We start from the raw sequence: 55,876 nt of genomic DNA, 5'->3' as shown, positions 1-55,876 counted from the left end.
ACAGCGGCTCATGGATAGTCATGATGAAATTTGAAAGGCTTAAGAGTTCGATGAAGGCGGCACTGGCGGTCTAGTGCCGAGGAAAGTGCCGGCCATGACTGCGAAAAAGCCCACGAGGTGCCACGTAGTCAAACGCTCGTCCAGCAACATCGCAGCAAAGAGCACGCCGAAAACAGGAACCCAGTAGAGGAAGACCGCTGTGCGTGCTACACCAATAGAGGCAATGGCGCGGTTCCAAAGCAGATTGCTCAAGGCCGTGGCCATCACCCCGGAGAACAAGATCAGCGCCCATTGCCACCATCCAGGGAAAATCGCTTCAGGGGCCAAGGAAGGACTTCTGATTGCCGCCTGCAGCACTAGCATCAAAGTACCAACGAGGTAAATGGACCAGCTGATGGTCAAGGGATGTAAAGAGCGAGCAAGGCGCTGCACCAGCGCCCCCCCGGCCGCAAAGCTCACCACCCCCGCCACCAGCATCAGATCGCCAATGCTCGCACTAGACAGTCCGGCGCCGGGGTGACTAAGCACTACAGCAGAAACACCGCCAAAGCCCAAAGCAACACCGAGCAGACGTTGCGGGGTCAGGCGCTCACGGAACATGATCGCGGCAAGCACTGCAGACACCAAGGGGCTGAGAGCCATGATGAGAGCGCCGTTCGTCGCAGTAGACCGCTGCAACCCCTCTGCGAAGAGCAGTTGATTCAGGTAGACCATCAGTACGCCGCACCCAACCAGTGTACGAACTTGCTTCCAATCCAGGCCGGTAACTATCTGGCGTTTCCAGACCAGAATTCCTGACAAGACAGCTAGCGCGACAACCATCCGCAAGGCTGCGAGCATGGAAGTTTCGAAGCTGAGGGTCAGCTGCTTCACCACGGTGACATTGAGCCCCCAGATCGCCATCGCGGCGATGAGGGTCACCTGCACCCCAAGTGCCCGGCGACTCACAGTGCGCGGACTTTCAGGATGCATGGGTTCCGCGCTTCTTCATGACGCCGCGACCGTGCCAGCGCAATCCCCAAACCCAATGCGCACCGCACCTTCGGCTTCGCACCACCCGCGCAGGATCAGCGTATCTCCATCTTCAAGGAAGCTGCGGACCTCTCCGCTGGGTAGTTTGACCGGGTGCTTTCCACTTGTCGTCAGCTCCATCAACGAGCCCGCCTCGCTCGGATCTGGGCCAGACAGGGTCCCAGAACCCAACAAGTCGCCAGCCTGCAAGTTGCACCCATTCACAGTGTGGTGCGCTACCAATTGCGCGGGGGTCCAGTACGCCGCTCGACTGGAATTGGTTCTTGAAAGGGGCACAGGGCCCTCGCCCGCGTCGCGCATCGTTTGGGTCTGCAGAAGAACCTCAAGAGATATTGAGAATGCTCCCCTTTTGCGATTGCCGTCACCGTCAAGGTACGGGAGGGGTTGCGGGTCTTCGGGGGGCCGCTCGAACGCTACGCGAAAGGGAGCCAATGCCTCCATGGTCACCATCCAAGGGGACAAGGTACTTGCAAAATTCTTGGAGAGGAAGGGGCCCAGAGGCTGATATTCCCAGCCTTGGATATCACGCGCGGACCAATCGTTGAACAGGGCCACTCCAAAGAGATGAGACTCAGCATCTCCAATCTCGATGGACTCTCCCTGCTGATTGCCTGCCCCTACGAGCCAACCCAGCTCCAGCTCATAGTCCAGGCGCCTGGACGGCCCCAAACCAGGTACAGACATGTCGGGAGCCTTGATCTGGCCACGGGGCCGCTTGAAGGTGACGCCGCTCACACCGATCGAAGATGCGCGGCCGTGATACCCAATGGGTACCCATTTGTAGTTGGGCAGCAATGGGTTGTCTGGACGGAACTGCTTGCCCACCGTGGTCGCGTGGTGAACACTCGTGTAGAAGTCGGTGTAGTCGCCCACACGGCAAGGCACTGTGTACTCGCATTCAACCTGCGGCACCAGGGCGCCCAACCAGGTCGCACGTTGAGGACTTCCGTCACGCAAGCCTTCAGAAATCTTGTGACGCAGGGCCCGCCGATCGCTCATCGAAGCGCCCATGACGAGGTTCATGTCGTCGGTGTCAATCAAACCAGCGGCCCGAAGATCCAAGACCTGATCACCAATGGCCACGCCGATCTTCCAGTCGCCCTGACTATCCACTCGCTTGAATCGCCCGAAAGGCAAGTTCTGCACTGGGAAATCGCAGCCTGCAAGATTGGCCGAATCGACCCAGCTCTTTAGCTTCGGGTCGTGGGTAGCGTCGATGTCATACATAGTCTCTCAACTCCTTCCGGCAGGCTTGAACTGATCCTTGAGACCCGCCCAGCAGTCGGCATAGTGATGATCCAAAGGCGCCTTGCTGAGTGCGAAGGCTGAAGGAATGAAGCGATACCGGCTTTCAAACATGAACGCCAGGGTGTTGTCCAGCTTCTGTGGTGTCAGCTCCACGCTTGAGGCCTTTTCAAAGGCCTCTTCATCAGGGCCGTGCGGCACCATCGCGTTGTGAAGGCTGGCACCGCCAGGTTTGAACCCACCAGGCTTTGCGTCGTACTCGCCGTAGACCAGGCCCATGAACTCGCTCATCAGGTTGCGGTGGTACCAAGGCGGTCGAAAGGTGTCTTCCATGACGAGCCATCGCGGCGGGAATATCACGAAGTCGCAGTTCGCCGTGCCAGGCGTATCGCTGGGCGAAGTAAGCACCGTGAAGATGGACGGATCTGGGTGGTCGAAGCTGATGGAACCGATGGTCATGAAGTTGGCCGTGTCGTACTTCACCGGCGCCAAGTTTCCATGCCACGCCACAACGTTAAATGGCGAACCCTTCGCAGGTGCAATCCAGAAGTGCCCACCAAATTTCTTTATCAGCTCGCAAGAACCTGTTTGCTCTTCGAAGGCAGCAACAGGAGCCAGAAAATCTCGCGCATTCGCAAGCCCGTTCGACCCAATGGGCCCCAGTTCAGGCAAGCGAAACTGCGCACCGTAGTTCTCGCATACATACCCCCGCGATGGTCCATCCGGCACTGCAACTTTGAAGACCAAGCCACGAGGCAAGACTGCAATCTCCCCGGGCCTGAGATCCAGGACTCCCAATTCGGTTGTGATGACCAACCGCCCTTGCTGGGGGACGATGAGCAATTCACCATCCGCATTGACAAATGCGCGCCTGTCCATGGACTTGTTCGCGAGGTACACCAAAGAACCAACACCCGCTTGCGCATCCGCGTCGCCATTGGCTGCCAGGGTTCGCATTCCATCAACGAAGTCGATTTCCACGCCCTCCTCGAAAGGAATGGGATGCCAGCGCATTGGCTCTGGGGCGAGGAGCGTTCCGCGATCGCCACCCGTGGTCCACAACGGCTGGTGGTATGCCTTGTAGCGCCCCGCCACCACCGAGGGCTGGCGTCGGTACATCCATGTACGGCGGTTTTCATGCCTCGGCGCAGTGAACGCAGTTCCAGAAATGAGCTCGGGATACAGGTCAAACGGAGCCCTTTGCGGGCTATTGCGCCCCTGAGGCAGCGCGCCAGGCACGGCCTCCGTGGCATGCTCGTTGCCGAAGCCACTTTGATAGCGGCGTTCCGAATTCAAGTGGTCAATCACGCTTTGCTCCTTGACAGGTATTGCGGGCCGGCAAATCCCCAGAATGCAGGGACGGACCGACCCGTCCGCACCGTCCCAAAGGTCGGTCCGAGCCGAGATAACAGATGGTTGGGGACTGAAGGAGAAACCTCAGCCTTCCAGCGTCTTCCACATTTCGATGTCGCGCTCTGCAGTCCAGATGCGTGGATCAGCGTATTGAGTCGCCTCGTCGTAGCAACGGGTTACATCGAACGGCATGCAGTGGTCAAAGATGACCCAGTGACCATATTTGGGCTTCAGCGCTGCGAATGTCTCCTTGTAGATCGTGTTCAGATCCTTGCCAGCAGAGACGCCCTTTTGCACATTCGCATACACGTCGGCAATGAATTCACCTGTCTCTGCAAGGCCTTTGGCGACCTCTTCAGGAGTGGTCAGAGCCACTCCGCGTCCTGGCACCAACGCCTTTGGTTTGAGGGCAGCAAGATTTTTCAGGGTTTGCGGCCAGTCCTTGAAGTAGGCGTCGCCCGCATAGGGTGTGGCGCCGAACTCGACCAGATCGCCAGACAGCAGAGCACCCTCACCAGGCAGCCACACGACGGTATCGCCTTTGGTGTGACCACGGCCGAGTTGCAACAGCTGGACTTCCACCTTGCCAAGCCACAGCGTCATTTTTCCGGTGAAAGTCATCGTGGGCCAAGTCATGCCAGGGGGTACGGTCTCAACTCCCGCGAAGAGACGAGGGAAGCGACCAATTTCGCTGGCCTTGTCCTGCTCGCCACGCTCAACGATCAAATCGTAGGTGTCCTGGCTCGCAAGGATGTGATCTGCGCCGTATGCACTGGCACCGAGCACGCGCACAGCGTGGTAGTGCGTCAGAACGACGTACTTGATCGGCTTGTCGGTCACCTCGCGAATACGGCGGATGACGTCTTGCGCCATGGCCGGCGTGGCCTGTGTATCAGCCACGAGCACTGCGTCGTCGCCAATGATGATGCCGGTGTTTGGATCGCCTTCTGCTGTGTAGGCCCACGCGTGTTCGGATATCTGGCTAAAGGTGACCTTCTTCTCTTCAAGGTCGGCTTGCGAGGCAAACTTCTTGGTTTCTTGGCTCATGGGATATTCCTTCTGAAATAGGTTGATGACGGTCAATGTGAGCCGAGGTACGCGGCCTTGACCTTGGGATCGTTAAGGAGTGCACTACCGGTCCCTTCCAAAGTGATGTGGCCAGTCTCGAGCACATAGGCACGATCTGCGACACCGAGAGCCTGCTTGGCCATCTGCTCAACCAGCAGGATCGTCAGACCCGACTCGCGCAGCTGGCGGATGGCATTGAAGATGTCTTTGATGATCAAAGGCGCCAATCCGAGAGACGGCTCGTCCAGCAACAGGAGCCGTGGCTCACTCATCAGCGCACGCGAGATCGCCAACATCTGCTGTTCACCGCCCGACATGGTTCCGGACAACTGGTTCTGACGCTCACGCAATCTTGGGAAGCGGTTGAACTCTCGCTCGATCGCCGCTTCAATCGCTGCTGGATTGCGCCGGCGGGAGTAGCCGCCCAACATCAGGTTCTCGCGAACTGTCTGGTCGGCAAAGACACCTCTGCCCTCGGGCGACATGGCTACCCCCAGCGCGACGCGCTCGTGTGCTCTGACTTTCGAGACATCCTTCCCATCAATCTGTATGCTGCCTTCGGCAACGGGTTCCAGCCCGCAGATGCTTTTGAGAAGAGTGCTTTTGCCCGCGCCATTCGCACCGATGATGGTGACCACTTCGCCCTCTCGCACTTCCAAGCTCACGCCTTTGACGGCCTGGATCGCGCCATAGGCGACCTTCACTGAATCGAGTTTCAACATAGGGTGCTTTCCAGATCAGGGGGCGACAAGAGCGTCCGCCGGTTCGTCAACGCCTAGGTAGGCCTCGACGACACGGAGGTTGGCTTGCACTTCAGAGGGCTTTCCCTCTGCGATCTTGATCCCGTAGTCCAACACGATCACGTGGTCGGAGATCGACATGACGAGATCCATGTGGTGCTCCACCATCAAGATGGTCACACCGCACTTGCCAATACGGACAAGAAGATCGCCCAACTCCGCTGTCTCTTGTGGATTGAGACCTGCAGCTGGCTCGTCAAGCAACAGCAGTTGAGGCTCAGTGGCTAGCGCCCGTGCCAGCTCGACACGGCGCTGAAGGCCATAGGGGAGGCTGCCGGCCGGTTGATAGGCCAGATGCAGCAGACCGACCAAATCCAGCAGTTGCAAGGCGCGGGCGCGGGTGGCGGCTTCCTGCTTTCTAGCGCTGGGTAGCGCAAACAAGGATGCGAGAAACCCATTCGTCATACGCGTATGGCGGCCCAGCATGACATTGTCCAGAACCGACAGATCTGCAAACAGCCGCAGGTTTTGGAAGGTGCGCCCCATTCCCATACGACAGATCGCATGCACCGGTCGGCTCGATACCTCCTGGCCAAGAAACTTGATCGAGCCTTCACTTGGATCCAGAAGACCCGTGAGCATGTTGATCATCGTGCTCTTACCCGCACCGTTGGGTCCGATCAGCGCGTGAATATGCCCACGCTGAAGTCGGAAAGACACGTTTTGAGCAGGCCGTACTCCACCGAAGTTTTTGGTGACACCTTGGGCCACCAGCAACTCGCCCTCTCCCTGCGGACCAATGCGCGTCGGAGCTGCGGATTTGATAGGCATGCCAGGGGCAGCCGCCGGCCGGCGGAACCACGTCGAAAGAAGCCCCATGACCCCTCCCGGCATGATGTAGAGCGCAAACAGCAGCAGAAATCCATAGAGAAAGTGCTGGGCTGACGGCCAACGGGCCAGAGCAGCGTCGATCACAGTCAGAACCACTGTTCCAATCAAAGGGCCGTACTGCGAGCCGGCACCACCAAACAGCACCAACAGCAGAATAAAGATCGACAGATGGAATGTGATGAAGTCGGAGTTGATGTACTGGTTCTGTTGTGCCACCAGCGCGCCAGCAATGCCACAGGTAACTGCCGCAACCACAAAGGCTATGACCTTGGCTCGATAGACACGGACGCCCACCGAAGATGAAGCGATCTCATCGGCTTGCAGTGAGAGCAGCGCCCGGCCAAAACGGCCCTGCAAAAGATTGCGCAGCAGCAGATGCGTCACCGCGCACAGGGCGATGCCCAGCCACACCCATTGCAGGGACGTAAGGGGCTGTCCGTTCCAGGTCAGTGGCTTGATGCCGTAGATACCCTGGGCGCCCCCAAAAACGTCAGTCCATTCTCCGACGAGCTTTTCGACAACGATGCCGAACGCCAGCGTCACCATCGCGAGATAGGGTCCTTTGACCCGCAAGGACGGCAGCGCGATCAGCACGCCGCAGATGCCAGAGACAACAGCTGCCAACGACAGCGCGAACCACGGGTTGATCTCCGTGCGCGTTGTGATCAACGCCACCGCATATGCCCCGGCTGCGAACAGGCCAGCCTGGCCCAGTGACTTCTGCCCTGCATAGCCCACAAGCACGTTCATGCCTGCAGCACAGAGGTAATACACGCACATCATAAAAACGATGCGCAGGTAGTAGTCATTTCCCAGAAAGGAAACCAGGCCTGCGAGAACAGCGACGGCAAGCATGACCCCGAAAAGATGCTGGCCGCGCTTCATACCTTCTCCACCATCTGCTTGCCGAAAAGACCGGTCGGCCGGAACGCAAGAACAAGAATGACAAGGGCAAAAACAGCGACCTCGCGCCACTGCGCCGACCACAGGTTCACCAGGGACTCAAGGACGCCGAGAACGAACCCGCCAATCACACAACCACGTGGATTGCTCAACCCACCGATCATGGCGCCGGAGAATCCCTTCAGCCCCACGGTGAGGCCCATGAAAAGGGATGCTTGCGCAATAGGAGCGAGAAGGAAGCCCGAAAGGCCAGCCAGCGCAGAACTGACAACGAAAGCGCCAATCATCACTGCGTTGGTATTGATGCCCATGAGGCTCGCGACGTTGCCGTTAGCCGCAACAGCCCGCATGGCCTTGCCCACCATCGTTCGGTTCATCACAAAGTCGAAGCCAATCATGATGACAACGGCGACCCCCAACGTGAGCAGCTCCTGCGGTCGCACACCGACTCCCATGAGACGTATGACAGTGTCGCCCACCGGTCCCGGGACGACCACCGGCTTGGGGCCCCAAATGGCCAAGCCGATACTCTGGAGGATGACGCCAAAGCCCAGGGTGCTCATGACCCATGCCATGCCAGGCCGCCCAGCGAAAGGGCGTACGCCAATCACGTAGAGGAGCCATCCCAAAAAGCCCATCACTCCAAGGGCTGCAACAAGCGCCAGCAGCTGGGCACCGGCACCAGGCTGGGCCTGGCCGAACGTAGTGGAAGTCACAGGAAGACCGAGGACGAGGAAGAGCGCGCTCATGCCGATGAATGCACCCGCGGACACGAATTCCCCATGGGAGAAATTCAAGGTCTTGGTGGTTGTAAATGTGATGCTGAAACCCAGGGCTACCAGGGCGTAGGCACCGCCCACGGCCAAGCCACTGAGAATCGCCTGCAAGAGCGCCTCTGTCATTGTTATCTCCGAGATGATTTCCTGGACTGCTTCGCGCAGTCCAGACAAGCGTTGCGCGTTATTGCTTGAAGTCCGCGCTGCTCAGCGAGTTCACGATCGGATCCGCATAGGGCATCAGCTTGCCGTCCTTCCAGCGAATCCAGACCAGGTCTTTGGCTGTCAGAGCCTCATGGTTGGCCTTGCTGAACGGCTTGTCGTAAGTCTTGAGTACGCCTTGAACCGGTGCTTTCAGATCTTCCAGCGCGACACGTACAGCCGAGCCATCAAAGCTGTTGGCTTGCTTGGCAGCCGCAGCGTAGAGCTGCACCGAGTCGTAGCCATGCAATGCAAAGGAGAACGAGCCGGGCGCCTTGAGTTTGGCCCCGATGCGATCAAACAGCTTCTGCTGGGAAGGTGTACGCGTCTCGCTCACCGTGCGCATGAAGATTGGCTTCTCGGCAAGCGCCTTGCCTGCCGCATCATAGAAAGTGATGTTGTCGGCAGCCCAGGACGTCAGCACCAAGGGGAAGTAATTTGTCTTCTCCATGCTGCGAACAAGCTGCGCGATGGGCGTCCCCTGAGCCCAGACCACCACAGTGTCCACGTTCGCGGACTTCATCTTGCTCAGCTGAGACGTCATATCGGTATCGCCCACACCGAAGCGCTCAGTCGCTGCAATCTTGATATCTTGCAGCTTCGCGATTTCCTCCATGTCCTTGAGACCGCCCTGGCCATAGCCCGTGGTTTCCGCCATCAGACCGATTACTTTTGACTGGCCCGCATTCTTTTTCACGTAGGCCATCAAGGCCGCTACTTGCTCACGATCCACCATCGAGACTCGGAACATATAGTTGTCCGCACCAGGACTCATGGGCTTGGTGATATCGGTGCCCGAACCCACGTTGCCGATCACAGGGATCTTCTTTTGGTTGGCGATGTGCTTCCAGGCCATCGCATTGCCAGAGTTGGTCGGACCAAACACCGCAGAGACCTTCTCGCTGTCGATCAATTCGCTCATGTTCTGGATCGACTTTGGAGGCGCCGAGGTATCGTCCCGCGTAACCAGTGTCAGCTTCTTGCCCAGAACGCCGCCTGCAGCGTTGATGTCGGCGATTGCGGCCTCCATGCCCAGGACCGCTGCCTGCCCACTTTGCGCCGATGGGGATGCGGACAAATCTCCGTTGTATCCAAGCTTGATGTCTTGCGCGCTTGCGGTGGCAGCAGCGACAACGCCGGCTGCCAGGATGGCTCGCTTGAAGAGCTTAGGAATACTCATGGCTGTCTCCTTTTTGGAATGGTGAACTCGGTGAGTTCTGGGTTGGAAATCTGGATGGAAACGACTCAAGGACTCAGGAGGCGAGAAACCCGCCATCCACAGGAAGCGTGACCCCCGTCACATAGGAGGCCATGCCGGATGCCAGGAAAACTACGGGACCGACCAATTCTTCGGGCTGGCCGACGCGTGCCATGGGCGTGCGCAGCATGAATTTGTCGAGTCGCTCAGGAGCCTCCCGTGTGTAGGAAGTCATCGGAGTTTCGATGACTCCGGGAGCGATTGCGTTCACCCGAACTCCGTCCTTGGCAAGCTCGACGGCGAGGGCTTGCGTCATGAGTTTGACGGCGCCCTTGGATGGTGAATAGCCCACCACGTTGGGGATTCCAGTGCTCGAGGCAATAGATCCCACATTGATGATCACGCCCCTGGTCTGCTTCAGCGCATCCAGCCATGCATGCGATGGAAGGAAAGATCCCATCACGTTGACATTCAGAGTGCGCTCGAGGTTGGACGCCACCTGGGGGCTGTCCAGCCCCTCGCGAATGATGATGCCCGCGTTATTGACCAGGATGTCGATATTGCCGATTTCAGTGGCCACAGTTTTTGCCAAGGCTTGGCAAGCATCATTGGAGGTCACGTCCAACTTGTACGCGATTGCATCACTGCCAGCGGCCCGAATTTCTGCGGCAACAAGCTTGGCGTTCTCTTCGTTCAAGTCCGTCACGACGACCCGAGCCCCTGCCTTTGCAAGGCCCTTGGCGATAGCCCTGCCATTGCCTTGTCCTGCGCCGGTCACAAGCGCGATGCGTCCATGGAGGACCTTGGGCGCCATGAGTTCAGAGATTTCCATTGCGGTCTTTCTTGGTATGTATTCGATCTATGCTGTTTGGGGTTGCAGGCGCCCAGCAGAGGTCCGATTCGGACTGGCTGTCGGTTCACTTGTTTTCCTTGCGAGCGTCTGACCGACGACATAGCCAAAAGTGAGCGCTGGACCGAGGGTGATGCCTGCGCCTGGGTAGTTGCCGCCCATGATGCTGGCGGCGTCATTGCCAACTGCATACAAGCCCTTGACTGGCTGCCGGTCCTTTGAAAGGACTTGGCAGGACTCATCGGTTGCCAGCCCTGCGAACGTCCCGATTTCACCCACAACTATCTTGATGGCATAGAACGGGCCTCTATGTATCGGGGCCATGCAGGGGTTGGGCTTGACCAGCGAGTCGCCCTGATACCGGTTATAGGCGGTGCTTCCCTTGGCAAACTTTGTGTCCACTCCAGACGCGGCATCCCGATTGAAGGCTTCGACCTCTTCTTGGAGGGCGGCGGCTGGAACGCCGATGAGGCTCGCCAGTTCCTGAAGGCTGCTGCCTCGCTTCAAATAGCCACTTTGGAGATGCTTGCCAATGGGCAGAGGGAATGGAGCTACCGCCCCCAACCCATATTCGCGCAGGTGCTCGTGATCACAGACGAGCCAGCAGGTCACTTCGGCGGACCCTTTGCAAGCTTTCACGAGGTCCTGAATGAAGTCGTGATAAGACATCGCCTCGTTGGTAAATCGCCGCCCCTTTGAAGTCACGGCGATCACACCGGGCTTCGCGCGATCGATGAAGTGCGGCATAACTCCCTGGGTGCCATCCTTGCGCTGGACCACCGAGGTTGGACACCAGGCGGCCGCATTCGGGATGCTGGGATCGACCCATCCCCCTACGGATTCGCCGAGGCGCAACCCGTCACCGGTGTTCAGCGCAGGGGACGGAGTGAAGTGCTCTCGGCCGGTTGGCGCATGCGGGAACAACTGCTTGCGACGCTCGATGTCGTAGGGAAAGCCACCACAGGCAAGAACGACGCCTCTGCGCACTCGAACTTCTACTGACTTGCCGTCCCGCACCACAGTTGCACCCACGACCGCATCGCCTTCCACGATGAGTTTTTTGACCGGAGCATTCAGCCACACGGGGATGTTCAGGTCCATGCCGGCCTTGGCCAGCCGACCGGCCAGTGCATTGCCGTTGGTCAGCGTCATCCCACGGCCGTACCTGACAACATCCATGAGATGTCCGCCGAAGCGCTTGGCAACATACAAGAATGACTCGAGCGACTTGAAGGCACGCAAGAAGTGCCACAGCTCCTTACCTGATCCAAGCATCATCCCGAAAACCGTCAACTCGGGCACGGGGGGGGCGAGTTTTGAAACATAGGCTCCGAGTTCACGGGCATCGAATGGGCGGGTCACCATGGAGCGGCCACCTGGCTGGCCGCCGGGGGCCTCTGCGTGATAGTCCGGAAACACTGGCGGCATGTCGAATTGCACGCACGTTTTTTCCGTGAAGAAATCAATGGCCTTTGGCCCGTTCTCGATAAAGGCGTCTACGCGCGCGGGATCGAAATGCGTAGTGGTTTCGTGCTGCAGGTATGCCCGTGCCGCCCCTGGGGGTTCGCTGATGCCTTGCTCCCTGGCGAGCTTTGTCCCGGGAATCCACAACCAGCCACCAGACCGGGCCGTGGTGCCCCCATAGACAGGCGCCTTGTCGACAACCAGTACCTTCAACCCCTCGTACGCAGCCGTCACGGCCGCGGACATGCCGGACGCTCCAGTTCCAACTACCAAAACGTCATAGCTCGTTTCCAGCTCACTCATGGTCATCACTCCTTGGACGTAGGGGCCGCCTTTAGCGGCCCAATGACGTTAGTATGGTGCTAATGCATTTTTTATAGACTAATGGTTTACCCCAATCAAATGCAATTGAATGGATCAGATACCATGCATCGACTACGGGGACATCTGTGATGGAAGAAATTGACGTGGCCCCAGACAAGGCGCGCCGAGGCATTCAAGCCATAGAGGCTGGTGGGCAGCTGCTTCTTGCGCTGGAGGCCCACGGGCACCCTCTTCCCCTCAAGAAGCTTGCCTGGGCTGCCAACATGGCTCCGGGAAAGGCACACCCCTACTTGGTGAGCCTCTCAAAACTCGGTCTGGTGACTCAAGACGCCTCAACCGGCCACTACTGGCTCGGTCGTACCGCCATGGAACTGGGTCTCCTGACGCTTCGCACCGTCAATCCCTTGCGCGAAGCCGCACCGCTTGCGGAACTGCTCGCGCAAGAAACAGGGCACAGCGTTGCACTGTCTGTCTGGGGAAATCAAGGGCCGACAGTGGTATCGCTTTTCGATGCGACCTATCCCCTTCATACCAACATGCGTGTGGGGACGGTGATGTCTCTTGCCGGAACAGCAACAGGGCGCTTGTTCGTGGCCTATCTACCTCGACAACTCATAGAAGAGTCACTGCTGGAGGATGACCGTCGCCTGGGCCCAGATATCGCAAAAACCGTTGAGCCGAGCGAGCTGCAAGATATGCTCAGCTTGGTGCACGAACATGGACTCTCACGTTCCGTGGATATGCCCACAGTGGGGGTCAGCTCGTTTGCAGCCCCGGTTTTCGACTATTCGGGCAATGTTGTGATGGCGGTCACACTCCTGGGGCGTACCCGGTCATTTGACACAGCCTGGAGCGGAAACCAGGCAAAGGCGGCAAGAGCATGCGGCTCAGCGATCTCCACGCGCCTCGGGAGCCTCCGGCGCGGCGCCTGAGTGCAGAGCAAAAAAATGAACAGACGGAAACAAAAGCCCCATGGCTCCCGATTCAGCGCCGTATTGCGCCTGGTCACAGACATCCTAATGCATAAGCACTAGACTAAAAATTCATCTATGGCAAACGAGACCGCCAAATTTAACTCCAAGGACAAGACCATGGGCGCACTTGATGAAGACGGCAATGAAGGTGGTTCCGAGAAGGAGCGCCGAGGAATTCAGTCTATTGAAGCCGGCGGTCAGTTGCTTCTCGCACTGGGTGCGCAAGGTCGCCCGTTGCCGTTGAGAGAACTGGCGCGAGCTGCCGACATGGCTCCAGGAAAGGCGCACCCCTATCTCGTGAGCTTTGCCAAGTTGGGGCTTGTGACCCAGGAAGCCTCGACGGGGTTCTATTGGCTAGGCCCCACGGCAATGCAACTAGGCCTTGTGACCCTCCGCATGCTCAATCCAGTACGCGAAGCCACTCCCTTCGCCGAGCAGCTGGCGCGGGAAACTGGGCACAGCGTCGGATTGTCCGTCTGGGGAAATCAAGGCCCGACGATGGTCTTCCTCTTTGACGCCATCTATCCGCTGCACACCAACATCCGTACTGGAACGGTAATGTCCCTTGCCGGTACTGCGACTGGTCGATTGTTCGCCGCATACCTTCCCGCGAAACTGATCGAAGAGTCGTTGCTGGAAGACGAGCGGCGCTTAGGGCCGGACATTGCGAAACCCGTCGACACGGAAGAACTGCAGAGAATGTTGATCGAGGTGCGCAAGCATGGGGTATCGCGCTCGGTCAACAACCCCACCCCTGGTGTTTGCTCCTTTGCCGCGCCCGTCTTTGACTATTCAGGCAACATCGTCCTGGGCGTCACGCTCATGGGGCGCTCAAGGTCTTTTGACACGGACTGGAATGGCACCCAAGCCACAGCCGTGCGCGCATGCGGCCAAGAGGTATCCAAACGCCTAGGCGGACCTTCAAGAGCCTCTCTGGATCCGCGCTGACATCCATTGGCCGGGATGGCCTGCCGCTGGCGAGGTTCACCTACGCCTTCCTGAATCCGAGCCTCTGCGAGATAGCGAGGGCACAAGTGCGCAGGGCCACGGCCATCGGACCATTCCAATCAGGGTCAAAGGTACCCGTAGGGCCCATCATCGTGATAGTCAGGGCAATCGCGCCGGAGTAGTCAAAGACTGGTGCCGAGAACGAAACAATCCCCGGCGTTGGATGATTCACCCCTCGCGACATTCCCCGCGCCCTCACCTCCTCGATCAGATCCTCAACCGCCTTGCCATCAAGCGGATGGGCAATGTCAGGGCCCAAACGGATGTAGTCATCCTGAAGCATCCGGTCGATCAATGGCCTTTGCAAATAAGCTGAATACACCCTGCCGGTTGCTGTATTGGCCAGCGACATCACCGTTCCGGTACGGATGTTGGTGTTGATCGGGTACGCAGCGTCGATCAGGCGAACGATGACGGGCCCGAGGTTTCCCCAGACCGCGATCGCAACCGTGTGCCCGGTTTCAGCAGCCAACGCCTCCGCCATGGGCGTCGCTTCGCGAATGGGATTGAGAGTCTGCAGCCCGGTGAGCCCCAATTGGATCGCCATAGGTCCCAGCAAGTACTGACCAGTTACGGGGTCCTGTGCCACGAGCCCGATCTTCCCAAAGCTCACCAAGTAGGGATGGATCTTCCCGGAAGGCATGCTGACAGCCTTGGTCAGGTCCCTGAGGGCCATAGGCCTTGGCTCAGAAGCCAACACCTTCAGTATTTCCCCCCCCACCTCTATTGACTGGATTCCACGGCGCTCACGGCCACTAGGGTGCGACGGACTCAAATCGTCATCTTGCGGGGCAGTCAGTTTCATAGGGCGAAATCATAGGCCCAATCAGACAGGCAGGCGAAATTCAACAATGACTAATGCACTTGCATAGGGTAAATACTAGTTATAGTTTAGCGAGCTAGATAAATACTAGCGTCTGACAGCGCGGAGTGCGTGATTCACATCCGCCAACTCGGCGCATCCGCCCTTTTTCACTCGGAGACAAACATGAGAAACCTTCTGACAGCACGTCGACTGGCCCTTGCGGCAGTTGCATTCGTTTCACTGGCAGCCGCAGCGCAAGACATCAAGCTGGGGTTCAACGGTGACCTGTCTGCCTCGCCATCTGCACAAAGCGGGGCGGCAGGCGTGCTCGGAATTCGCGCCGCTATTGACGACATCAACGCTGCAGGGGGCGTGCTTGGCCGCAAGCTCACACTGGTGATCCGTGACGATCAATCCCAGCCACCCAAATCGATCCAGAACATGAGCGAGTTGATCGACAACGAGAAGGTGGTAGCCGTGCTTGGCCCCACCAACTCTGGGAACGCGATGGCCTGGAAACACATTCCCAATCAGAAAAAAGTTGTCTCCATGGGCATGATCGGCGGCGGAACCGACATCACCAAACCGATGAGCCCGGGTGCTGAAAACTACATGTTCCGCGTCTCCATCGTTGACAGGGAGCAGGTGGTGGGTTTGATGGCCTATGCGAAAAAAGCGGGAGCCAAGAAGCTCGGCCTGGTGGCGGAGACCACGGGTTATGGCCAAGGTGGGCTCAAGGACATGACCGAGATCGCAAAGCTGCAAGGCCTGGATGTCGTTGCCACGGAGAGATTCGCTGTTGGTGACACAGATATGACCTCACAGCTGAGCAAACTCAAAGCAGCAGGTGTGGACACGCTCGTGGTTTGGGCTCAGGGAACGCCCACTGGCCAGCTGGTCCGCAGCATGGAGAAGGTCAACTATTTCCCGAATGTCCTGTCATCCTGGGCCGCAGACAACATCACGTTTTATGACGCGGCGGGCCAAGCCTTGGCCGAAAAGCCAATTTTCATGCGCACCATGGTTGATGCCGTCGCCCCCAAGCAGAAGGCCCTCTTTGAGCGCACCAAGGACAAATTGGCCGCAGCAAGTGCATTTCCGTTCGTCGCCCATGGATACGACGCAACGCTGCTGCTGGTAGCCGCCATCAAGCAAGCGGGCTCCACCGACGGAGCAAAGATGCGCGAGGCACTGGAAAACCTGCAAGCGCCGATCGATGGCATCAAGAAGACTTATGAACGCCCCTTCTCGCCGACAAGTCATGAAGCACTGACCGCTAGCGACTTCGCTTTCGTCAAATGGACAGGAGGCAAGCTCACTCAGGTGAACGATGCAACGACCAAGTTGCTGCAATCGCCTGATTTCAAGCGCTAGATGCCGTCGCAGGCCCCATCGGCAGCTGCTTTGCTGGGGCCTCCGCCTTCGATTGGCTTATCGCGCCTAGGCGCGATGCCACTGGAATTCAGTCCCCCGCAGAAGCACCCAATGAACATCCTCGAACTTCGGCCCGACATGTCAGGGCATGAGATACAGGCACTCAAGTTTGCCTACGAGCCTTCGCCCGACCAGCGCAATGAGCATCCTACGCACCACCCTGTCGTTGTCATCGGCGCTGGGCCAGTGGGTCTCAGCCTCGCCATAGACCTCGCTCAACGCGGACAGAAGGTCCTGCTGCTGGACAACGATGATCGGCTGTCGAACGGATCGCGCGCCATCTGCTTTGCCAAGCGCACACTGGAAATTTGGGATCGATTGGGCGTGGGCGACGCCTGCGTCGACAAGGGCGTCTCGTGGAATGTGGGCAGGCTGTTCCGCGGTAGCGAGCAGGTATACCAATTCGACCTGCTGCCGGAACAGGGCCACGAACGCCCCGCCTTTATCAATCTTCAACAGTACTACGCAGAAGCGTACCTGCTGCAACGAGCAACCGCGCTTCCCAATTTGGAAATCCGCTGGAAGAACGCTGTGGTCGCCTTGGATCAGATAGAGGGCGAAAACGGAAAAGTCATTGTGGGAGTCGATACGCCAGATGGCCCGTATCAAGCGACTTCCGACTATGTCGTCGCGTGTGATGGTGGACGGTCCAGCGTTCGCGCGCTCATGGGTCTTGAGAGCAAGGGGCAGGTATTCCAGGACCGGTTCCTGATCGCCGATGTCAAGATGACTGCGGACTTCCCCGCCGAACGCTGGTTCTGGTTTGACCCACCTTTCCATCCGAACCAGAGCGTCCTTCTACATCGCCAACCCGACAACGTCTGGCGAATCGATTTCCAGCTCGGGTGGGATGCAGATCCAGACGAAGAGAAGAAGTTGGAGCGAATCACTCCGCGCATCAACGCAATGATGCGTCAGGCGCTTGGCCGACAAGTCCCCTTCGAACTGGAATGGGCGAGCGTTTACACGTTTGTTTGTCTACGCATGGAGCGCTTTCGTCATGGCAGAGTGATCTTTGCAGGAGACAGCGCCCACGGAGTTTCGCCGTTCGGAGCCCGCGGCGCGAACTCTGGCATTCAGGATGCGGAGAATCTCGCCTGGAAACTGGACGCTGTCCTCAAAGGGAAAGCGACAGCGCTGGCGGCTGAGGCCCTCCTGGACAGCTACGGCACCGAACGTGAATACGCCGCAGACGAGAACCTGCTGAACTCAACCCGCGCCACCGACTTCATCACCCCAAAAAGCGAAATCAGCAAGCAGTTTCGCGATGCGACCCTTGATCTCGCAACCGAATTTCCATTCGCGCGCCAACTGGTCAACAGCGGGAGACTGTCTGTTCCGGCTACTTTGGAGACCTCGCCTCTGAACACTCCAGACAGCGAGAAATTCGACTCGCCGATCCGTCCGGGTGCCCCTGCCGCAGATGCCCCGATAACCCACGCAGGAAAGACAGAATGGTTTCTGCGGCAATTGGGTCAAGACTTCACATTGGTGGTCTATTCGAATGAAATACCTGCCGACCTCGCGCAAACTGAAGTTGACAAGGTACTGGTGGTGACCGGAGTGACATCACTGCAGGACGGTCCAGGTCTCAGGGTGATCTGCGACAACGAAGGTCTGTTCGCCCGCCGCTACGACGCGCGCCCTGGCAACGCATGGTTGATGCGCCCCGACCAGCATGTATGCGCGCGCTGGCGTGCACCTCGAGCCGCAGACGTCGGGGCCGCATTGTTGCGAGCTCTCGGAAGCCCCATCCAGGACTGATATGAATCTCATCACGACACCGAACTTTGAAGCCGCGGACGAATTCTATGAAAGCTTGATAGAGACGCATCGCGAGCTCGACCTGACGCAGAGCCACGAACTAAACATAAAGCTCGTGCTATTGCTCGCTAACCATGTAGGAAAGCGTGATGTATTGTCGGCCGCACTGACCGCGGCGCGACGCAACACCTGCGCTGAAAAACCATAGGCCAGCGCGATGCGGGGGAAATGGGGTGAAGGTGACCTGCACCGGCCAGGATGGTTGAGGAACTGTTCATCAGCGAGCCCGCGCCGGTCGCCATGCGGGGTTGTCCACAACGAGCTACCGGGAACCGCCCAAGATGACCGAGGCAGCTGCCTGGCTGAGCGCGCGCATCGTCGAGCTGGTCTACCAGCGCCGGCGCTTCGGCCAACACACCGCACTCACTCCACCGTCACGCTCTTCGCGAGGTTCCGGGGCTTGTCCACATCCGTCCCCCGCGCGCAGGCCGTGTGATACGCCAGCAGCTGCAGCGGCACCACGTGCAGCAGCGGGCTCAAGGGCCCGTAGTGCTCGGGCATGCGGATCACGTGGATGCCCTCGCTGCTCTCGATGCGGGTGTCGGCATCGGCCAGCACGTAGAGCACGCCCGCGCGGGCGCGCACTTCCTGCATGTTGCTCTTGAGTTTTTCCAGCAGCGCATCGTTGGGCGCCACCGTGACCACGGGCATGGCGCTGGTGACCAGCGCCAGGGGGCCGTGCTTGAGTTCGCCCGCCGGGTAGGCCTCGGCGTGGATGTAGCTGATTTCCTTGAGCTTGAGCGCACCTTCGAGCGCGATGGGATAGTGCAGGCCCCGGCCCAGGAAGAGCGCGTTCTCCATGCGCGCGAAGTCTTCGGCCCAGCTGATGAGCTGCGGCTCCAGCGCCAGCACGGCCTGCAGGGCCACGGGCAGGTGGCGCATGGCCTTGAGGTGGTCGGCCTCCTGCGCTTCGGTCAGGCGGCCCTTGGATTGGGCCAGTGCCAGCGTCAGCAGGAACAGGCCGGCCAGCTGCGTGGTGAAGGCCTTGGTGCTGGCCACGCCGATCTCCACGCCCGCGCGCGTGATGTAGGCCAGCTTGCATTCACGCACCATGGCGCTGGTGGCCACGTTGCAGATGGTGAGCGTGTGCGCCATGCCCAGGCTTTGCGCATGGCGCAGGGCGGCCAGGGTATCGGCGGTTTCTCCGCTCTGGCTGATGGTGACGACCAGCGTGCGCGGGTTGGGCACGCTGGTGCGGTAGCGGTACTCGCTGGCCACCTCGACCTGGGTGGGAATCCCGGCGATCTCCTCGAGCCAGTACTTGGCCGTGCAGCCGCTGTAGTAGCTGGTGCCGCAAGCCAGGATCAACACGCTGTCGATCTCCTTGAACACGCGCCAGGCGGCAGCGCCGGGCTGGCCGTGCTGGCCCGCGCCATCGAACAGCTCGGGCACGATGCCCTCCACGCCTTCGAGCGTGTCGGCGATGGCGCGCGGCTGTTCGAAGATTTCCTTTTGCATGTAGTGGCGGTAGGGGCCCAGCTCGGCCGCGCCGCTGTGGGCCAGCACGGTGCGCACGGGGCGCTGCGCCGGGGTGAGCGCCTCGCGGCCCTTGCCCACGATCCAGTAGCGGCCCAGTTGCAGGTCCACCAGGTCGCCCTCTTCCAGGTACACGATCTGGTCGGTGACGCCCGCCAGGGCCATGGCGTCGCTGGCCAGGAAGTGTTCTGAGCCATCCTTGCCCACGCCCAGGATCAGCGGCGAACCCGCGCGTGCGCCCACCACGCGGTGGGGTTCGTCCTTGTGCATCACGGCGATGGCGTAGGCGCCGTGCAACTGGGCAACCGTGGCCTGCACGGCATCGAACAGGTCGCCGCTGTAGTGGCTGTCCACCAGGTGGGCGATGACCTCGGTGTCGGTCTGGCTGGTGAACACGTAGCCGCGCGCCTGCAAGGCGGCGCGCAGCTCCTCGTGGTTCTCGATGATGCCGTTGTGCACCAGCGCCACGCGGCCCGGGGTGCCCGCCGCATCGCCCGCGCCGTGGCTGAAATGGGGGTGGGCGTTGTGCACTTCCGGTGCCCCGTGCGTGGCCCAGCGGGTGTGGGCGATGCCGGTGGCGCCATCCACATGGTCGGCCTGCACCTGTTCAAGCAGTTCGGCCACGCGGGCCGTGCTGCGCGCGCGCTGCAGGCCGGCGGGGCGCGCCGCGTCCAGGCTGGAGGCGTGCACGGCCACGCCGCAAGAGTCATAGCCCCGGTATTCGAGCCGCTGCAGGCCCTGCACGAGGATGGGAACGATGTTGCGCGTGGAGACCGCGCCGACGATGCCGCACATGGTGGTTGCCTTGGTTGGAAAGCGATGGGGGCGATGATAGGCGGCACAGAAAGAAATTATTGATTGATATTCATCTTGTTTTGAACTTTAATTTCATCACCAATCATTGATGAAATTTTCAATCAATTTTACTTAGAACATGGAATCCATAGCACTCGACCTCGTGGATCTGCAGCTGCTCAACCTCCTGCAAACCGACGCCGCGCAAAGCAACCAGTCCCTGGCCGAGCGGGTGCATGTCTCCCCGCCCACCTGCCTGCGCCGGGTCAAGCGCCTACAGGATGCCGGGCTCATCGAGCGGCAGGTCGCCATCCTGCAGCCCGACCGGCTGGCCGCCCTCCAGGGCCACGGGCTGGCGTGCATCGTCGAGGTGTCGCTGGACCGGCAGGGGGCCGAGCAGCTCGACGCGTTCGAGGCCCGCGCGGTGGCGGACGCCGCCGTGCAGCAGTGCTGGCGGGTTTCGCCGGGGCCGGACTTCGTGCTGGTGGTGCACACGCGGGACATGCCCGGCTACCTGGCGCTGTCGCAGCGGCTTTTCACCGGCGACGCCAATGTGCGCAACGTCAAGGCTTTTTTCGCCACCCGCAGGGCAAAATTTGATACAAAAGTGCCGCTATCGCTGGATTGACAAGCACTGTAAGCTATATTTTTCATAGCAACCGCCTGCTTGGCGCATCCCCCGCCAGTTCCCCCGCTGGGCGCCATGCCTTGCTGGCCTCTTGCCCCGCGGCAAGGTAAGCTGCCCCAGACTTCCACCCTCCAGCCCGCCGGGCTTCGCGCGGTACCGCATGCCGGCGGGTCCGCCAGATGCACACCAGGACCCATGCCCACACCCGAACGCCAGATGCCCCGCCGTATCTACCCGCTCCGGGTCCTGGGCATGGGGCTGGGCGGGATGGTGGTGGGCGTGGTGCTGTGGGAGCGCCAGGCCTCGTTCCCGGCCTGGGCGGCGCTGGTGCTGGCCGCCCTCGTCTGGCCCCATGGGGCCTACCTGCTCGCGCGGCGCAGCGCCGACCCCTACCGCGCTGAAATCCGCAACCTGCTTGCCGACTCGGCCATGACGGCCGCGCTGGTGCCGCTGATGCACTTCAACCTGCTGCCCAGCGCGCTGCTGGTCACGCTGACGATGGTGGACAAGATCACCACCGGCATCGGCGGGCTCTGGGTCCGGTCCATCCCGGTGATGCTCGCGGCCGGTGTGGCCAGCACGGTGGCCACCGGCATGCACTGGGCGCCCGAGACCTCCATGCGGGTGATCGTGGCGTGCCTGCCGGTGATGATGCTGCATACGCTGTCGGTCAGCGTGGTGAGCTACCGGCTGATCCGCAAGACCGCACGGCAGAACCAGCAGCTGGACGAGCTGCGCCGCGTGGACTCGCTGACCAGCCTGTACCGGCGCGGCCACTGGGAGGAACAGGCCGAGGCCGCATTGCGCCACCACCACGCGACCGGCGAACCGGCCTGCATGCTGATGATGGACATCGACCACTTCAAGCACATCAACGACGCCCACGGCCACACCGTGGGCGATGAGGCGCTGCGGGCGCTGGCCCATGTGGTGCGGGGCAATGTGCGCTCTGGCGACTGCGCGGGCCGCTACGGCGGCGACGAGTTCGCCATCATCCTGCCCGGGCTGCAGGCCCGGGACGCGATGGCCATCGCCCAACGCATCCGCGAGCAGACCGAGGGCACGCGCCTGCGCAACCTGCCGCAGCTGCGCTTTACCAGCAGCATCGGCGTGGCCCCTGCCCAGCGCGGCCACGCCAGCGTGCGCGAGTGGACCGATGCGGCCGACGCCGCGCTCTACGCCGCCAAGAACGCCGGGCGCAACCGCGTCTCGGGCGACCCGGACGCTGCCGCGCCACTGGTGCCCGCCGCGTAGCGCCGGGCCCGCGGCCTGCCCACGGACAACCGCGGCCTCAGGCGCGCGATGGCGCGGCAACGGCAGCAACAGCCGCCGAGCCCGGCCACGCCACCCGCACCGTGCAGCCCGCCCCGGGCAATGCGGTGGCCGTGATGGCGCCCCCATGACGCTGCGCGATGGCCTGGCACAGCGCCAGCCCCGCGCCCACGCCCTCGAACTCGGTCTCGCGGTGCAGGCGATGGAACACGCCGAACAGGCCGTCGGCGCGCGCAGGATCGAAGCCCGTGCCGTTGTCCTGCACGGTGAACACGACCTGCCCCGCCTGCGCCGCCGCGGGGTCGGATTCGGCCTGCACCGCGATGCACGGCCGCGCGCTGTGGCGCGTGAACTTGAGGGCATTGCCCAGCAATTGCACCAGCAGCTCCTGCAGCAGGGCGGGGTCGGCCCGCAGCGTGGGCAGGCGGGTGGCATCCGCGGTGCGCCAGTCGATGGCGCGGCCCGCCTCGGCGGAGGCCAGGGCGGCACGCGCCCGGACCACGGCGTCCGCCAGCGGCACCGGCTGCAGGTTCAGCGGCGCCCGCTGGGCACGCGCCAGCGCGAGCAGGCCGTCGATCATCATCCCCATGCGCCGCGCGGACTGGTCCATGGTGCCCAGAAAACGCAGCGCCTCCTGCACCGCAGCCGACTGCGCGACGTCCGGCGGCAGGTCGCCCAGCACCTCGCGCACCAGCGTGCCGTACGAGGTCACGTGCCGCAGCGGCGCGCGCAGGTCGTGCGAGACGGCGCGCAGAAACTCTTCCTGCGCCGCCGCCATGCCGGCCACCTGCTGCTGGCTGCGTGCCAGCTCGGCGCGCAACAGCTGCAGCTCCTGCCCGGCGGTGGCGTCGGAGGGTGTCATGGCCTGGGCAGCTTGGCGGGGCGCGCCCAGTTGGCGATGCTCACCTGCTTGCCGCGCGCCACGCTGAGGGCGCCCGGGGCCGTGCTCTTGGTGATGGTGCTGCCGCCGCCCACGGTGCCGCCCGCGCCAATGGTGACGGGCGCCACCAGCACGCAGTTGCTGCCCACGTGCACGTCGGCCTCGATCACCGTGCGGTGCTTGTTGGCGCCGTCGTAGTTGGCGGTGATGGCGCCCGCGCCGTAGTTCACGCGCTCGCCCACCGTGGCATCGCCCAGGTAGGCCAGGTGGTTGGCCTTGGCGCCGTCGGCCAGGGTGCTGTTCTTCACCTCGACGAAATTGCCGATGTGCACTTCGCGGCCCAGCTGCGCGCCGGGGCGCAGGCGGGCGAACGGGCCGATCAGCGCACCCTCGCCCACCGTGGCGCCTGCCTTTTCGCCGTCGATGTGGGTGAAGGGATGGACCACCGCGCCCGCAGCGATGCGCGCGTTGGCGATGCAGCAGTGGGCGCCGATGCTCACGCCCTCGCCCAGCTCCACGCGGCCGGTGAAGACGCAGTTCACGTCGATCTCCACGTCCTGCCCGCACACCAGCTCGCCGCGCGCGCCGGTGCGGGTGTCGTCGCGCACATCGAACCGCGCGGGGTCGGCCAGGCGCACGCCCTGCTCCATCAAGGCCCGGGCTTGGCGCAACTGGTGCGCACGCTCCAGCTCGGCCAGCTGCAGCGGGCTGTTCACGCCGGCCACCTGCAGCGCATCGGTGATGCGGTGGGCCGCCACGGGCACGCCATCGGCCACGGCCATCGCGACGATGTCGGTGAGGTAGTACTCGCCCTGCGCGTTGTCATTGGTCAGGCGGGCCAGCCAGCCGCGCAGCAGGCGCGCGGGCACGGCCATGATGCCGCTGTAGACCTCGGTGATGGCGCGCTGGGCCTCGCTCGCGTCCTTGTGTTCGACGATGCCCCGCACCCGGCCCTGGCCATCGCGCACGATGCGGCCGTAGCCCGTGGGATCGGGCAGCGTGACGGTGAGCAGCGCGAGCTGCCCGCCGGCCGAGGCCGCGACAAGCGCGCGCAGCGTGTCGGCCTGCGTGAGCGGCACGTCCCCCGACAGCACGACCGCCGTGCCGTCGTCGCGCAGGTGCGGCACGGCCTGCAGCACCGCGTGGCCGGTGCCGAGCTGGGGTTCCTGGCGCACGAATTTCACATCCAAAGTGCCCCCAGCGCTTGCTGCGCCTGCGCTGGCAGCTTCCACTTCTGTAGCACCATGGCCGGTGATGACGATGGCGCTGCGCGCCTGCAGGTGCGCCGCCTGGTCGAGCACGTGGTGCAGCAGCGGGCGCCCGGCCAGGCGCTGCAGCACCTTGGGAAGCCGGCTTTTCATGCGCGTGCCCTTGCCGGCCGCCATGATGAGGATGTCGAGTTGCGTCATGGATCTTCTGGGGGAGATTCGATACCGGGCGGGAAGCCCCGCGCAGGCTGGGCCACGATTATCGGCTGCGCCCGCCCGTGCCGGGCAATCCGCTACAGCAGCGGCATCAGGCGGGGCGGCCTGTCGTAGTACTCGGCGATGCGCGCGAGCGCCCGGGTGTTGAGCAGGCGCAGCCGCCCGTTCCTGATTTCATGCAGGCCCAGGGTGGCCAGCCGCCGCAGGGTCTTGTTGGTGTGCACCAGCGACAGCCCGAGCGCATCCGCGATGTGCTGCTGGTTCAGCGGAAACGCCACGGTGCCGTCGGCCTCCACCAGCCCGATGCGGTCCAGCCGCCGGTACAGGTGCATCAGCAGCATGGCCACGCGTTCGGTGGCGTTGCGGCGGCCGGCGGTCAGCAGGTTGTCGTCCACATGGCCCTCCTCGTGCGCCGACAGCCAGGTGATGTCGTAGCCCAGGCGCGGGTGCTCGCGAAACAACGCCCACAGGCTGTCGTTCTGGAACACGCACAGCGCGCAGTCGGTGAGCGCCTCGATGCCATGGGTGGACACCTCGCCAAACTCCTGCTGCAGCCCCACCAGGTCACCCGGCAGCAGGAAGTTCAGGATCTGGCGGCGCCCGTCGCTCAGCGTCTTGTAGCGAAATGCCCAGCCCGCATACAGCGTGAACAGCCTGGCATTGACCTCGTTCTCGCGCACCAGCGCGCCACCGGCCTCCACGGCCAGGGTGGTGGTGCGAAAGCCTTCTATGAAGTCCAGCACCTCGGGCTTGACCGCCGTGAATGCCCCCGTTGCGCGCAGCCTGCATTCATGGCAGGTGGGCGGGCAGGCATGGGTGGGCAGGCTGGGGTTCATGGCGTGGCGGAGGGTGGGGAGATTTTAGGGACTGCGGCCGGCATTCCAAGGGCTCCACGATGCCACGGCCCCGCCCGGTGGCGCGATAGTTACATGTATGTCTTTTGACATTGCACAACCACCGGGCGCTCCCTACATTGGGATCGTCTATGAAACCCAGCCCCGACCTCTACGAAGTGCTCTACGTGAGCACCCTCGCACCCGATCAACCCACCAGCGTGGTGGCCGAGGTCGCCGGGCGCGCGCGCCTGGTGAACGCGCAGCTTGACATCACGGGGCTGCTGATCTTCGACGGCCAGCGCTTCTGCCAGCAGCTGGAAGGCCCGCAGAAGGCCGTGCTCAAGCTCATCGAGCGCATCCGCAACGACCCCCGCCACATCAACGTCGAGGTGCTGCACAACGGCCCGCTGGCGGCGCGCCGCTTCCAGCAGTTCAGCCTGGCCTTCAGCACGGTGGAGGACGTGGATGCGCTCGCGCGCATGGAACGGCTCGACGGCGAAGCAGCGCTGGCCGCGTTCGAGTCCATGCGCAGCCAGCTCGTCCTCTGACACGCGCCCACGCGCCGGCCCCCATGGGCCCCTGCGGGGGCTGAAGCCGCGTCATGCGGCGTCCGGCCAGCGCCGCAGCAGCAGGCTGGCGTTCACCCCGCCGAAACCAAACCCGTTGAGCATGGCGTGCGTGAGCGCCATCGGCCGGGGCCGCAACGCCACCATGTCCAGCCCCTCGGCCAGCGCATCGGGCGTGTGCAGGTTCAGCGTGCCCGGCACCACCTGGTCGCGCAGCGCCAGCGCGGTGAAGATGGCCGCCACCGCGCCCGCCGCTCCCAGCAGATGGCCCGTGGCCGACTTGGTGGAGCTGATGGCCACCTGCGCCCCCGCGCCAAACACCCGGCGGATGGCGGCCAGCTCGCCCCGGTCGCCCACACCCGTGGACGTGGCGTGCGCGTTCAGGTGCTGCACGTCCTGGGCCGTGAGGCCTGCCTGCGCCAGGGCGGCCCACATGCTGCGCGCGGCGCCGTCACCGTCTTCGGGGCCGGAGGTGATGTGGTACGCGTCGGCCGACGTGCCGTAACCCACCAGCTCGGCCAGCGGCCGCGCGCCGCGCGCGAGGGCATGGTCCAGCGCCTCGATCACCAGCATGCCCGCGCCCTCGCCCATCACGAAACCGTCGCGCTGCGCATCGAACGGGCGCGATGCCTGCTCGGGGGTGTCATTGAACGCCGTTCCGAGCGCCTTGGCGGCCGCAAAACCGCCCAGGCTCACGCGGTCAATGGCCGCCTCGCTGCCCCCGCACACGGCCACGTCGGCCTCGCCGCTGCGGATGAGGCGCGCGGCGTCGCCAATCGCCTGCACGCTGGCGGCGCACGCGGTGACCGGCGCTCCCAGCGGCCCCTTGAGGCCATGGCGAATCGACACCTGCCCCGCCGCCAGATTGACGAGGAAGGAGGGCACCGTGAACGGCGACAGGCGCTGCGGGCCGCGCGTGTCGGTGGTGCGCACCGCCTCGGCGATCGCCCCAAAGCCGCCAATGCCCGAGGCGATCACGGTGGCCGTGCGTTCGCGCGCCCGCTCGTCGGCCGGGGGCCACCCGGCCTGCGCCAGCGCCTGCTGCGCCGCGCCCAGCGCGAAGGGAATGAAGCGGTCCATCTTGCGCTGGTCCTTGGACGAGACGATGGCATCCACGTCCCAGCCACCTTCGGGGTCTTGAGCGACATCCGGCACCTGCCCCGCCACCTTGGCGGCAATGCCGTCCGTGACAGCGTCCGGCAGGCGCGACAGGCCCGAGCGCCCCGCCAGCAGGCGCCGCCACACCAGTTCCACACCGCAGCCCAGCGGCGACACCAGGCCCATGCCCGTGACCACGACGCGCCGCATCAGGCCACCGCCTTGTCGCAGCACACACCACTCCACACCTCGGCACCACGGCCGCCATGGATCATCTTCTTCATGGATTCACCTCGTCAGACAGATTGGGCACAGCACCAGGAACCGGCTCCAGGGCACTGCGGCGACACGCGGAAACGATCCGCGCCTTTATGATTGCAGCCGTCATCATAAAGGCATCACCACTTTTTTGCGTACGATCGCAATCAATAAGAGGCAGCATGAAGGTTTCCAAAGCACAGGCCGCCGAGAACCGGCAGGGCATCCTGGACGCGGCATCCCGCCTGTACCGCGAGCGGGGGCTGACCGGCGTGGGCGTGGCCGACATCACGCGCGACGCGGGGCTCACCCATGGCGGGCTGTACCGGCATTTCGCCTCGAAGGACGCGCTGGTGCAGGAGGCCTGTGCGCGGGCGTTCGACTGGTCCATCGCCCCGCTGGACGGCGCCACTCCGAACACCACCATCGGCGAGCGCATAAAGAGCTACCTCTCGCCCCAGCACCGCGACTCGCCCGGCACGGGCTGCCCGGCCGCCGCGCTGGCGGTGGACGCCGCGCGGGCGGGCAGCGAGCTGTCGGAAGTGTTCGCCCAGGGCATCGAGCGCAACATCGGGCGTTTTGCCCAGCTGCTCTGCGGTGGTGACGCCACCGTGCAGCCCCAAGACCGCGCCCGCGCCATGCAGGTGCTGGCCACCATGGTCGGCGGGCTGGTGCTGGCCCGCGCCACCGCCGCGGCGCGGCCGGCGTTGTCGGATGAAATATTGACGACGTTGCAGGCCCAGTTGATCGGGCTGCTGGGCGACGGCGACGCACGCTGACAACCTGGCGCTCACCCATTGCTATCAAAAAAAGAGCTGCTGGCGCTTGATGGTCAAGCGCCAGCAGCTCTTTGAAGCTCTATTGCACACCCGAACACCGGCGGGGCAGGCCCCTCTCCGGATCAGGCCGGCGCCCTCAGGCGCAGCAGGCGGCGTCGCCCCAGGCGGGAGCCCCGTTGCCCACGGATGCGCGGCGCCACCACGATGCAGGGCGGGCATTGGCAGCCTCGCCGCGCACCCAGCGGTACTGCAGGCGGCGGCCGTTCAGGGGTTCCACCACCACCGACTGGCCCGCGGCGACCTGCAGCGACTGGCCGGCGCACAGGAACACATCGCTGCTGTCGCCCAGGCCCTTGCCCAGCGTCACCCAGGCCTGGCCTTCGGCGATGCGCAAGGTCATCGCGGCCCTGGGGGCCAGGCTGACGGCGGCGCCAGCGGCCACGGTGCCGGCGCCAGCGGCCGAAGCGCCCACGGCGCGGGAAGATGCGAACAGATGAAGAGCGTGAGAGGTTGTCATGGCATTCTCCGGGTTAACCCTAGTAAGACCGTATGGTGCGCGGCTTGCAGAACAACGTCCAATGAAAAGCACGGCACCGATTGATGCTTTTCCTGCATGTAGTCCTCAAGCGGGCCTGCGTTGTCCCTGTGGCGCTATCCGATTGAGAGCAAAGCGAGCCAGGCCAGCAGCAAACCGCCCGCCCGCGCCCGTCACCTCCCCCAACGCAGCGCCCAGGGCACGCCCGCCCTGCCCCAGGGCATGCCCCAGGTCGCGCAGCGGCTGCACCACGCCACATTCCCAGTCGCGGGCGGCAAGGCTGTGGGGCTGGGTCGTCGCCGGGGCGGCCGCACCATCCCAGTGGAAAGCCACGGGCTCGGTGCCGCCGCCGGGGTTCCAGGCCTCCATCACCACATGCTGGCCCGGCGCGACAGCCAGCTGCTCGCCCGCCCGCAGCAGATGGTCGGCCGTGGCACCGGGCAGGTCCGCCAAAGACCCGCTCAGGGTGAGCCAGACCTGCCCCTGGGCAATCTGCAGCACGCCATGGGTGTGCGGGCGCAGCGACAGCGCTTGGCCCGTGGCCAGCTTCCAGCAACCGGCCGCAGATCGGCCAGCCAGGCTGGCGTGCACGGATTGTTGCGATTCCAGAACGTTGCGGGGGGACATGACAGGCTCCTTGGCTTCGATGAAAAGGTGTTTCGGAGACTGGATGGTGCGCTCGGCGGCACACACAGTCCAATGAAAACGCGGTACGCTATTCATTCCGCCAACGCATGAATCGCATCCAGGACACCTGCCATGGCCTCTGCCGAATACTCCCCTGCCGTCCTTCGCACCCGCCCCATCGCCACCGGCCATTGGCGCGCCTTTCTCGCCGTGGCCAAGCACCTGAACTTCCGCGCCGCCGCCGACGAGCTGGCGCTCACCCAGTCCGCCGTGAGCCGCCAGATCCAGGCACTGGAAGAAGAAGTGGGCGTGGCGCTGTTCCTGCGCCACACGCGGGCGGTGGAGCTGACCAGCGCGGGCGCGCAGCTGCAGCGCGCCGTGGCCCCGGCGCTCGAGCGCATGGACGCCGCCGTGCGCCTGGTGCGCCAGACGGCCGGGCGCCGCAGCGTGGCCATCACCACCTGGGCCAGCTTCGCATCGATGTGGCTGATCCCGCGCATGGAGGAGTTCCAGCGCGACAACCCGGGCATCGACATCCGCATTGATGCGAGCGACGTGCCGGTGGACCTGGAAACCTCGGACGTGGACCTGGCCCTGCGCTACAGCATGCCGGGCGCGGGCACCCTGGGCGGACAGCGCCTGTTTGGCGAGCAGCTGGCCGTGGTGGCCAGCCCCTGGCTGCTCAAGAGCGGCAAGCCCCTGCGCACGCCGGCCGATGTCACCCAGTTCACGCTGATCGAGGCGGGCGACGCGCACCGCAGCCAGCACCTGGAATGGCTCAGCTGGCGCCGCTGGTTCGACGCGCGGGATTTGGCCAAGCTGCAGCCCGAGCGCTGGCTGTATTTCAACTACGCCCACCAGATCGTGCAGGCCGCCCTCGCCGGCCAGGGCCTGGCGCTGGCGCGCATGCCGCTGATTGCCGATGCACTGGCCGCAGGCGACCTGGTGGAGGTGCTGCCCGGCCACCGCATCGACTCCCCGCTGGCCTACTGGCTGATGGTGGGGCCCCGCAGCGCGCAGCGGCCGGAGATCAAGGCGTTTTGCGCCTGGCTGCAGGTGCAGGCCCAGGCCACGCGCGAGGCGATCGGGGATGTGCCGGACCCGGACCTGAACGACAACCTGGACTGACCACAAAAAAAGCGCTGAACCCGGCTGGGTCAGCGCTTTTATTTTGATAGCTACTCGCGCTTATTCATCAAGCGCCAGCGGCCAATTTGACTGAAAATCAGGCCAAGGTCACCCGTGCAAACTTGCGCTTGCCCACCTGCACCACGTAGGTGCCGGCGCCGAGCTTCAGGCCCTTGTCGCTGACCACGCTGCCATCCACCCGCACGCCGCCGCCGTCGATCAGGCGGTTGGCCTCGCTGCCGGACGGCGCCAGGTTGGCCTGCTTGAGCAAGGCACCGATGCCCAGCGGCGCACCCGACAGGGACACTTCGGGGATCTCATCGGGCACGCCGCCCTTGCTGCGGTTGATGAAATCCTGCTCGGCCGCATCGGCCGCCGCAGCGCTGTGGAAGCGCGCGGTGATTTCCTTGGCCAGCATCACCTTCGCGTCCTTGGGGTTGCGCCCGCCCGCGATCTCGGCCTTGAGCGCGGCGATCTCGGCCAGGCTCTTGAACGACAGCAGCGTGTACCAGTCCCACATCAGCGTGTCGCTGATCGACAGCACCTTGGCGAACATGGTGTTGGGCTCTTCGGCGATGCCGATGTAGTTGTTCTTGGACTTGGACATCTTGTCCACGCCGTCCAGGCCCACCAGCAGCGGCATGGTGAGCACGCACTGCGGTTCCTGGCCGTATTCCTGCTGCAGGTGGCGACCCATGAGCAGGTTGAACTTCTGGTCGGTGCCGCCCAGCTCCAGGTCGCTTTTCAGGGCCACCGAGTCGTAGCCCTGCATCAGCGGGTACAGAAACTCGTGCACCGCGATGGATTGGCCGGTGGTGAAGCGCTTGTGGAAATCGTCGCGCTCCATCATGCGTGCCACGGTGTACCGGGAGGCCAGCTGGATCATGCCGCTCGCACCCAGAGGCTCGCTCCATTCGCTGTTGTAGCGGATCTCGGTGCGCGCGGGGTCCAGCACCATGCTGGCCTGCTTGTAGTAGGTCTCGGCGTTCACCTTGATCTGCTCGGGCGTGAGCGGCGGGCGCGTGCTGTTGCGGCCGGAAGGGTCGCCGATCAGGCTCGTGAAGTCCCCGATCAGGAAGATCACCTGGTGGCCCAGATCTTGCAATTGCCGCATCTTGTTCAGCACCACCGTGTGGCCGATGTGGATGTCGGGTGCCGTGGGATCGAGCCCCAGTTTGATGCGCAGCGGCTGGCCCGTGGCCTCCGAGCGCGCCAGCTTCTTGACCCATTCGTCCTGCGGCAGCAGTTCCTGCACGCCGCGCAGCGAGATTTCAAGGGCCTGTCTTACACCATCAGAGACCGGGGTTGTTGTAACAGCAGATTGATTCATAAGGGTTTTTTGGGATGTCTAGACAGCATGCACCGCTATACTTCAGCCCACATTGCTTGAGGCGGATTCTAGTAGGCCCGCCGTTTCGACCTGTTTTCACGCTGTCGCATGGCCACATGCCTGGCAGCCTGTGTTCCTGGCCTCGCCCCGCCGTCGCAACGGGGGAGTTTCAGGAAGTCACGCTCACCCTGGGGATAGACCTTTGATTCACGGCCTCACTACGGTCCGCACCGCCAGCACCGCTTTGCTTGACCGGCTGTCCCGCACGATCCAACAACATCCCAAACGCATCACCGCCGCTGTCGCAGCCCTGCTGCTGACGGGCGGCGGCGGCGCGTTCGCCGTGGCGTCCTTCGCCCCCGACCCGGCCGAGCTGCCGGTGCGTATGGTGAGCTACCCCGTCGAATCGCTGGCCGAAAACCTCGTGCTGGGCGAGCTCGACGCCCCGGGCTTCTCGCTGTTCCGCTCCGAACAGGTGCGCAGCAGCGACACCCCCGAATCGCTGCTGCAGCGCCTGGGCGTGGCCGACCCGGCCGCCGCCGCGTTCATGCGCGGTGACACTCCTGTGCGACAAAATGTGCTCGGGCGCACCGGCCGTGCCGTGTCGGCCGAGACCACCGACGACCACCGCCTGACCCGCCTGACCGTGCGCTGGGTGCCCGACGACAGCGGCAGCTTCCGCCGGCTCATCGTCGAGCGCAACGGCGACAAATTCAGCTCCCGCATCGAAACCGCCAAGATGACGGTGGGCAGCCGCCTGGCGGGCGGCATCATCCACAGCTCGCTGTTCGCCGCCACCGATGCCTCCAACATCCCCGACGGCGTGGCCGTGCAGATGGCCGAACTCTTCTCGGGCAACATCGACTTTCGCCGTTCGCTGCGCAAGGGCGACCGCTTCTCGGTGGTGTATGAAACCCTGGAAGCCGACGGCGAGCCCCTGTCCAGCGGCCGGGTGCTGAGCGCCGAGTTCGTCAACAACGGCAAGACCCACCAGGCCCTGTGGTTCCAGGAGCCGGGCGCCGCCAAGGGCGCCTACTACACGCTCGACGGCGAGAGCATGCGCCGCGCCTACCTCACCTCGCCGGTCGAGTTCTCGCGCGTGACCAGCGGCTTCAAGATGCGCATGCACCCCATCCTGAAGACCTGGCGCGCTCACCTGGGCACCGATTTCGCGGCCCCCTCCGGCACCTCCGTGCGTACCGTGGGCGACGGCGTGGTCGAGTTTGCCGGCGTGCAGAACGGCTTTGGCAACGTGGTCTTCGTCAAGCACCGCAACCAGCACGTCACCGTGTACGCCCATCTGAGCCGCATCGACGTGCGCCAGGGCCAGTCCGTAGAACAGGGCCAGACGCTGGGCGCCGTGGGCGCCACCGGCTGGGCCACCGGCCCCCACCTGCATTTCGAATTCCGCGTGAACGGCGTGCACCAGGATCCGCAGACCATCGTCGCCCAGAGCGAAGCGGCGGCCCCCGTCTCGGCGGCCGGGCGACCCGCGTTCGAGCGCCTGGCGTCCAACATGCGCATCCAGCTGTCCGCTGCGGCGCTTGTCGAACAGGCCAGCGCAGACTGAGCCGCTGGCAGCATCCGCGCGCACATCCCCCGGGCCATGTCTGATCTGTACATCGGCCTGATGTCGGGCACCTCGCTCGATGGCATCGACGGGGTGCTGGCGGATTTTTCCGGCCCCCGCATGGTGGTCACGCACCACGCCAGCATGGCGTTCGCGCCGGAGCTGTGGGCGGAACTGCTCGCCCTGAACACCCCTGGCAGCAACGAGCTGCACCGCGCAGCGCTGGCGGGCAATGCGCTGTCGCGCGCGTATGCCGAGGTGGTGCACGCGCTGCTGGAGCGCAGCGGACAGCCGGCCAGCGCCATCCGCGCCCTCGGAGCCCACGGGCAGACGGTGCGCCACCGCCCCCAGGAATTCGACGGAACGGGCTACACCCTCCAGCTGGGCAGCCCCGCCGTGCTGGCGGAACGCACGGGCATCACCGTGGTGGCGGATTTCCGCAGCCGCGACGTGGCCGCCGGCGGCCAGGGTGCGCCCCTGGTGCCCGCGTTCCACCAGGGCGTGTTCGGCCGCGCGGACGAGACCGTGCTGGTGCTCAACCTCGGCGGCATCTCCAACCTCAGCGTGCTGGGTGCCGGGGGGGCCAGCGTGATGGGGTTTGACTGCGGCCCCGGCAACGCGCTGATGGACCACTGGTGCCAGCAGCACACCGGCCAGCCTTTCGATGCGGACGGTGCATGGGCCGCGAGCGGCCAGGTGCTGCCGGCGCTGCTGGCCTCGCTGCTTGACGAACCCTTTCTGCACAAGCCCCCGCCCAAGAGCACGGGGCGCGACCTGTTCAACCCCATCTGGCTCGCGCGGCATCTGCAGCCATGGGCATCGGCGGACCCCGTGGACGTACAGGCCACCCTGACGGAATACACCGCCCGCGCTTGCGCCATCAGTGCCAATAGATATCAAAATAATAGCGACACCCTGGCGGTGTGCGGTGGCGGCGCCCTGAACACCCACCTGATGGCGCGGCTGCAGGCCGCATGCCCCGCCGTGCGGGTCGTCGCCACCGATGCGCTGGGCCTGCCGGCCCTGCAGGTCGAGGCCGCGGCTTTTGCCTGGCTGGCGCGGCAGGCGCTGCACGGGCAGCCCGGCAACCTGGCCAGCGTCACCGGGGCCGTGGGCGCCCGCGTGCTGGGCGCGGTCTACCCCGCCTGATCCGGGCCGGGCCTGGCGACCCCTTCCCCGAAACCACCTTCAGCCGTGGTCCGTGGCGTCCGCCGTGGCGGCGACCCGGCTGCCGGCGCGGTCCTGGGGCGACAGCTGCCAGAAGATGCCCGCCGAGGCCACGGTGATGAGCCCCATGCATGCGAACGTGGCCTGGAACGCCCTCAGCGTCCCCTGGGCGCCGCCGGCAGGGAAGAAGTCAGTGAACGCAGCCAGCACCGCCCCTGCGGCCGCCACGCCCATTCCCATGGCCACCATCTGCACCATCGACAGCAGGCTGTTGCCGCTGCTTGCCATGGCATGTTCCAGGTCCTTGAGCGTCACGGTGTTCATGGCGGTGAACTGCAGGGAATTCACGGCGCCAAAGACCGCCAGCTGCGCCACATGCACCCACAGGGGCTGCGTGGGAGCGGCCAGGCCAAAGCTGGCCATCGTGACGCCCACGAGCAGGGTGTTGCCCACCAGCACCTGCCGGTAGCCGAAACGGGTGATCAGCGGCGTGGTGAAGCGCTTCATCGACATGCCGGCGATGGCCACGGGCAGCATCATCATGCCGGCCTGCAGGGGCGAGTAGCCCATGGTGACCTGCAGCAGCAGCGGGACCAGGAATGGCATGCAGGAGCTGCCCAGGCGCGAGAACAGGTTGCCCAGCAGACCGATGCGCAGTGTGTCAATGGAAAAGAGCCGCGGCGAGAACAGCGGGTCGGCCCGCCGCGCCGCGTGCAGCCAGTAGGCCACCAGGCTGGCCAGCCCGAAGACCATCAGCACCAGCACGCCCGCCTGGCGCAGGCCCATGCTGGCCAGGCCGTCCAGCGCCAGCGAGAGCGACACCATGCCAAAGGCGAGCATCAGGTAGCCCGCCAGATCGAAGCGGGGCACGAAGGTCACGGGCTCGCCCGGCATGAAGCGCAGGGTGGCGATGCAGCCCACCAGCCCCACCGGCACATTGATGAGGAAGATCCAGTGCCACGACGCCGCCTCCACGAGCCAGCCGCCCAGCGTGGGGCCGATCAGTGGCCCGATCAGGCCCGGAATGGCAACGAAACTCATGGCCTGCAGGAACTGCTCGCGCGGAAAGGTGCGCAGCACCACCAGCCGCCCCACCGGCAGCAGCAACGCCCCGCCCAGCCCCTGCACCACGCGCGCCGCCACCAGCTGGGTCAGGCTTTGCGCGAGCGCGCAGCACACCGAACCCAGCACGAACAGCACGATGGCGGACAGATAGACGCGCCGTGAACCAAAACGGTCGGCCAGCCACCCGGAAGCCGGTATCAGCATGGCCATGGCCAGCGAATAGGCCACCACCACCGACTGCATGCGCAGCGGGCTTTCTCCAAGGCTGCGGGCCATGGCGGGCAGCGCGGTGTTGACGATGGTGGCGTCCAGCGTCTGCATGAAGAAGCCGATGGCCACCAGCCACAGGAGCACTTTCAGGGATCTGTCTTGCTGCATGGCACGCCAGGATGGCTTTTCCAGGAAAACGAAAAGGGGTATCCCCATGAAAAAAGCCGCCCGTCCGGGCGGCTTGTCGTTTCATTCCGTGCCGCTGGCGCGGCGCAGAGGCACACCCTCAGGCGGAGAAGCTGGAGCCGCAGCCGCAGGTGGTGGTGGCGTTGGGGTTCTTGATGACGAACTGGGCGCCCTGCAGGTCTTCCTTGTAGTCGATCTCGGCGCCGACCAGGTACTGGTAGCTCATGGCATCGATCAGCAGCGACACGCCATTCTTGGTCATGGTGGTGTCGTCTTCGTTGGTGATTTCATCGAAGGTGAAGCCATACTGGAACCCCGAGCAACCGCCACCCTGCACGAAAACGCGCAGTTTCAGGTCAGGATTGCCCTCTTCGGCGATCAGGTCCGCCACCTTGGCCGCCGCGCTGTCCGTGAACAGAATGGGGGCGGGCATTTCGGTCTGGATGTTTTCGGCAACAGCGCTCATGGGGTACTCCGGGTTCAATGTTTGCGGTGAATAGTACTGCAGACCGCTCGGGAATTCAGTTCACTGGCTGTTTGACGCTAACTTCAGTGGGGGCTTTTCCTCCACCAGCACGGCCACAGGGCACATCTGCCCGGCGATCACGGCGCCCTGGTGCATCTCCAGCGCCTTGTAGTGCACATTGCCTGTGATCTTGGCCTTGGGCTGCAGTTCCAGCAATTCCGCGGCATGCACGGGACCCACCACCTGCCCGTTGACGATCACATGGTCGGCGTGCACCGCACCCTCCACCCGGGCCGTCTCGGAAATCACCAGAATGCTGGACTGCTCCGATCCCGCGCGGATGTCCCCCACCACCTCGCCATCGATGCGCATCCCTTCTGCGAAGTGCACATCCCCCTCGATCCGGGTGCCCTGGGCGACCAGGCTTTTGATCGGTGGCTGCTTTTTGCGGGAAAACATGGGTGAGAACTCCTGAAAGGACACGCTCCGGCCGAAAGGAGCGTGCGGATGGGAAACAACGGGATGCCAGGCCCACGGCGTACCGGCGCGGCCTCTGCGCGGGCCCGGCGCTTGCGGCGGGGGCCTCTCTCGACGACGACAGCCTGGCCGGGGCCATCGCGGGCGCCTTGCGGGTGCTCCTAGTCGATGGCCATGGCCTGCACGGCGCGCACTGTCGTGCCTTCCAGCACGCGGGCGGTCACGGTTTTTACCACGGCGCTGGGCGGCAGATCGAGGACCCCCTCGATGCGCCGGTACTGCTTGACCTGCAGGGGCTGCCCCTGGGCCGGCTGGGTCTGCGTCCAGGGCTTGCCGTCCTGGGTGCCTGCCAGCACCAGTTCCAGCCGGCCATTGAACTCGGGCGCATTGCGCGCGGCCTGGATCACCAGGACCTGCCAGCGCAGCTGCATCCCTCCCAGCACTTCGGCCTGCAGGCTGCGAATCGCGAGCCCTTCGGTCTTTGCCGCGGGAATCAGTTTCTCGAAAAACCCCAGGTCCTCGCGCAGCGTCCGATTGTCCGCCTCGAGCTGTCGCACCTGCGCCATCAGGCTTTCCTTGGCAGCCCGCTCGGTCACGAGCAGGCTCTCGGCCGTATGGGCCACCGTCTGCTGCTCCTGGCCCACGCCGCGCAGGCGGGCCACCTCCGCGCGCAGCTGGAGCAATTCGTCCCGGGAAACGGAGTCCAGGCCCGCGATCGACTTGCCGAACTCGAAGGCCCACAGCGCCACCGCCGCGCAGAACCCGAAAACCACCGCCAAGGCCAGCCAGCGCAGGGGCCAGGGCAAGGCGCTGCGGATGGCCACCCGGGGGGCGCTGATCGTCAGCCGGCGGCGCAGAAGGCGAAGGCGCATGGGGAAAACAGGGGAGTCATCGGGGAGACCCGGGAGAAAAGAGCGCACCTTAAACGAAAAAACCGCCCGGAGGCGGTTTTTGCTCTGTAAAGCAATCCAGGACGGAGCGCTTTGCAGGGGTTGGACATCCGCCCAGGGGCGGGTGTCCGGCAGTGCCCAGCCAGCTTAACGCTTGGAGAACTGCTTGGCGCGGCGTGCGGAGTGCAGGCCGACCTTCTTACGTTCGACTTCACGTGCATCGCGCGTCACGAAGCCGGCTTGGCTCAGCACGGGCTTGAGGGATGCGTCGTAATCGATCAGGGCGCGGGTGATACCGTGGCGGGCAGCGCCGGCCTGGCCGGATTCACCACCGCCGTGGACGTTGATCTGGATGTCGAAGGTTTCGACATGGTTGGTCAACGCCAGGGGTTGCTTGGCAATCATGATCGAGGTTTCGCGGCCGAAGTAGGACTGGATGTCCTTGCCGTTCACCGTGATCTTGCCGGAGCCTTTTTTCAGAAACACGCGGGCGACGCTGGACTTGCGACGGCCGGTGCCATTGTTCCATTCACCAATCATCTCAAGGCTCCTTAGATTTCCAGCACTTTGGGCTGCTGGGCGGTGTGGGGATGCTCAGCACCACCGTACACCTTGAGTTTCTTGATCATCGCGTAGCCAAGGGGGCCCTTGGGCAGCATGCCCTTGACGGCCTTTTCCAGCGCGCGGCCGGGGTGCTTGGCTTGCATGTCGCGGAAGTTCGTGGCCGTGATGCCGCCGGGGTAACCCGAGTGGCGGTAGTACACCTTGTCCAGGGACTTGGTGCCGGTGACCTTGAGCTGGGCGGCGTTGATGATGACGATGAAGTCACCGGTATCGACGTGAGGCGTGTAAATGGCCTTGTGTTTGCCGCGCAAACGGAGAGCAACTTCGCTGGCTACTCGTCCGAGGACCTTGTCGGTCGCGTCAATCACAAACCACTCGTGCACAACCTCAGCGGGCTTGGCGCTGAAAGTAGTAGTCATGAGTTTTCTCTTATGAAGAGGGTTTGGCGGGTCCTTTTCCACGGTCGGTGCTTCTCTGAAGGAAGCCTCTTAGGTGGCGAAAATGTCTCCGCCGCGGGACCACAAAGCGCTGCGAAGCCCTCGATTATACGAATTTGCGTGCCAGGGGCGCAAGCCGCCCGTGCGCACAGTGCTCCAGGCCCCGGCGGCCACCCTCAGTTGGGGGTCTGGCGGCGGCGCTGCTCCTCGGCCTCGTAGCGGCGGCGGTTTTCCACGCACACGGCCTGCCCCGCCTGCGACGGCTTCTGGCATTCCTGGTGGATGCACATGGGCCGCGCCAGAAAATTGGCGTCAGCACAGGCCTCCTGCGGACTGGGCACGCGCGGCGGCAGCGGGCGAGGCTTGGGCTCGGCCACGACCGGGGGCGGCGGTGGCGGGGGTTCCTCGTGCACCACGACCTGCACGGGTGCGGGCTCGGGCGCCGCGCGCTTCGCGGTCCGGGGCGGCGTGCGCGGCGCGGAGGCCGGAACAAAGGCAGGCGCAGGCAGGGATGCAGCCACCGCAGCGCCCGCCGCGCCGTCAAGGGAAGCCACCGCAGCCGGCGCGCTCGCAGCCATGTCGGCCAGCGCGGTCTCCACCAGGGCGGGCGGCGTGGCAGCCGGCCGCTCGGCCATCTCGGTGATGATGTCGTCGTGCGGCGCCTTGCTGCTCTGGGCCCAGCGCAGTCCTGCCGCCGAGGCCACCACGGCAAAAACGGCCACGCCCAGCCAGACCACCACGGGGGAGCGCCGCGCCGTTCTGGCCGCCTTGCTTGCGGCACGGGGAACCTCACGCTCCATCGGCCGCAGCCGGTGATCGTGCGCATGCCGCGCAGCGGCCCCGTGCCGGTGGCCGGCCGCAGGGTCGTCATAGCGGGAGTCGTCGGCCACGACGGTATCCCCGGCGTCGATGAAGACCGTGTCTCCAGCCTCGGCGGCCACCGTGTCCGGCCCCCCGAGCATCACGGTGTCGCCGCCGGCCGCGGCCTCCTCCCCGGAGGGGGCGTCCTCGCGCGCATCGCGGGCGGGCGCCTGCACCGCGGCGCGCGGCGCCTGGGGCGGTATCTCCACCACGCTGCTGGCCGCGGACGTCACATCCACCGTGGGCGTGAGCAGGCCCGGGCCGGGCTGGTCGGCGGGCTCGACCCAGATGTCGCCCAGATCGGCACGGAAATCGAAATGTTCGCTTCCTTCCGGCGCGGACGTCATCTCCATGAGCTGCAGGAACGCATCGATGCTCTGCGGCCGGTCCTCGGGCTTGAGCGCCAGGGATTGCGCGATCGCCGCCACGAAGGGCGCGGAATATTCCACGCCGAACTGGCGCTTGACGGTTCTTGCCACCCGGGAGAACGACACCATGCGATCACGGATGGAACGCAGGGTCGCGGGCAGCGGGGTGTCGTTGCACAGGCAGCCATGCACCACGGCGGCCAGGGAGTACAGGTCGCTCCAGGGGCCCTGGCGCAGTTCCTCGTCGCCGTCGGAATACTGCTCGATGGGTGCGTAGTTCACCTTGAGCACGGCCGTGTGCTTGCGGTCCTGGTCATTGATCGCATGCCGGGCGGCGCCCAGGTCCAGCAGCACCGGAGGGCCACTGTCCTGCAGGAAGATGTTGTCGGGCGAAATGTCCCGGTGCAGGGTTTTCCCGTCGTGCAGCACCCGCAGGGCGCCGAGCACCGACCACAGCACCTTGCGCAGCCAGATCTCGGGGGGCGGGGTGCGCATCTGGGCGCGGGCCTGCTTGAACGTCATGCCGGTGTACAGCGGCATGACCATGTACGCGGTGTTGTTGGCCTCCCAGAAGCGGAACACCTTCACGAGCGAGGGATGGTCGAACTGGGCCAGCAGGCGCGCCTCTCCCACGAAAGACGCCAGCCCGGCATGGAAGGTCTGCTGGTCGGACGACGACCGCACCCACAGCGACTGGCCCTGCGCACGGCCCGCCAGCGCCGAAGGCATGTACTCCTTGATCGCCACCGCCCGGTGCAGAGAATGGTCGAAGGCCTTGTAGACCATGCCGAACCCGCCCACGCCAAGGAGCGCCAGGATCTCGAATTCCGCGAGGCGGGTGCCGGGGGGCAGCGCATCCACATGGCTGACACCACTGGCAGAGGCTTGGCTGGAACTTGCGATCATGGTGAAGAGAATGGGGCGTGAATGCAGGCTTCGGCGGGGGATTGTGAGCGAACGGGTGCCAAGGCCGTTTTCATCGCAATCATGAAGCATGCCAGCATGCATGACAGAAACAAAAGGCTTCCGGTCTGCCAAAAAAGTTACACACCCTGGTCAGACAAGCGCCGATTGTGCCGCGCCATGGGGACAGGCAGCGCCCGGGCCCATGACAAATTCGCATCGGATCATGACCGCGCGCCCGGGGCCTGCCGCCGGGCCATGGCCCCATCGACTACGCTGCGCCGGGGGCGCACTCGTTACCATAGGGCCATGTTCAGTTATCGCCACGCCTTCCACGCAGGCAACCATGCCGATGTGCTCAAGCACACGGTCTTGATCGCCGCCTTGCAACACCTTACCGAGAAAGACGCGGCACTGACCGTGCTGGACACCCACGCGGGCGCGGGACTGTACCGGCTCGATGGCGACTATGCCAGCACCAGCGGCGAGGCCGCGGACGGCATCGTCCGGCTTTTTGCACCCACCGCGCCCGCCCTCACGCCCGCCCTGCAGGCCTATGTGGACATGGTCCGCGCCTTCAACCAGGGCAGTGCGCTGCGCGTGTACCCGGGCTCCCCGTTCATCGCCCAGCGCCTGCTGCGCGGCCACGACAAGCTCAAGCTCTTCGAGCTGCATCCCACGGACCTGCGGGCGCTGGCGGGCAACGTGGCCCAGCTGGAGGCAGGCCGCCAGGTGGCCGTCCTGCACGAAGACGGGTTTGAGGGGATCAAGAAATTCCTGCCCCCGCCCGCCCGCCGCGCGCTTGTGCTCTGCGACCCCAGCTATGAAATCAAGAGCGACTACGCCAAGGTGCTCGACATGGCCGCCGACTCGCTCAAGCGTTTTGCCACCGGTACCTATGCGTTCTGGTACCCCATCATCCCGCGCCCGGAAGCCCACGACCTGCCGCGCCGCCTCAAGACGCTGGCCACCAAGGCCGGCAAGGGCTGGCTGCATGCCACGCTCACGGTCAAGAACAGCAAGCTCACTGAAAACGCCGCGGGCGACGTCAAGCGCCCCGGCCTGCCGGCCAGCGGCATGTTCCTGATCAACCCGCCCTTCACCCTGAAGGCGGCGCTGAAGACCGCGCTGCCGCAGATGGTGGAATTGCTGGCGCAAGACAAGCACGCCACGCACACGCTCGAATCCGGCGGCTGACGGCGGCGGTCAGGGGGCGGGGCAGTCCCGCTCGCCCTCGTCCAGCGCAAAAAGCTCCACGGGCTTGAGCCCCAGGCCCACCATCCCCAGCACCTCGGCGGCCCCCCGGCTCAGGTCGATCACGCGGTTGCCCGTGTGCGGGCCCCGGTCGTTGATGCGGACCACGACCGAACGGCCCGTGGCCTGGCTGCGCACGCACACGCGCGAGCCGAACGGCAAGGTGGGATGCGCCGCGGTGAGCGCCTTCATGTCGAAGGGCTCTCCGCTGGCCGTGCGGCGCTTGTGGAACTTCGCGCCGTACCAGGAGGCCAGGCCCACCTCGTCGGCGGGCAGGCGCAGCTGCGGGGCCTGCGGGCTTTCGGTGCCATCCTCCCGCCCACCGGGGCGCGGCGGGTCGATCAGCATGGCCTCGCCCGGCACGCTCAGCAGGTGCGGGGCCAGTGCGTCGGCCTCGGCGGACAGCCCCTGCGCACGCCCCCAGGACGAGCAGCCCCACACCGAAACACCGCAGCAGACCACCCCGAGCACCTTCCACCACAGGGCGGCCCGGCGGCCCTCCACCGGGCCCGCCACCGCGGCATCGCCGCGCGGCTGGCGCATCAGATCCCCAGCCGGCGACAGATCTCCAGCGTCGCGGCACTCTGGTTCATCGTGTAGAAGTGCAGGGCCGGCACGCCGGCACTGCGCAACCGGTCGCACAGGTCGGTCACCACATCCAGGCCAAAGGCCTTGATGCTCGCCGTGTCGTCGCCGAAAGACTGCAGGCGCAGGCGTATCCAGCGGGGAATCTCGGCGCCGCAGGCGTCCGAGAAGCGCATCAGCTGGGTGGAGCTGCCGATGGGCATGATGCCGGGCACCACGGGCACATCGGCGCCCAGGCGCTGCGTGTCTTCCACGAAGCGGAAGTACGCATCGCTGTTGTAGAAATACTGGGTGATCGCCGAGTCCGCTCCGGCCTGCACCTTGGCGATGTACGCCTTCAGGTCCGCCTCGGGCGACTTGGCCTGGGGGTGGACCTCGGGGTAGGCCGCCACCTCGATGTGGAAGTCCCGGCCGGTCTCCGCACGGATGAAGGCCACCAGGTCGCTGGCGTAGTGGAACTCCCCGCCCGCGCCATAGCCGCTGGGCAGATCACCGCGCAGCGCGACCAGGCGCTTGACGCCCATGTCCTTGAGCATGGCAAGCTGCTCGCGCACGGACTGGCGCGTGGCGCCAATGCACGAGAAGTGCGAGGCTGCGCCGACCCCCTCGGCCAGGATTTCGCGCACCGTGCCAAACGTGCCCTCCTGCGTGGAACCGCCCGCGCCGTAGGTCACCGAACAGAAATCAGGGTGCAGCGCATACAGCTGCTGGCGCGCGGTGCGCAGCTTGTCGGCCCCCTCCGGCGTCTTGGGCGGGAAAAACTCGAAGCTCACCGGGAAACCGATGCCCTGGGCATTGGCAGCAATCATGTGGCCCTCCTCGCATAAACAAAAAATTCACGGTTGCCGTCGCCACCCTGGATCGGGCTGTCCAGCCAGGCGTGCACCGCCAGGCCCAGTTCGGCGCAGCAGTCACGGATGCGCTTTTCCACCACGGCGTACAGCGCCTCGTCGCGCACGATGCCGCCCTTGCCCACCTGGCCGGGCTGCAGTTCGAACTGCGGCTTGACCAGCATGAGCAGGTGGCCGTCGGGCCGCAGGAATGCGGCGATGGCAGGCAGCACCAGGGTCAGCGAAATGAAGGACAGGTCGCCCACCACCACGTCGAACAACGGGGTCGTGTCCACGCCCGCGCATTCGGCGCGGCGCCGGCGCTGGACGGGCAGCGTGCCCAGCGCGCGCGCCTCGGCACGCTGCGCACGCTCGGACTTGAAGGCTTCGATGTCCTGGTCCTTGGCGTCGCCGCTGTCATCGTAGGCGTCGTCCACCAGCCCGCCGTTGCGCATCCAGCTGTAGGGCGCCTCGGGCTGGGTCTCGTTGTCCTCGTCCACATCGACGGCTTCGGAGAGCGCGTCCTCGCACGCCTGCTGCAGCGCCTCGGCGGTCAGCGAGCGCGCATTCACGCCCTCGACGCAAACCACCCGCAGATCGCTGTGCAGCCGCTCGTGCAGCTGGCCGTGGCCCACGTCCACGCCGACGACCTGCGCCGCGCCCTGCTGCAACAGGCAATCGGTGAACCCGCCGGTGCTCTGCCCCACATCCAGGCAGCGCAGCCCGGCCACGGGCAGGCCCGTGGCCCCCAAGGCGCCTTCCAGCTTGAGCCCGCCGCGCGAGATGTACTTGGCCTCGGCATCGTCCAGCAGCTTCACCTCGGCCACGGACGGGATGTCATCGCCGTTCTTGGCCACCTTCTGCCAGGGCGCGAGCGGCGACAGGCGCCACTCGACGCCTGCAGCAATCAGTCGCTGTGCCTGCGAACGCGTGGCCGCATGGCCGGACTCCACCAAAAAAACATCTGCGCGCATGCGTCACTCTCTCGTCAATCGACGATGGATTTCATAGCCAAAATGGCTTCTACCGCTTTATCCACAAGCGCTGGCCGCTCCCAAAAAAGGAGCACCAACAGCCACCCGCACGATCAGTAGCGGTACGTGTCGGGCTTGTACGGGCCTTGCTTGGGCACACCGATGTAGGCGGCCTGCTCGTCGGAAAGTTCCGTCAGCATCGCGCCCACCTTCTTGAGGTGCAGGCGCGCCACCTTCTCGTCGAGGTGCTTGGGCAGCACGTAGACCTTGCCGTTCTCGTAGTAGTCGCTGTGGGTGAACAGCTCGATCTGGGCGATGGTCTGGTTGGCGAAGCTCGACGACATCACGAAGCTCGGGTGGCCCGTGCCGCAGCCCAGGTTCACCAGGCGGCCCTTGGCCAGCAGGATGATGCGCTTGCCGTCCGGGAAGATCACGTGGTCCACCTGGGGCTTGATCTCTTCCCACTCGTACTGCTCGAGCGTCGCGACCTGGATCTCGTTGTCGAAGTGGCCGATGTTGCAGACGATGGCCTGGTCCTTCATGGCCTTCATGTGGTCGTGGGTGATCACGTCCTTGTTGCCGGTGGTGGTCACGAAGATGTCGGCCTTGTCGGCGGCGTATTCCATCGTCACGACCTTGTAGCCTTCCATCGCGGCCTGCAGGGCGTTGATGGGGTCGATCTCGGTCACCCAGACCTGGGCGCTCAGGGCGCGCAGGGCCTGGGCAGAGCCCTTGCCCACGTCGCCGTAGCCGGCCACGCAGGCCACCTTGCCGGCGATCATCACGTCGGTGGCGCGCTTGATGCCGTCCACCAGCGACTCGCGGCAGCCGTACAGGTTGTCGAACTTGCTCTTGGTCACCGAGTCGTTCACGTTGATCGCGCGGAACATCAGCGAGCCCTTGGCCGACATTTCCTTCAAGCGGTGCACGCCGGTCGTGGTCTCTTCGGTCACGCCGATGATCTGCGCGCTCTTGCGGCTGTACCAGGTCGGGTCCACGGCCAGCTTGGCCTTGATGGAGGCGAACAGGCAGGTTTCTTCTTCGCTGGTGGGGTTGGCGATCAGCGATGCGTCCTTTTCGGCGCGCTTGCCCAGGTGCATCAGCAGCGTGGCGTCGCCGCCGTCGTCCAGGATCAGGTTGGGGCCTTCGCCTTCGGTGCCGGCGGGGCCGAAGTCGAAAATGCGGTGGGTGTAGTCCCAGTATTCGGCCAAGGTCTCGCCCTTCACGGCGAACACGGGCGTGCCGCTGGCGGCAATCGCGGCGGCGGCGTGGTCCTGCGTGGAGAAGATGTTGCACGAAGCCCAGCGCACCTCGGCACCCAGGGCCTGCAGCGTCTCGATCAGCACGGCGGTCTGGATCGTCATGTGCAGGCTGCCGGTGATGCGGGCGCCCTTGAGCGCCTGCTTGGCGGCGAATTCCTCGCGGATGGCCATCAGGCCGGGCATCTCCGTTTCGGCGATGCGGATCTCTTTACGGCCCCAGGCGGCCAGGCCGATGTCGGCAATGATGCAGTCGGTGTTGACCGGGGCGTTGACGCGTGCGTTCATGATGGTGTGCTCCAAAGCATGTTTGAAAGACCACATTCAGCGCGGGGATGAGACGGAAGGCTCACCACACGAGAAGTGGATGAGCGTCGTTGCTAGATGACTCCGAGCCTCACGCCCCGCCAGTGCTGGGGACGCTGCAACGCTCCTCGGATCGGCGGATTATAAAAGCAAGTGCGGGAGGCGAGGGAGCGCCCCGCCTCGGTGCCTTGGGCCGCGCTACGGCGCCAGCACGACCACGTGGCCTTCCTGCGGATCGATGCGGCCCGCATGCAGGTCCTCGACCAGGGCCTGCGCCGCCGCGAAACCCTGGTGTTCGCGCACCCGCATCCAGGGCTGGTGCGCGCTGCCGACGCGGTCGATGAACGCGCGCTGGGCGGCATTGAACTTCTGGTTGACCACCTCGGGGCCCCAGTCCGCATTGCGCTTCCTGATCTGCACCGGCGCGAAATAGAACACGGGCGCGGGCCCCGGCAGGGCCGTGTCGCGCAGGAAGTGCGTGTTCTGCGCCGACCCCGCATAGCAGTCGTACACCAGGGCATCGCCCAGGTGGTGGTGCACGCGCGAGCGCAGATCCTCGTCGCCCGAGAAATCGACATACAGCGTGGGCACACCGGCATCCAGGGCCTCCAGCTCACCATACGCCACCGTGCGCTGGTAGCAGCCCAGGCCCTGCACGAAGGCACTGTTGCGCGGCGCGGTGAGCCCCAGGCGCTCGATCTGCCCGGGCCCCTCCAGGCAGAACGCGGTGCCGTAGGCCGTCTTGCTCGATGCGCTGGAGAACAGCAGCCGCCGCGCGCCGAAAAATCCGTTGTCCTGCAGGAAGTCCGCCAGCATGAACGACGTGATGAACAGCGGCCGCACCAGCATCTGGTAGTTTTCATCGCCTGCCCGGTATGCCGGGTCGGCGCTGGTGCGCGTGTACTGGTTGTAGGCCGAGGTGAGCGACTGGCGGTGCTCCGCGCCGTCGTAGAAGCCCCGGGCCGTCACGCGCACCGGCGCCATGCGCACATGGCTCGCAATGGGCCAGTAGCCGTAGAAGCGCTCGCCCACGGCCACGCCCTGCACGCCGGAGGCCACCACGTCGGCAAAGCCCCACACGGGCATGTGGCCCCAGCCCGCTTCGCCCGTGGGGAAAAAGTCCCAGTACTTCATCGCGTCGCCAAAGGCGGCGTAGGTGATGTTGTTCGTGGTCACCGCCACGCGGTCCACGCGCAGCAGGGCCTCGCCGGGCTGCAGTGGAGCAAGGGGGAGCTCCTCGGTGCGGGTGTGATTCAATGCATTCCTGTCGGTCAACAGGCGGGTGAGCAGCGTCATGGAAAGTCTCCGTTTCAAGGGTGAAAAAACACTCAGGGCACTGTATGGCGCCCTGCCGCCGCGTGGGTTCGGAAACCGGTGAACCCGCCGCGCAAGACCCTTGCCGCCAGCTCCAGCGCGGCCCCCAGGCCGCTCAAGCGCCCCCGCCAGGCCCGGGCGCGCTTCACGGTGCAGGCCATCTACGACGCCTTTGTTCGGATTTGGCAACGCGACGGCTGGGACAAGCTCACCACGCGCAATGTGGCGCTGGAAACCGGCATTTCCGTCGGCACGCTGTACGACTATTTCCCCAACAAGACAGCGCTGCTGTCGGGCTATGTGCGCCACTGCGTCGAGGCCCTGCTCGCCGCCATCGACCGCGAGGCCGTGCAGCCCGAGGGCCTGCCATGGACGCAGCGCATTCACCATCTCGTGCGCCTGGTGTGCGGCGTGGATGCGCCCGGGCTGCCGCCCTTCCACCCCGACATGCTGGCGCTGGAGGCGCAGATGGCCGAGCCCCGGCACCACCGCCGCGTGCACGAAGAGCTGGCCGCCGCCTGGGGCCGGGTGATTGCCGCCTGCACCGACCTGCCCCGCCCGCCCGGGCAAGCACTGCTGCAGGCGCTGCACCTCTCGGCCTGGGGTGGGCGGCGCTATGCGCTGCTGCTGCAGCTCGATCCCCCCGCCATGCGGCAGTGGGCCGACGGTGTGGAGCAACTGTGCTGCGCCGCCATCCTGCAGGCCGCCAGCGCGCCGGGCTGAAGCCCTGTCACCTGCGCGGCTGCCTTGCCCCGCGGGCCGCCCGACACTGGCGCCCTCACCAAAAAACACCAACGGAGCACTGCATGGACCCCAAGGACAAGGTCATCATCGTCACCGGCGGCGCCAGCGGCATCGGCCGCAGCATCGCGCGGCGTTTTGCGCAGGAAGGCGCCCGCGCCGTGGTCGTGGCCGACCTGCACCTCGCGCCCGCGCAGGCCGTGGCCGACGAGATCGGTGGCCTGGCCGTGCGCTGCGATGTGTCGAAGGAGGCCGACATCCAGGCGCTGGTGGCCACCACGCGCGAGCGCTACGGCCGGGTCGATGCCTACATCTCCAACGCAGGCATCCTGGGCCGCCCGGGCGGCATCGAACTCGAGGACCCACTGTGGGACGCCATGTGGAACATCCACGGCATGGCCCACGTGTGGGCCGCACGCGCCGTGGTGCCCGAGATGGTGGAGCGCGGCGAGGGCTTCTTCCTCGTCACGGCCTCGGCGGCCGGGCTGCTGACCATCGTCGAGTCCGCCCCCTACGCCGTCACCAAGCATGCCGCCGTGGCCTTCGCCGAGTGGCTGCGCATCGCCTATGGCCGCAAGGGCGTGGGTGTGGCCTGCCTGTGCCCGCAGTCGGTGCAGACCGCCATGGTGACGGGCGATGGCGGTTCGGCCTCGCACGACGGCATCCTGCCGCCCGAACAGGTGGCGGGCGACGTGCTGGCCGCCATGCAGGACGGGCGCTTCCTGGTGCTGCCCCACCCCGAAGTGGCGCAGTACTTCCGCAACAAGGGGCAGGACTACGAGCGCTGGCTGGGCGGCATGCAGAAGATGTATGCCCGGCACGCCCAGGCGCAGGCACAGGCCAGCTGAACGGAAACGGGCGTTGAAGAACGGCCGGAAGAGGGTTCGCAGCGGGCGCCGGTAAAATCGCCGCTTCCGGGCGCCGCTGCGCCTGCCGCGCCGACTGCCGCAGAGTCCTGCCGCAGCGCGCCCTGCCCCTCTTCTGGAACCCCCCTGTGTCCTACGCCTCAGAAACCCGGCGCCGCCGCACCTTTGCCATCATTTCCCACCCCGACGCCGGTAAGACGACGCTGACGGAAAAGCTGCTGCTGTTCTCGGGCGCGATCCAGATCGCCGGTGCCGTCAAGGGCCGCAAGGCCAGCCGCCATGCCACCTCGGACTGGATGGAGATCGAAAAGCAGCGCGGCATCTCGGTGGCCTCGTCGGTGATGCAGATGCTGTACCGCGAACACGTGATCAACCTGCTCGACACGCCCGGCCACAAGGACTTCTCGGAAGACACCTACCGCGTGCTCACCGCCGTCGATTCGGCGCTGATGGTGATCGACGCGGCCAACGGCGTGGAAGCGCAGACACGCCGCCTGATCGAGGTTTGCCGCCAGCGCGACACGCCCATCATCACCTTCGTGAACAAGATGGACCGCGAGGTGCGCGACCCGCTGGACATCATGGACGAGGTCGAGCGCGAACTGGGCATGCCCTGCTGCCCCATGACCTGGCCCGTGGGCCAGGGCAAGGCCTTCGGCGGCATCATCAACCTGCGCACCCAGACGATGACGGTGTTCGAGTCCGGCAGCGAGCGCCGCCCGCAGGACTTCGAGGCCATCCCGCTGTCCGACGAGGCCACGCTGCGTGCGCGCTTCGGCGCCGAGTTCGATGCGGCGCTGGAGAGCATGGAACTGGCCGTGGGCGCATCGCCCGCCTGGGACCACGAGGCCTTCCTGGCCGGCAAGCTCACGCCCGTGTTCTTCGGCTCGGGGGTGAACAACTTCGGGGTGATGGAAGTGCTCGACGCCCTGGTGGACATGGCCCCGCCGCCCGGCCCGCGCGTGAGCACGCTCGAGGTCAACAAGCAGCCCGTGGTCAAGACCATCCAGCCCGAGGACGAGGGCTTCGCCGGCGTGGTCTTCAAGGTGCAGGCCAACATGGACGCCAACCACCGCGACCGCATCGCCTTCGTGCGGGTGGCCTCGGGCAAGTACATGCCGGGCATGAAGCTCAAGGTGCAGCGCACCGCCAAGGAACTGCGCCCCACCAGCGTGGTGACCTTCATGAGCCAGCGCCGCGAGGCGGTGGAAGAAGCCTACGCGGGCGACATCATCGGCTTCACCACCCACGGCGGCGTGCAGCTCGGGGACACCATCACCGACGGCGCCAACCTGCAGTTCACCGGCCTGCCGTTCTTCGCGCCCGAGATGTTCATGACCGTGGTGCTCAAGAACCCCCTGCGCACCAAGCAGCTGCAGCAGGGCCTGGCCCAGCTGGGCGAGGAAGGCGCGATCCAGGTCTTCAAGCCCGACGCCGGCGGCAACATGCTGCTGGGCGCCGTGGGCCAGCTGCAGTTCGAGGTGGTGCAGCACCGCCTGAAGGCCGAGTACGACGCCGACGTGCGCCTGGAAGGCTGCCAGTACACGGGCGCCCGCTGGATCACGGCCGACAACGCGGCCGACCTGCGCGCCTTCACGGACGCCTACCCGCTGCGCCTGGCGCACGACGCGGCCGATACGCTGGCCTACCTGTGCACCAGCCCCTATGACGTGCGCCTGGCGCAGGAGCGGTTTCCCAAGATCCACTTCCACCCGCTGCGCGAGCATGCGGGCCTGGCGCTGCAGAAGGCGGGCTGAGCCCAGCGCCCCCCGCGTGCCCCATCTCTCTGCAATGTCCTTTCACAATAGGAAACCATGGGCTGCCTGGATGTGGCCCTTGCTGGGCTGCATGATCGGCTGGCTGCGCATCTACCCACAGATGAAGGGTGGACTGCACCCGGACGCTGAGTATGTTTATCTGCCAGCCGCAAGAGCGCTGCTGGATCAGGGCTGGTCTTTTTTTGCATCCGCTGCAAGCTACAGGGTCGCACCACTCGGCTATGTATGGCCCGCACTGTGGGGCGCCGATCCCGTCTGGATCCGTGGAGCCAACTGCGTGCTGTGGGCAGGCTGCATGCTGGCCGCATGGCGCTGCGCGACCTTGCTGGGTGGACTCCGCGCCGGTGTGGTCGCCATTGCGCTGCTCGCCTTGCACCCAGAACTGATCAAGTACTTCCCCACGGAGTTGACGGAGCCCATCTTCCTTTTCGGCCTTTTTGGCTGGCTCTGGACAATTGCCGAGTGGTTGATTGGTCAAAACGAATCGCGCACCCTGCGCGCGTCCAGTGCGGCGTTCCTGACGCTGACCCTGCTGTCGCGGCCTGTGCTGCAGTTGCTGGTTCCGCTGGGCCTGCTCGCCACCCTGCTTCTGGCATGGCACTGGCGCCGAAGCGCGCGGCCCCCTTGGCAAGCTGCCGCACGGCTGTGCAGGCAAATGGCCTGGATCCTCGGTATCAGCTTGGCATTGCCTGCCATGCTAACTTTGAAGAACGGGCTGCTTTTTGGACTCTGGGGGCTGGGAACGGGTGCCGGCACCGGCCTCTACCTGGGGGTGCACCCGCTGTTCCAGGGAACCGAGCCCGCGTTTCTCGGACTGGCCTATGACATCAACGATTTGGTCCTCAAGGTCACCGGGAACCGTGATCACCTGACCCTCGCTGCGGATCGTGTGGCGTCTTCCGCAGCCTGGATACAGATCGGTAGTCTGTCTTTGGGTGAAGGTCTTGCGTTTTTCTCACGCAAACTCTGGTGGTGGATGGCGCACCATCCTGCCTCACTCGCAGTGCACGGCAATGCGCTGCGCACCATCCGGCTGTTTGAATGGCTGGCCCTGGCGGCGTGCACCATCCACATGGCTTGGGTGTGGCGCCACGAGGGCTGGACCGCATTCCGGCATCGACTTCCAACTCCCCATTTCGCCTCCACCACAACGGCGTCGCCGCCATGGTCAGCAGGGCGGCAACTGGTGATGTGGCTGTTTCTCGCAGGAGTCGGCGGCCTAGTACTTGCACAGCTGCTGCCCATTCTCTACAACAGCCGCTATAGCTCTGCACTGCTCGACCCATGGTTGCTGTTGTTGACGGGCTTCAGCACCGCCTATTTTCTGCACCCATATCGGTTTGCGGGAGGTTGGCACCCCAGCCGATGGCACCTAGCCCTGATCGGCCGCAACCCGGCGACATGCCAGCGGGTCAACTTGTGGCCTGGGGTGATCACGTTACCCGCCTTGCTCGTGATCGCGGTGCTGTGCTTCAACACGGTCCGCCGCTATGAAATGGTAGCCATTGACAACAATCGTATAGGGGCGCACCGTGAACGGCTGGTTTTTTCGGACCATGCCGGCCTATCGGCGAGCGGGATGGCCCGCCAACCCGATGGACAGTGGCTGATGACCGAATCACCAGCGGTATTGGCCTTGTCCGTTTCCGCTGAGGAGGTCGCATCGCTCAGGCAGCAGCGGCGGTACAACGCGCTCTGGGAAGTCCACATGGCGGTCCAATCCCAGCGAATGAGCCGGTGCCGGATCGCGCACGTCACGTACACACGTCCCGAGCTCGGGACGGAGCGCCCCGTTTCGCGGGTCAATCTGCGGGCCGATGGCCAACCCCGCCTCTACGCCGTGCACGCCAATGCGGACTTGCGTCCCGATGCCGCAGGGGACCTGCGTTTGACATTCCATTGCCCGGTGGGCACATTGGTGCGATGGAACGGCGCACGCCTGCTGGAGTCCTTGTATACCGAACATGCCTACCAGCAACTCACGGGCCTTTGATGATGACAATGCAACTGAGTCTTCTTACCCTGCTGTGCGTAGTCTGCATTTCGGTTGGCCAACTGCTATTCAAACAGGCCGCCCAGTCGCTACCGCCGGAGCCTCAGATCCTCGACTGGGTGTTCAACGGATGGCTACTCGCATCGCTCGCGCTGTACGGTTTGACCACGCTTGGGTGGGTGTGGATCTTGCGGCATGCTCCACTGCATCTGGCCTATCCGTTTATGGGCCTGGCGTTCCTGATCGTGCCAGTGCTGGCCTGCCTGTTCCTTGGCGAACCGCTGCACTGGCGCACCCTGGCTGGCGGAGCGCTAATCCTTGCGGGCGTGGCCTTGGCATCGCACTGAGTCGCAGACACAAGGAAACCCAGATGCGCATTGCAGTCGCAATTCCCTGCTACAAGGTCACCCGGCATGTACTCGATGTGATTGCCGGCATCGGCCCCGACGTCGAGGTTGTCTACGCCGTCGATGACGCCTGCCCCGATGGCAGCGGACGTTTCATCGAGGAGAACAACCGCGATGCGCGCGTGCGGGTGCTGTACAACCCGCAGAACCGAGGCGTGGGCGGCGCCATCGTCACCGCCTACAAGGCAGCTATCGCCGACGGCATGGACATCGTGGTGAAAATAGATGGCGATGGCCAGATGAACCCGGCATTGCTGCCACAATTTGTGCGGCCGCTGCTGCGGGGTGAGGCCGACTATACGAAGGGCAACCGCTTCTTCCGGCCCGAGTCGGTGCAGGGCATGCCACCGGTGCGGCTGTTCGGCAACGCCGTACTGTCCTTCATGACCAAGCTCAGTTGCGGCTACTGGAACATCATGGATCCAACCAACGGTTATACGGCGGCGCGCACCTGCGTACTGGCCGAGTTGCCGCTGGACAAGCTCGAACAGCGCTATTTCTTCGAAACCGACATGCTGTTTCGCCTGAATACCGTGCGCGCCGTGGTCAAGGATGTCCCCATGGACGCTGTATATGCCAACGAACAATCGCACCTGGAGGTTGGCAGGGTGCTCCCGGAGTTCCTGCTCAAGCATGCATCACGGCTGTGGCGACGCTACATCTACAGTTACCTCGTCCGCGATTTCAATGTGGGCTCACTGTACAGTCTGGCGGGCCTGGCGTTGCTGAGCTTCGGGCTTTCGTTTGGCATCTATGGATGGATCAACGGAGTGCTTCATGCCGAGCCGGCAACCAGTGGCACGGTCATGCTGGCCGCGCTGCCTGTGATCGTTGGCATCCAATGCTGGATCGCCTTCCTCCACCACGACGTCAGCAATGTACCCGTCGAGCCACTGAGCCGACTTCTCGATGAGACCGCGTGACGGTCAAGGCTACCCGATGGATTTAGCGCCTCCGCCGTTCCCATGTCCTGGCTTGGAGCAAACCCCACCCGTTTTCGACAACCCTGGCGGCATTGACCACATCCCGGCGGCGGCTGGCTTCATCAACGCCTCGCCCGGCCTTCCAGGACGGGAGAAGTGACCACGGCCGTCTATGTGCTCTCGCACTATGCCGTGCTGGGGGCTCTCCTGCTGACTTGCTGGGGCACGGGCCGCATGGCCCTTGCCCGGCTCCAGGTGGAACTCCCGTCTCCAGTCCTGGCCATGGCGTTCTCCACTGCGGTCGGGCTGGGCGTCGCCATCTGCCTGCTGCAGGCGCTCGGAATCGCAGGTCTATTCAATAGATACTGGATCGCCGCCCTGGGGCTGGGGGGCTTCGTGATGGGCCTCACACAGGCCCTGTCCGAACACCGCAAAACACCATCGGTCTCAGACCGGCTGCCCACGGCAGGTTTTGGTGGCCAAGTTGCCCTGGCCTGCCTCGTCATCGCCATGGCCTCCTTGCTGGTCAGGCCGCTGTCGCCTCCCTTGGCCTGGGACGAGCTGATGTACCACCTGCCCCACGCGCGGCAATGGGCTGAGAGTGGCCGGCTTCAAGTCAATGCCCCGCTGCGATATCCCTGGTTCCCCTACAACTTCGACCTGCTGTATGCCGCCGCGCTGCTGTTCGGCAACGACGTGGTGCCGCACCTGCTGCATGCCTCGGCCGGGTGGCTGACCGCGTGGATGATCTACGGCTTGGGCGCGCTGCATCTGAACCGTGCCGCAGGATGCCTGGCAGCCGTCCTCTGGTTGGTGCTCACCAAGGCGGAGTTCGAAAATGCATACATCGACATGGGCGTCACGCTGTTTGTGCTGTGTGCCGCGGTCGCATTTCAGCAGGCTTGCAGCACCGCCAAGCGCCGGTGGTTGATTGCCAGCGGATTCCTGCTCGGCATCGCCTTGGGCTCCAAGTACCAGGCGCTTGGCCTGCTGCCTTTCTTCGCAGCAGCGTTGCTGGTCCGAGACCGGCGCACTTCCACCTGGCTGATCGTCATCGCCGCCACGGCGTTGCCGTGCATCTATTGGTACGCGCGCAACTTCATCTCCACGGGAGATCCCTTCAACCCGATTGGCGGCCCGCTCTTTGGCTTCAACGACTGGGATACCGGGGACTACAGAGCGCAGTTCGACGACTTGCGGCGCAATGCAGCGCTTCCGCACTGGGCGCTGTGGCCCGCATTGCTGGCACCCTTCGTCCCGACGCTGCGCCGTTCACCCGGAGGGCGCCAAGCCATGTGGCTCACTGCATGGATGCTGATTGTCTGGTGTTCCAGTTCGCGCTACCCCAGGTATTTGATGCCAGCGTACCCCTTACTGGCCCTTCTTTCCGTGGGCACCTGTCTGCCGTTGGTCCAGCGCTTGGCTGCACATTGGCCTGCGTCGCTCACGCGCGCCACGACCTGGCTGCTGCTGGGCACCCTCTCCGTCGCTGCCGGGATGGCGCTCCACAAACAAACCAAACATCTCGCAACCACCCCCGCGGCAAGAGAGCAATTGCTGCGTGCCGAGGTCAATGGCTATGGAATGTGGGAACACCTGCGGCTGCGCCCGGCGGGCCGGCTCTACCAACTCGGCCTGGAAGACTCTCTCTACTATGCCCCCCAGACTGTGTGGGGTGATGTATTCGGGCCGTGGCGCTACCGCGACGTACAGAATCTCTCTGCGCCGGCGTTGCACCGCAAGCTCGCCGCCGGTGGGTT

At 64.6% G+C, this 55,876-nt stretch carries 52 protein-coding genes and 1 riboswitch (2 of these 53 running past the window's edge); of the genes, 20 read left to right on the top strand and 32 right to left on the bottom strand.

Annotation, left to right across the window (positions count from 1 at the left end; all coding sequences use genetic code 11):
- The 11 genes from AC1RCS_RS11015 to AC1RCS_RS10965 all read right to left on the bottom strand — a co-directional run.
- Positions 1 to 22 carry the 5' portion of an NADH:flavin oxidoreductase/NADH oxidase gene (locus AC1RCS_RS11015; protein ID WP_492244641.1) on the bottom strand. Its footprint begins 1,142 nt before the window's first position, so 22 of the gene's 1,164 nt are visible here — the first part of the coding sequence; the start codon lies at positions 20 to 22; the stop codon falls past the left edge of the window.
- A 17-nt stretch (positions 23 to 39) separates the two neighbouring features.
- Positions 40 to 921, bottom strand: coding sequence for a DMT family transporter (locus tag AC1RCS_RS11010; RefSeq protein WP_492244642.1), 882 nt, complete (start codon positions 919 to 921; stop codon positions 40 to 42).
- 66 nt (positions 922 to 987) lie between these two features.
- Positions 988 to 2,259 carry a fumarylacetoacetase gene (gene fahA / locus AC1RCS_RS11005; protein ID WP_492244643.1) on the bottom strand — a complete coding sequence of 424 codons (1,272 nt, stop codon included), beginning with the start codon at positions 2,257 to 2,259 and terminating at the stop codon, positions 988 to 990.
- Positions 2,260 to 2,265: 6 nt separating this feature from the next.
- Positions 2,266 to 3,585: a homogentisate 1,2-dioxygenase gene (gene hmgA / locus AC1RCS_RS11000; protein WP_492244644.1), complete on the bottom strand. Its 1,320-nt coding sequence runs from the start codon at positions 3,583 to 3,585 to the stop codon at positions 2,266 to 2,268.
- 129 nt (positions 3,586 to 3,714) lie between these two features.
- A complete protein-coding gene (locus AC1RCS_RS10995; protein ID WP_492244645.1) occupies positions 3,715 to 4,677 on the bottom strand; it encodes an MBL fold metallo-hydrolase in 963 nt (320 codons plus the stop codon).
- Between the two features lie 32 nt (positions 4,678 to 4,709).
- A complete protein-coding gene (locus AC1RCS_RS10990; protein WP_218296213.1) occupies positions 4,710 to 5,420 on the bottom strand; it encodes an ABC transporter ATP-binding protein in 711 nt (236 codons plus the stop codon).
- A gap of 15 nt (positions 5,421 to 5,435) precedes the next feature.
- Positions 5,436 to 7,214 carry a branched-chain amino acid ABC transporter ATP-binding protein/permease gene (locus tag AC1RCS_RS10985; RefSeq protein ID WP_492244646.1) on the bottom strand — a complete coding sequence of 593 codons (1,779 nt, stop codon included), beginning with the start codon at positions 7,212 to 7,214 and terminating at the stop codon, positions 5,436 to 5,438.
- Positions 7,211 to 8,134, bottom strand: coding sequence for a branched-chain amino acid ABC transporter permease (locus tag AC1RCS_RS10980; RefSeq protein WP_218296215.1), 924 nt, complete (start codon positions 8,132 to 8,134; stop codon positions 7,211 to 7,213). Before AC1RCS_RS10980 ends, AC1RCS_RS10985 begins: the two co-directional genes overlap by 4 nt.
- 58 nt (positions 8,135 to 8,192) lie before the next feature.
- Entirely contained in the window at positions 8,193 to 9,389 is a 1,197-nt protein-coding gene (locus AC1RCS_RS10975) for an ABC transporter substrate-binding protein (protein ID WP_218339808.1), read from the bottom strand.
- A 73-nt stretch (positions 9,390 to 9,462) separates the two neighbouring features.
- Positions 9,463 to 10,239: an SDR family NAD(P)-dependent oxidoreductase gene (locus AC1RCS_RS10970; RefSeq protein ID WP_255594778.1), complete on the bottom strand. Its 777-nt coding sequence runs from the start codon at positions 10,237 to 10,239 to the stop codon at positions 9,463 to 9,465.
- 27 nt (positions 10,240 to 10,266) lie between these two features.
- On the bottom strand, positions 10,267 to 12,024 hold the full coding sequence (locus AC1RCS_RS10965) for an FAD-dependent oxidoreductase (protein WP_492244647.1): 1,758 nt from the start codon (positions 12,022 to 12,024) through the stop codon (positions 10,267 to 10,269).
- 149 nt (positions 12,025 to 12,173) lie between these two features.
- On the opposite strand from AC1RCS_RS10965, the gene AC1RCS_RS10960 reads away from it, so the two are divergent.
- On the top strand, positions 12,174 to 12,977 hold the full coding sequence (locus tag AC1RCS_RS10960; RefSeq protein ID WP_218296218.1) for an IclR family transcriptional regulator: 804 nt from the start codon (positions 12,174 to 12,176) through the stop codon (positions 12,975 to 12,977).
- 117 nt (positions 12,978 to 13,094) lie between these two features.
- Positions 13,095 to 13,967, top strand: coding sequence for an IclR family transcriptional regulator (locus AC1RCS_RS10955; protein WP_369643437.1), 873 nt, complete (start codon positions 13,095 to 13,097; stop codon positions 13,965 to 13,967).
- Positions 13,968 to 14,007: 40 nt separating this feature from the next.
- On the opposite strand, the gene AC1RCS_RS10950 is transcribed toward AC1RCS_RS10955, so the two are convergent.
- Positions 14,008 to 14,832 carry an IclR family transcriptional regulator gene (locus AC1RCS_RS10950; RefSeq protein WP_218296219.1) on the bottom strand — a complete coding sequence of 275 codons (825 nt, stop codon included), beginning with the start codon at positions 14,830 to 14,832 and terminating at the stop codon, positions 14,008 to 14,010.
- Positions 14,833 to 15,015: 183 nt separating this feature from the next.
- Here AC1RCS_RS10950 and AC1RCS_RS10945 point away from each other — a divergent pair, with 183 nt between their 5' ends.
- The 3 genes from AC1RCS_RS10945 (at position 15,016) to AC1RCS_RS10935 (ending at position 18,238) form a co-directional block, all read left to right on the top strand.
- The gene (locus tag AC1RCS_RS10945) at positions 15,016 to 16,206 is read left to right on the top strand and encodes an ABC transporter substrate-binding protein (protein WP_218296220.1); all 1,191 of its coding nucleotides are present in this window, start codon (positions 15,016 to 15,018) and stop codon (positions 16,204 to 16,206) included.
- Between the two features lie 111 nt (positions 16,207 to 16,317).
- Positions 16,318 to 18,030 carry an FAD-dependent oxidoreductase gene (locus AC1RCS_RS10940; RefSeq protein ID WP_218296221.1) on the top strand — a complete coding sequence of 571 codons (1,713 nt, stop codon included), beginning with the start codon at positions 16,318 to 16,320 and terminating at the stop codon, positions 18,028 to 18,030.
- 1 nt (position 18,031) lies between these two features.
- Entirely contained in the window at positions 18,032 to 18,238 is a 207-nt protein-coding gene (locus AC1RCS_RS10935; protein WP_218296222.1) for a DUF2783 domain-containing protein, read from the top strand.
- Positions 18,239 to 18,453: 215 nt separating this feature from the next.
- On the opposite strand, the gene glmS is transcribed toward AC1RCS_RS10935, so the two are convergent.
- On the bottom strand, positions 18,454 to 20,361 hold the full coding sequence (glmS, locus tag AC1RCS_RS10930; RefSeq protein WP_492244648.1) for a glutamine--fructose-6-phosphate transaminase (isomerizing): 1,908 nt from the start codon (positions 20,359 to 20,361) through the stop codon (positions 18,454 to 18,456).
- A 139-nt stretch (positions 20,362 to 20,500) separates the two neighbouring features.
- Here glmS and AC1RCS_RS10925 point away from each other — a divergent pair, with 139 nt between their 5' ends.
- Both AC1RCS_RS10925 and AC1RCS_RS10920 read left to right on the top strand, forming a co-directional pair.
- Positions 20,501 to 20,989: an Lrp/AsnC family transcriptional regulator gene (locus AC1RCS_RS10925; RefSeq protein ID WP_218339845.1), complete on the top strand. Its 489-nt coding sequence runs from the start codon at positions 20,501 to 20,503 to the stop codon at positions 20,987 to 20,989.
- A gap of 195 nt (positions 20,990 to 21,184) precedes the next feature.
- On the top strand, positions 21,185 to 22,243 hold the full coding sequence (locus AC1RCS_RS10920) for a diguanylate cyclase (protein WP_492244649.1): 1,059 nt from the start codon (positions 21,185 to 21,187) through the stop codon (positions 22,241 to 22,243).
- A gap of 37 nt (positions 22,244 to 22,280) precedes the next feature.
- Here AC1RCS_RS10920 and AC1RCS_RS10915 read toward each other — a convergent pair whose 3' ends face one another.
- From AC1RCS_RS10915 to AC1RCS_RS10905, 3 genes are all read right to left on the bottom strand, one after another.
- Complete coding sequence (locus AC1RCS_RS10915; RefSeq protein WP_492244650.1) at positions 22,281 to 23,123, bottom strand: sensor histidine kinase; 843 nt, start codon at positions 23,121 to 23,123, stop codon at positions 22,281 to 22,283.
- Complete coding sequence (gene glmU / locus AC1RCS_RS10910; RefSeq protein ID WP_492244651.1) at positions 23,120 to 24,550, bottom strand: bifunctional UDP-N-acetylglucosamine diphosphorylase/glucosamine-1-phosphate N-acetyltransferase GlmU; 1,431 nt, start codon at positions 24,548 to 24,550, stop codon at positions 23,120 to 23,122. Before glmU ends, AC1RCS_RS10915 begins: the two co-directional genes overlap by 4 nt.
- Positions 24,551 to 24,642: 92 nt before the next feature.
- Positions 24,643 to 25,401, bottom strand: coding sequence for a Crp/Fnr family transcriptional regulator (locus tag AC1RCS_RS10905; RefSeq protein WP_218296228.1), 759 nt, complete (start codon positions 25,399 to 25,401; stop codon positions 24,643 to 24,645).
- Positions 25,402 to 25,550: 149 nt separating this feature from the next.
- On the opposite strand from AC1RCS_RS10905, the gene AC1RCS_RS10900 reads away from it, so the two are divergent.
- Complete coding sequence (locus AC1RCS_RS10900) at positions 25,551 to 25,949, top strand: BLUF domain-containing protein (protein WP_218296229.1); 399 nt, start codon at positions 25,551 to 25,553, stop codon at positions 25,947 to 25,949.
- A 51-nt stretch (positions 25,950 to 26,000) separates the two neighbouring features.
- Here the strand turns inward: AC1RCS_RS10900 and fabF are convergent, their stop codons facing one another.
- Positions 26,001 to 27,275, bottom strand: a complete 1,275-nt coding sequence (gene fabF / locus AC1RCS_RS10895; RefSeq protein ID WP_492244652.1) for a beta-ketoacyl-ACP synthase II — start codon at positions 27,273 to 27,275, stop codon at positions 26,001 to 26,003.
- A 230-nt stretch (positions 27,276 to 27,505) separates the two neighbouring features.
- On the opposite strand from fabF, the gene AC1RCS_RS10890 reads away from it, so the two are divergent.
- A complete protein-coding gene (locus tag AC1RCS_RS10890) occupies positions 27,506 to 28,102 on the top strand; it encodes a TetR/AcrR family transcriptional regulator (protein WP_492244653.1) in 597 nt (198 codons plus the stop codon).
- A gap of 136 nt (positions 28,103 to 28,238) precedes the next feature.
- Here the strand turns inward: AC1RCS_RS10890 and AC1RCS_RS10885 are convergent, their stop codons facing one another.
- Positions 28,239 to 28,619 carry a DUF2917 domain-containing protein gene (locus AC1RCS_RS10885; RefSeq protein ID WP_492244654.1) on the bottom strand — a complete coding sequence of 127 codons (381 nt, stop codon included), beginning with the start codon at positions 28,617 to 28,619 and terminating at the stop codon, positions 28,239 to 28,241.
- 105 nt (positions 28,620 to 28,724) lie between these two features.
- The gene (locus AC1RCS_RS10880) at positions 28,725 to 29,264 is read right to left on the bottom strand and encodes a DUF2917 domain-containing protein (RefSeq protein ID WP_369643450.1); all 540 of its coding nucleotides are present in this window, start codon (positions 29,262 to 29,264) and stop codon (positions 28,725 to 28,727) included.
- A 132-nt stretch (positions 29,265 to 29,396) separates the two neighbouring features.
- Between AC1RCS_RS10880 and AC1RCS_RS10875 the strand changes: the two genes are divergently transcribed.
- The gene (locus AC1RCS_RS10875) at positions 29,397 to 30,392 is read left to right on the top strand and encodes a LysR substrate-binding domain-containing protein (RefSeq protein ID WP_492244655.1); all 996 of its coding nucleotides are present in this window, start codon (positions 29,397 to 29,399) and stop codon (positions 30,390 to 30,392) included.
- Between the two features lie 97 nt (positions 30,393 to 30,489).
- Here the strand turns inward: AC1RCS_RS10875 and tyrS are convergent, their stop codons facing one another.
- Positions 30,490 to 31,722: a tyrosine--tRNA ligase gene (tyrS, locus tag AC1RCS_RS10870; protein WP_492244656.1), complete on the bottom strand. Its 1,233-nt coding sequence runs from the start codon at positions 31,720 to 31,722 to the stop codon at positions 30,490 to 30,492.
- A 202-nt stretch (positions 31,723 to 31,924) separates the two neighbouring features.
- Between tyrS and AC1RCS_RS10865 the strand changes: the two genes are divergently transcribed.
- Entirely contained in the window at positions 31,925 to 33,292 is a 1,368-nt protein-coding gene (locus AC1RCS_RS10865; RefSeq protein WP_218339853.1) for a M23 family metallopeptidase, read from the top strand.
- A 36-nt stretch (positions 33,293 to 33,328) separates the two neighbouring features.
- On the top strand, positions 33,329 to 34,441 hold the full coding sequence (locus AC1RCS_RS10860) for an anhydro-N-acetylmuramic acid kinase (protein ID WP_492244657.1): 1,113 nt from the start codon (positions 33,329 to 33,331) through the stop codon (positions 34,439 to 34,441).
- 39 nt (positions 34,442 to 34,480) lie between these two features.
- On the opposite strand, the gene mdtD is transcribed toward AC1RCS_RS10860, so the two are convergent.
- The 7 genes from mdtD to AC1RCS_RS10825 all read right to left on the bottom strand — a co-directional run bounded on the left by mdtD (position 34,481) and on the right by AC1RCS_RS10825 (position 40,889).
- Entirely contained in the window at positions 34,481 to 35,902 is a 1,422-nt protein-coding gene (mdtD, locus tag AC1RCS_RS10855; RefSeq protein ID WP_492244658.1) for a multidrug transporter subunit MdtD, read from the bottom strand.
- 118 nt (positions 35,903 to 36,020) lie between these two features.
- Positions 36,021 to 36,386 carry an iron-sulfur cluster insertion protein ErpA gene (gene erpA, locus AC1RCS_RS10850; RefSeq protein WP_008907234.1) on the bottom strand — a complete coding sequence of 122 codons (366 nt, stop codon included), beginning with the start codon at positions 36,384 to 36,386 and terminating at the stop codon, positions 36,021 to 36,023.
- 60 nt (positions 36,387 to 36,446) lie between these two features.
- Positions 36,447 to 36,845, bottom strand: a complete 399-nt coding sequence (locus AC1RCS_RS10845; protein ID WP_218296238.1) for a bactofilin family protein — start codon at positions 36,843 to 36,845, stop codon at positions 36,447 to 36,449.
- A 179-nt stretch (positions 36,846 to 37,024) separates the two neighbouring features.
- Complete coding sequence (locus AC1RCS_RS10840) at positions 37,025 to 37,735, bottom strand: DUF6776 family protein (RefSeq protein ID WP_218296239.1); 711 nt, start codon at positions 37,733 to 37,735, stop codon at positions 37,025 to 37,027.
- A gap of 165 nt (positions 37,736 to 37,900) precedes the next feature.
- Entirely contained in the window at positions 37,901 to 38,293 is a 393-nt protein-coding gene (gene rpsI, locus AC1RCS_RS10835) for a 30S ribosomal protein S9 (RefSeq protein ID WP_005798582.1), read from the bottom strand.
- A gap of 11 nt (positions 38,294 to 38,304) precedes the next feature.
- Positions 38,305 to 38,736, bottom strand: a complete 432-nt coding sequence (gene rplM, locus AC1RCS_RS10830; RefSeq protein ID WP_008907237.1) for a 50S ribosomal protein L13 — start codon at positions 38,734 to 38,736, stop codon at positions 38,305 to 38,307.
- Positions 38,737 to 38,930: 194 nt separating this feature from the next.
- Positions 38,931 to 40,889 carry a serine/threonine protein kinase gene (locus tag AC1RCS_RS10825; protein WP_492244659.1) on the bottom strand — a complete coding sequence of 653 codons (1,959 nt, stop codon included), beginning with the start codon at positions 40,887 to 40,889 and terminating at the stop codon, positions 38,931 to 38,933.
- Between the two features lie 306 nt (positions 40,890 to 41,195).
- Between AC1RCS_RS10825 and AC1RCS_RS10820 the strand changes: the two genes are divergently transcribed.
- A complete protein-coding gene (locus tag AC1RCS_RS10820; RefSeq protein ID WP_218296241.1) occupies positions 41,196 to 42,083 on the top strand; it encodes a 23S rRNA (adenine(2030)-N(6))-methyltransferase RlmJ in 888 nt (295 codons plus the stop codon).
- A gap of 9 nt (positions 42,084 to 42,092) precedes the next feature.
- On the opposite strand, the gene AC1RCS_RS10815 is transcribed toward AC1RCS_RS10820, so the two are convergent.
- From AC1RCS_RS10815 to AC1RCS_RS10795, 5 genes are all read right to left on the bottom strand, one after another.
- Positions 42,093 to 42,683 carry a septal ring lytic transglycosylase RlpA family protein gene (locus AC1RCS_RS10815; protein ID WP_218339857.1) on the bottom strand — a complete coding sequence of 197 codons (591 nt, stop codon included), beginning with the start codon at positions 42,681 to 42,683 and terminating at the stop codon, positions 42,093 to 42,095.
- A complete protein-coding gene (gene metF / locus AC1RCS_RS10810) occupies positions 42,683 to 43,534 on the bottom strand; it encodes a methylenetetrahydrofolate reductase [NAD(P)H] (protein ID WP_218296243.1) in 852 nt (283 codons plus the stop codon). The genes AC1RCS_RS10815 and metF overlap by 1 nt, the downstream gene beginning before the upstream one ends.
- Positions 43,531 to 44,529, bottom strand: coding sequence for a TlyA family RNA methyltransferase (locus tag AC1RCS_RS10805; protein ID WP_492244660.1), 999 nt, complete (start codon positions 44,527 to 44,529; stop codon positions 43,531 to 43,533). Before AC1RCS_RS10805 ends, metF begins: the two co-directional genes overlap by 4 nt.
- A 113-nt stretch (positions 44,530 to 44,642) precedes the next feature.
- On the bottom strand, positions 44,643 to 46,076 hold the full coding sequence (gene ahcY / locus AC1RCS_RS10800; RefSeq protein ID WP_218339859.1) for an adenosylhomocysteinase: 1,434 nt from the start codon (positions 46,074 to 46,076) through the stop codon (positions 44,643 to 44,645).
- 74 nt (positions 46,077 to 46,150) lie between these two features.
- A riboswitch (S-adenosyl-L-homocysteine riboswitch) is annotated at positions 46,151 to 46,230 on the bottom strand.
- Between the two features lie 62 nt (positions 46,231 to 46,292).
- Complete coding sequence (locus AC1RCS_RS10795) at positions 46,293 to 47,390, bottom strand: DUF2855 family protein (protein WP_492244661.1); 1,098 nt, start codon at positions 47,388 to 47,390, stop codon at positions 46,293 to 46,295.
- Positions 47,391 to 47,468: 78 nt separating this feature from the next.
- On the opposite strand from AC1RCS_RS10795, the gene AC1RCS_RS10790 reads away from it, so the two are divergent.
- The 7 genes from AC1RCS_RS10790 to AC1RCS_RS10760 all read left to right on the top strand — a co-directional run.
- Entirely contained in the window at positions 47,469 to 48,131 is a 663-nt protein-coding gene (locus AC1RCS_RS10790; RefSeq protein ID WP_492244662.1) for a TetR/AcrR family transcriptional regulator, read from the top strand.
- 83 nt (positions 48,132 to 48,214) lie between these two features.
- Positions 48,215 to 48,997 (top strand): SDR family oxidoreductase, encoded by a 783-nt coding sequence (locus AC1RCS_RS10785; RefSeq protein WP_218339864.1) that lies wholly within the window; start codon positions 48,215 to 48,217, stop codon positions 48,995 to 48,997.
- Between the two features lie 146 nt (positions 48,998 to 49,143).
- Positions 49,144 to 50,772: a peptide chain release factor 3 gene (locus tag AC1RCS_RS10780; RefSeq protein ID WP_218296249.1), complete on the top strand. Its 1,629-nt coding sequence runs from the start codon at positions 49,144 to 49,146 to the stop codon at positions 50,770 to 50,772.
- Positions 50,773 to 50,863: 91 nt separating this feature from the next.
- Positions 50,864 to 52,786, top strand: a complete 1,923-nt coding sequence (locus AC1RCS_RS10775) for a hypothetical protein (protein WP_492244663.1) — start codon at positions 50,864 to 50,866, stop codon at positions 52,784 to 52,786.
- A gap of 2 nt (positions 52,787 to 52,788) precedes the next feature.
- Positions 52,789 to 53,133, top strand: a complete 345-nt coding sequence (locus AC1RCS_RS10770) for an EamA family transporter (RefSeq protein WP_492244664.1) — start codon at positions 52,789 to 52,791, stop codon at positions 53,131 to 53,133.
- 23 nt (positions 53,134 to 53,156) lie between these two features.
- Complete coding sequence (locus tag AC1RCS_RS10765) at positions 53,157 to 54,116, top strand: glycosyltransferase family 2 protein (RefSeq protein WP_492244665.1); 960 nt, start codon at positions 53,157 to 53,159, stop codon at positions 54,114 to 54,116.
- Positions 54,117 to 54,272: 156 nt separating this feature from the next.
- A protein-coding gene (locus AC1RCS_RS10760; protein WP_492244666.1) for an ArnT family glycosyltransferase crosses the window boundary here: on the top strand, positions 54,273 to 55,876 show its 5' portion. Its footprint extends 139 nt past the window's final position; the window shows 1,604 of its 1,743 coding nt (coding positions 1-1,604); the start codon lies at positions 54,273 to 54,275; the stop codon falls past the right edge of the window.

The sequence above is a fragment of the Acidovorax sp. GW823-FHT01C06 genome (assembly GCF_058798375.1).
This window is presented reverse-complemented; position numbering and strand designations above follow the sequence as displayed.

What these genes read in the sequence shown, in the direction of transcription:
- fahA (WP_492244643.1), bottom strand. Translation starts at nt 2,259, where the DNA reads ATGTATGACATCGACGCTACCCACGACCCGAAGCTAAAGAGCTGGGTC.
- AC1RCS_RS10995 (WP_492244645.1), bottom strand. Translation starts at nt 4,677, where the DNA reads ATGAGCCAAGAAACCAAGAAGTTTGCCTCGCAAGCCGACCTTGAAGAG.
- AC1RCS_RS10990 (WP_218296213.1), bottom strand. Translation starts at nt 5,420, where the DNA reads ATGTTGAAACTCGATTCAGTGAAGGTCGCCTATGGCGCGATCCAGGCC.
- AC1RCS_RS10985 (WP_492244646.1), bottom strand. Translation starts at nt 7,214, where the DNA reads ATGAAGCGCGGCCAGCATCTTTTCGGGGTCATGCTTGCCGTCGCTGTT.
- AC1RCS_RS10980 (WP_218296215.1), bottom strand. Translation starts at nt 8,134, where the DNA reads ATGACAGAGGCGCTCTTGCAGGCGATTCTCAGTGGCTTGGCCGTGGGC.
- AC1RCS_RS10975 (WP_218339808.1), bottom strand. Translation starts at nt 9,389, where the DNA reads ATGAGTATTCCTAAGCTCTTCAAGCGAGCCATCCTGGCAGCCGGCGTT.
- AC1RCS_RS10970 (WP_255594778.1), bottom strand. Translation starts at nt 10,239, where the DNA reads ATGGAAATCTCTGAACTCATGGCGCCCAAGGTCCTCCATGGACGCATC.
- AC1RCS_RS10965 (WP_492244647.1), bottom strand. Translation starts at nt 12,024, where the DNA reads ATGAGTGAGCTGGAAACGAGCTATGACGTTTTGGTAGTTGGAACTGGA.
- AC1RCS_RS10960 (WP_218296218.1), top strand. Translation starts at nt 12,174, where the DNA reads ATGGAAGAAATTGACGTGGCCCCAGACAAGGCGCGCCGAGGCATTCAA.
- AC1RCS_RS10955 (WP_369643437.1), top strand. Translation starts at nt 13,095, where the DNA reads ATGGCAAACGAGACCGCCAAATTTAACTCCAAGGACAAGACCATGGGC.
- AC1RCS_RS10950 (WP_218296219.1), bottom strand. Translation starts at nt 14,832, where the DNA reads ATGAAACTGACTGCCCCGCAAGATGACGATTTGAGTCCGTCGCACCCT.
- AC1RCS_RS10945 (WP_218296220.1), top strand. Translation starts at nt 15,016, where the DNA reads ATGAGAAACCTTCTGACAGCACGTCGACTGGCCCTTGCGGCAGTTGCA.
- AC1RCS_RS10940 (WP_218296221.1), top strand. Translation starts at nt 16,318, where the DNA reads ATGAACATCCTCGAACTTCGGCCCGACATGTCAGGGCATGAGATACAG.
- AC1RCS_RS10935 (WP_218296222.1), top strand. Translation starts at nt 18,032, where the DNA reads ATGAATCTCATCACGACACCGAACTTTGAAGCCGCGGACGAATTCTAT.
- glmS (WP_492244648.1), bottom strand. Translation starts at nt 20,361, where the DNA reads ATGTGCGGCATCGTCGGCGCGGTCTCCACGCGCAACATCGTTCCCATC.
- AC1RCS_RS10925 (WP_218339845.1), top strand. Translation starts at nt 20,501, where the DNA reads ATGGAATCCATAGCACTCGACCTCGTGGATCTGCAGCTGCTCAACCTC.
- AC1RCS_RS10920 (WP_492244649.1), top strand. Translation starts at nt 21,185, where the DNA reads ATGCCCACACCCGAACGCCAGATGCCCCGCCGTATCTACCCGCTCCGG.
- AC1RCS_RS10915 (WP_492244650.1), bottom strand. Translation starts at nt 23,123, where the DNA reads ATGACACCCTCCGACGCCACCGCCGGGCAGGAGCTGCAGCTGTTGCGC.
- glmU (WP_492244651.1), bottom strand. Translation starts at nt 24,550, where the DNA reads ATGACGCAACTCGACATCCTCATCATGGCGGCCGGCAAGGGCACGCGC.
- AC1RCS_RS10905 (WP_218296228.1), bottom strand. Translation starts at nt 25,401, where the DNA reads ATGAACCCCAGCCTGCCCACCCATGCCTGCCCGCCCACCTGCCATGAA.
- AC1RCS_RS10900 (WP_218296229.1), top strand. Translation starts at nt 25,551, where the DNA reads ATGAAACCCAGCCCCGACCTCTACGAAGTGCTCTACGTGAGCACCCTC.
- fabF (WP_492244652.1), bottom strand. Translation starts at nt 27,275, where the DNA reads ATGCGGCGCGTCGTGGTCACGGGCATGGGCCTGGTGTCGCCGCTGGGC.
- AC1RCS_RS10890 (WP_492244653.1), top strand. Translation starts at nt 27,506, where the DNA reads ATGAAGGTTTCCAAAGCACAGGCCGCCGAGAACCGGCAGGGCATCCTG.
- AC1RCS_RS10885 (WP_492244654.1), bottom strand. Translation starts at nt 28,619, where the DNA reads ATGACAACCTCTCACGCTCTTCATCTGTTCGCATCTTCCCGCGCCGTG.
- AC1RCS_RS10880 (WP_369643450.1), bottom strand. Translation starts at nt 29,264, where the DNA reads ATGTCCCCCCGCAACGTTCTGGAATCGCAACAATCCGTGCACGCCAGC.
- AC1RCS_RS10875 (WP_492244655.1), top strand. Translation starts at nt 29,397, where the DNA reads ATGGCCTCTGCCGAATACTCCCCTGCCGTCCTTCGCACCCGCCCCATC.
- tyrS (WP_492244656.1), bottom strand. Translation starts at nt 31,722, where the DNA reads ATGAATCAATCTGCTGTTACAACAACCCCGGTCTCTGATGGTGTAAGA.
- AC1RCS_RS10860 (WP_492244657.1), top strand. Translation starts at nt 33,329, where the DNA reads ATGTCTGATCTGTACATCGGCCTGATGTCGGGCACCTCGCTCGATGGC.
- mdtD (WP_492244658.1), bottom strand. Translation starts at nt 35,902, where the DNA reads ATGCAGCAAGACAGATCCCTGAAAGTGCTCCTGTGGCTGGTGGCCATC.
- erpA (WP_008907234.1), bottom strand. Translation starts at nt 36,386, where the DNA reads ATGAGCGCTGTTGCCGAAAACATCCAGACCGAAATGCCCGCCCCCATT.
- AC1RCS_RS10845 (WP_218296238.1), bottom strand. Translation starts at nt 36,845, where the DNA reads ATGTTTTCCCGCAAAAAGCAGCCACCGATCAAAAGCCTGGTCGCCCAG.
- AC1RCS_RS10840 (WP_218296239.1), bottom strand. Translation starts at nt 37,735, where the DNA reads ATGCGCCTTCGCCTTCTGCGCCGCCGGCTGACGATCAGCGCCCCCCGG.
- rpsI (WP_005798582.1), bottom strand. Translation starts at nt 38,293, where the DNA reads ATGATTGGTGAATGGAACAATGGCACCGGCCGTCGCAAGTCCAGCGTC.
- rplM (WP_008907237.1), bottom strand. Translation starts at nt 38,736, where the DNA reads ATGACTACTACTTTCAGCGCCAAGCCCGCTGAGGTTGTGCACGAGTGG.
- AC1RCS_RS10825 (WP_492244659.1), bottom strand. Translation starts at nt 40,889, where the DNA reads ATGATCGCAAGTTCCAGCCAAGCCTCTGCCAGTGGTGTCAGCCATGTG.
- AC1RCS_RS10820 (WP_218296241.1), top strand. Translation starts at nt 41,196, where the DNA reads ATGTTCAGTTATCGCCACGCCTTCCACGCAGGCAACCATGCCGATGTG.
- AC1RCS_RS10815 (WP_218339857.1), bottom strand. Translation starts at nt 42,683, where the DNA reads ATGCGCCAGCCGCGCGGCGATGCCGCGGTGGCGGGCCCGGTGGAGGGC.
- metF (WP_218296243.1), bottom strand. Translation starts at nt 43,534, where the DNA reads ATGATTGCTGCCAATGCCCAGGGCATCGGTTTCCCGGTGAGCTTCGAG.
- AC1RCS_RS10805 (WP_492244660.1), bottom strand. Translation starts at nt 44,529, where the DNA reads ATGCGCGCAGATGTTTTTTTGGTGGAGTCCGGCCATGCGGCCACGCGT.
- ahcY (WP_218339859.1), bottom strand. Translation starts at nt 46,076, where the DNA reads ATGAACGCACGCGTCAACGCCCCGGTCAACACCGACTGCATCATTGCC.
- AC1RCS_RS10795 (WP_492244661.1), bottom strand. Translation starts at nt 47,390, where the DNA reads ATGACGCTGCTCACCCGCCTGTTGACCGACAGGAATGCATTGAATCAC.
- AC1RCS_RS10785 (WP_218339864.1), top strand. Translation starts at nt 48,215, where the DNA reads ATGGACCCCAAGGACAAGGTCATCATCGTCACCGGCGGCGCCAGCGGC.
- AC1RCS_RS10775 (WP_492244663.1), top strand. Translation starts at nt 50,864, where the DNA reads ATGATCGGCTGGCTGCGCATCTACCCACAGATGAAGGGTGGACTGCAC.
- AC1RCS_RS10770 (WP_492244664.1), top strand. Translation starts at nt 52,789, where the DNA reads ATGACAATGCAACTGAGTCTTCTTACCCTGCTGTGCGTAGTCTGCATT.
- AC1RCS_RS10765 (WP_492244665.1), top strand. Translation starts at nt 53,157, where the DNA reads ATGCGCATTGCAGTCGCAATTCCCTGCTACAAGGTCACCCGGCATGTA.